This is a genomic window from Nevskia sp., from assembly GCF_021732705.1.
Taxonomy (GTDB): Bacteria; Pseudomonadota; Gammaproteobacteria; order Nevskiales; family Nevskiaceae; genus Nevskia.
In genome coordinates this window covers 1-56,318 of the sequence record NZ_JAKFUM010000017.1, presented here as the reverse complement: position 1 = coordinate 56,318, position 56,318 = coordinate 1, and the positions used below count along the sequence as shown (strand labels likewise).

The following is a 56,318-nucleotide window of genomic DNA, read 5'->3' as shown; positions in this document are numbered from 1 at the left end:
CCACGGCGCGCTGGCGCTCGGCGTCGGGCTCACCGTGTCGTTCACCACCCTCGGCCTGTTCATCGCCACCGTCGGCGTGTCGCTGGGGCTGACCGAGGACGTGTTCCGGCAAGTGGCCGGCGTGCTGCTGATCGGCTTCGCGGCGGTGCTGCTGATCCCGCCGCTGCAGGCTGCGTTCACGCGGCTCGGCAGCGCGCTGGCGAACCGCGGCGGCCAGTGGTCGGCGCGGGTCGATGGCGCCGGCTGGCACGGGCAGCTGCTGGTCGGCCTGATTCTCGGCATGGTCTGGACGCCGTGCGTCGGGCCGACGCTCGGTGCCGCGGCAACGCTGGCCAGCGCCGGTCAGAATCTCGGTCAGGCCGCGCTGGTGATGCTGGTCTTCGGTCTCGGTGCGGCACTGCCGCTGGTCATCGTCGGCAGCCTGTCGCGACAGGCGCTGGTGCGCGTGCGCGGGCGGATGATCGGCGCCGCGCGCGGCGGCAAGCTCGTGCTCGGGCTGGCCTTCCTGCTGATCGGCCTCGGCATCGTCAGCGGCTACGACCATGACGTCGAAATCTGGCTGCTCGACCACGCGCCGGCCTGGCTGCTGGAACTGACCACGCGCTACTGAGCGGCACGGTCGCGCGGCGCGGCTGCGCCAACGGTCCTTGGCAGTCCGCGTTTCCGCGGATGCATCGATCCCGCCTTTCGTACGGGCCGCTGGCCGCGGCACCGCCGTTATCTATGCTGGCGCGGGGCCGGTGCGGACCTTGGCTTTCGACAAACCGTTGACGCGACCTTCTGTTGTAGGCTCTGTTTTCGCCCCCAAACCGCTGTTCGAGGCTGACCGACCATGACCCCACGTTCGACACTTTCCCGCTGGCTGCTGGCGGCCGTTCCAACCATCGCGGCATTGGCTGCGGTGCCGGCGCAGGCCGAGCAGTTCGAGCCGTTCGGCGAAATCCGCGGCTATCCGTCCGGCGTGATCTTCACCGGTGGTCTCGGCCTGCCGCTGTCGAACAACTACTACGGCTCGCTGCATGCCGGCTATAACGTGGCCGAGCGCGGCAACAACGGCGAGTTCGATGACGAAAGCGGCGGCGGCTTCGGCTTCGGCGGCACGGTCGACCGCTACTTCGGCCCGAACCAGACCGGCTGGTTCGCCGGCGGCCGCCTCGAACTGTTCTTCCTCGAGATCGACTACCGCGGCCCCGGCTCCGGCACGAGCGACATCACCGTGTTCCAGCCGACCGTGCGCGGCGGCTACGCGTGGCGCTTCGGCAACAGCGGCCAGTACGGCGTGCAGCTTGCCGTCAGCGCCGGCGCCGAGATCAACGTCGCGACGTCCGGTCCGGAAGTGGGCGAAGGCGCGATCGTGCTCGGCGGCGTGAGCTTCACGTTCAAGCCCTGATCGCCCGGCAGCGTCGTGCTTCGGTCACGCTGAACGAGCCGTCTCCGCTTGACTGAGGGGTTGTCCCCGACCTTGACGCCGCGCCGGATCGGCGCGGCGTTTTCGTTGCTGCTGCATGGCCTGCTGTTCGTGCTGCTGGTCAACCAGCTGAAGATTGCCGGCCGCGGCAGCCCGGCACCGCAGGCACCGAAGCTGATCCAGATCACGATGGCGCCGCCGTCGCCGACCGTCGCCGTCAGCCGCCCGAAGCCGGTGCCGCCGGCACCCGTTCCACCACCGCCGCCGAAGGTGATCGAGCCGCCACCGGAACGCGCGCCAACCCCGACGCCGATTCCGGCAACGCCACCGAAGCCACAGCCGTCGCCGCCGAAACCGCCACCGCCCGCAGCCGCGGCCAGCGCCACGCCGAAGCCGCCGGGTGCGGCCACGCAGGCGCCGAAGCCGGCCCCGCCGCCGCCGGAAGAAACGCCGCAGGAATCGCTGATCGGCCGCATCCACGACAACTGGCTGGAACCGGCATCTGCGCCAAGCCAGTTCAAATGCCTGATCCGGATCGATTATCTTGCCGGCGGCCGGATTGCCGCCGTGCATTTCGTCAAGCCCTGCGGCAGTTACGAGCTGGAGGAATCGGTCCGCCGGGCGGTCTGGAAAAGCCAGCCGATTCCGCTGATCGAAGCCCGCACCGCCGCCGGCACCATCGACATCGAGTTCACGCCATGACGTCTGCTGTCCTGTTCCGTCGCTGTCTGCTGGGCGCCCTCGGTGCGCTTCCGATGCTCGCGCCAGCCGCGGCACCGGTTCGCGCCGCCACGGCGAACGCGCCGGTCGCTGCAGCAGCGGTGGCCGCCAGCGGCTGCAAGCTGACGGTCAATCACCCCGCCGGCAGCCGCACCGCCTATTTCCGGCACTGTGCCGACACGCCGGAGATGGTCCGCTTCAGCGGCGGCCGCTTCATGATGGGCGATGCCATCGGCAACGGCCGCGAGTTCGAGCGGCCGGCGCATGCGGTCACCGTCGCGCCGTTCGCGATCGGTCGTTACGAGGTCACCCGCGGCGAATGGGCGGCCTGCGTCGCCGCCGGGGCTTGCCTGTCGCCGAGTTCGGTGCCGAACGGCGCCGAGGCCGGGCCGCGCCACCCGGTCACCGGCATCAACTGGAACCAGGCGCGGCAGTACGTCGAGTGGCTCGCCGCGCGCAGCGGCCAGCCGTATCGCCTGCCGTCGGAAGCGGAATGGGAATACGTGATGCGCGCCGGCGTGGCCGCCGATGGCGCGCAGACCTTCAGCCAGCCGAGCCAGTACACCTGCAGCTACGCCAACGCGCTCGATCAGTCGGCCACTCTGCGTCACCCGGAACTGACCTGGAGCGCCGGCTGCAACGACACGTTCCCGGACACCGCACCGGTCGGCAGCTTTCCGCCGAACGCGTTCGGCGTGTCCGACCTGCAGGGCAACGTCTGGGAGTGGGTCGAGGACTGCTGGCATCCGACCTACGAAGGCGCGCCGACCGATGGCCGCGCCTGGATCGATGACGGCGGCTGCCGCAAGCGGGTCAACCGCGGCGGCGGCTGGGGCAATGGCGCCGGCGCGATGCGGCCCTCGAACCGCGACGCCGATGCCGCGAACAACGTCAGCGACGCCCTCGGCTTCCGCGTGGCACTGACCCTGCCGGCAACTGCCGTCAAGCGGACGCCGGCGCCGACGGCAACCCCGCGCTGACGAGGCGCCGGACGGCGCGCTACTTCGCGAACACCTTCTTCAGCAGTTCGCTGGTCCGCGCGGCCGGGTTCTCGCGGATCGACCTTTCCTCGTCGGCCACGCGCAGGAACAGGCTGTCGAGCGCCTTCTGGGTGACATAGGTATCGAGATCCGGCGCGCCGAGCGTGGCGGCCAGCGGGCCGGCGCTGGCGACAATGCCCTTGTACTGCTGTGCAAGGCCCGCCTTGGCCGTGATGCCGGCGACGATCGGCCGGAACTTCGCCAGCAGCGTGTCGCCGGTCGTTCGCTTGAAATACTGCGTCGCGGCATCCGGTGCCCCGCCGAGAATGCCGCGCACGTCGTCGACGGTCAGCTTCTTCACCGCTTCGGAAAAGACATCGGCCGCGACCGGCACCGCCGATTCGGCCGCGCGATTGATCGACAGGTGCAGCTCGTCGAGCTTCGGTCCGGCTCCGAAGCCGCGCAGCACGGCATCGGCCTTCTTCAGCGGCTTCGGCAGCGGTATCTGGAAGCGCGCGTTCTTCCAGTAGCCATCGGTGCTGCCAAGCTGGCTGACCGCCGACTTCGTGCCCTTGGCCAGCGCCTCCTTGAGGCCGGCGCCGATGTCGGAATCCGACAGCGCGCTCGCCGCGCCGGGCTGGGACAGCGCCTTCTTCGCGAAGTCGCTGAACTTGTCGGCCCGCACGGGCTGCGGTAGCGCCGAGGCCAGCAGGATCATCGACGCGGCAGCGGCGAAAACGGGCAACAGCAGGGGGCGGCGGGGCGGGGTCATCGATCGGCTCGGTTCGGAATCCACTCGGGGCACTGTGGGCAGACAGCCTCGCCTGCGGATGATCGTCGGTCGCGATGACGGCGGAAAGTCCGTCGTTTCGCACCGGCGACCGACAAACGAAGCCGCCCGCCACAAGCAAAAAGCATGCGTTTTCACCTCGACCTGCGTACAATCTGCGATCTTTTTCTTGCTGCGCCGCAGCAAGCACGCACGACCGAGACGCATCCGTGAGCCTTCAGAACCTTCGCAACATCGCCATCATTGCCCACGTCGACCACGGCAAGACTACGCTCGTCGACAAGCTCCTGCGTCAGTCGCAGACCCTCGACGCGCGCGAAAACCTCGGCGAACGCGTGATGGACTCGAACGATCTCGAACGCGAGCGCGGCATCACCATCCTGTCGAAGAACACGGCGATCCGCTGGCGCGACGCGCGCACCGACATCGAATACCGCATCAACATCGTCGACACCCCGGGGCACGCCGACTTCGGCGGCGAAGTGGAACGCGTGCTGTCGATGGTCGACTGCGTCTGTCTGCTGGTCGACGCCGCCGACGGCCCGATGCCGCAGACCCGTTTCGTGACCCAGAAGGCGTTCGGCATGGGCCTGAACCCGATCGTCGTGGTCAACAAGATCGACCGTCCGGGCGCCCGCGCCCACTGGGTGATCGATCAGGTGTTCGACCTGTTCGACAAGCTCGGCGCCACCGACAAGCAGCTCGACTTCCCGATCGTCTACGCTTCCGCGCTGAACGGCTATGCCGGCGACAACCCGGACATCCGCGAAGGCAACATGGACCCGCTGTTCCAGACCATCGTCGATCAGGTTGCGCCGCCGAAGGTCAACAGCGATGGCCCGTTCCAGATGCAGGTGACCTCGCTCGCGTACTCGTCGTACGTCGGTGTCATCGGCACCGGCCGCATCACCCGCGGCAAGGTCAAGCCGAACCAGCAGGTCTCGGTCGTCGGCCGTGACGGCGCCGTGCGCACCGGCAAGGTGCTGCAGGTGCTCGGCTTCATGGGTCTGGACAAGATCGAAGTGCCGGAAGCGGAAGCCGGCGACATCGTCGCCATCACCGGCATCGCCGACCTCGGCATCTCCGAAACGATCTGCGACCTGAAGAACCCGGAACAGCTCGCGACCCTGCAGGTCGACGAGCCGACGATGAGCATGATGTTCGAGGTCAACAAGTCGCCGTTCGCGGGCAAGGAAGGCAAGTTCGTCACCAGCCGCCAGATCGGCGACCGCCTGCAGCGCGAGCTGAAGACCAACGTCGCGCTGCGCGTCGAACAGGGCAACGCCGGTGACCAGTTCAAGGTCTCGGGCCGCGGCCTGCTGCACCTCGGCATTCTGCTGGAAAACATGCGCCGCGAAGGCTACGAGATCGCCGTGGCGCGTCCGGAAGTGATCGAGAAGGAAATCGACGGCGTGATGTGCGAACCGTACGAAACGCTGGTTGCCGATGTCGAGGAAACCCATCAGGGCGGCACCATCCAGGGCCTCGCCGAACGCGGCGGCAAGATGACCAACATGGTTCCGGACGGCAAGGGGCGCGTGCGTCTGGAATACACGATTCCGTCGCGCGGCCTGATCGGCTTCCAGACCGAGTTCATGTCGATGACCTCGGGCACCGGCCTGCTGTTCCACAACTTCGACCACTTCGGCCCGAAGGCCGAGAACGCCGCCATCGGCAATCGCCACAACGGCGTGCTGATCTCGAACGAGCAGGGCAAGACCGCGCCGTACGCGCTGTTCAACCTGCAGGAGCGCGGCCGCATGATGGTGGACGCCGCCGTCGACGTGTACGAAGGCCAGATCGTCGGCATCCACTCGCGCGACAACGATCTCGTCGTCAACGTGCTGAAGGGCAAGAAGCTCACGAACATGCGCGCCTCCGGCTCGGACGAGAATGTGCTGCTGACCCCGCCGGTCAAGCATTCGCTGGAGCAGGCGCTGGAGTTCATCAACGAAGACGAACTGGTCGAACTGACGCCGACCTCGATCCGCATCCGCAAGAAGTTCCTGAAGGAACACGAGCGCAAGCGCGGCCGCAGCGAAGCAGCCTGAGTCCAAGTACTGACTCTGCAGCCCGAACGCCGACGAAAGTCGGCGTTCTGCTTTTGGACCGGCCAGCCTTCCGTAGACAGTCAGTTGCCGCTTAGCGCGAAGCGCCTTGCAAACGCTAACGGTGACACGCCGCCGGCGGAACCATGCCGACGGATTGGGTTGTAGAACATCTCGATGTAGTCGAAGACGTCGGAAACTGCGGCAGCTCGCGTGGGGTAGATCCGGCGTTTGATGCGTTCCTTCTTTAAGGCGCTGAAAAAGCTTTCCGCGACTGCGTTGTCGTGACAGTTTCCGCGACGACTCATGCTCGGCAACATCCGGTGCGCCTTCAGGAACGACTACCAATCGCTGCTCGTGAATTGGCAGCCCTGATCGGAATGAACCAGCACCCGGCACATAGTGCACAGGCGAAACTCCCCAGCATGCACGCGCATGAACGCGCACTTCGCCTTCACCCCCTGGCAAAGTACGCGGCGGCTTTTTGAGGATGTCGCGCTCTTCGGTGACCCGCTTGAGCTCAGCCTTGAGCCGACGCACTTCGGCAGAATCGCTCGTCGGCGCGACTGTCCCAGCAGTCGGGCCCGAAGCCTTGCTCGCGCTTTGCACCCAGCCATACAGCGTGTGCCTGGGAATCCCGATCCGCGTTGCCACGTCCACCACCGTGAAGCCGCGCTCGACCACCTGTTTCACCACCTCGCTCTTGAGCTCGTCCGTGTACTGCCGATTGCTACTCATAAACACCTCGGTCATTGCCTTCGATTATGGCGACTAAGGTGTCTACAAAAGGCTGGCCGGTCCAATCGCCCTACGGTCAAGGAAAAGTACCGGATTGCATTTGGGCTATCTCGCTGCGCACTCGGGGAATTTGTAAGGTGTCACCGTAAATTCGGAGTCCACGATGGTGGATGCAACGATCTGGACCGCGTTTGCCCGCGGCATCGGCCTGGGCGGCTCGCTGATCGTCGCGATCGGTGCGCAGAACGCCTATCTGCTGAAGCAGGGACTGAAGCGCGAACATGTCTTCGTGCTGGCTTCCCTGTGCTTCGTGTCCGACGCCACGCTGATCGCGGTCGGCTGCGGCGGCTTCGGCACGCTGGTGCAGCAGAGTCCGCTGCTGCTGCACGCGGCCGGCTGGATCGGCGGCCTGTTCCTGCTGGCGTATGCCGCCCGCAGCCTGCGGGCGGCGCTGCGTGATCCGGGCACGCTGGAGGTCGACAGCGCGTCGAACGCACCCGTCGCGCTGCGCGCGGCGGTGCTGACCTGCCTTGCCGTGACCTGGCTGAATCCGCACGTCTATCTCGATACGGTGCTGCTGGTCGGCAGCATCGGCGGCCAGTACGGCGGCAGCGCGCGGCTGGCGTTCGCGCTCGGTGCGATGGCGGCATCGTGCCTGTGGTTCTACGGCCTCGGTTACGGCGCGGCGGCCCTTGCCCCGATGTTCCGCCGGCCGATCACCTGGCGCGTGCTCGATGCGCTGATTGCCGTTGTGATGGCAGCGATCGCCGTCACCCTGCTCGCACCGGAAATCTCCGGTCTGCCGACGGCGATCGGCTGATCACGGCGGCGGCGCGGCCTGCTTCTGGGTCAGGGTCTGACCAGCGGCGCCGGAATAGAACACCAGCACCCGCGCGGTCGTGCTGCCGGTGTTGCGGCCGTTGTGCGGCGTGTCGACGACCTCGACCACGGTCTCGCCCTTCTGGAACGTGCGGCTGCGACCATCGGCCAGCATCACGGTCCATTCGCCTTCGAGCACCACGCCGAACGACGGCGCCGGATGCGTGTGCCAGCCGGTTTCCGCACTCGGCGCCAGCGCGATTTCCAGACCGGTGATCTCGGCCTGACCGTCCGGATAGTGCAGCAGCGCGCCGTTCCAGCTGGTGCTCGCCTTCAGACGTGGCGTCACTTCGATCGCGGCCGGTGTCGCCGGCGACTCGGGGCTCGGGGGTGCAGCGGCAGCGCTGGCCACCGCCACCAGCAGGGACAGCACCAGCGAGGCAACCAGCGGCGTTCGGGGGCTCGTCATATAGCGGGGACTCAGCGGTGGTGACCGCAAAATCCTCGCGTGCACAGGTGCATTCGGCAAGCCCGCGTGCAGCCGGCCGGTCGATCGCGCGGACCGGGTCAGAAGCTGACGCGGGCCTCGCCGAAGAAGGTGCGGCCGGGGAACGGATGGTTGATGAAGTAGCGTTCGTCGGCGAGGTTGTCGATGCCGAAACCGATGCCGGCGTTCCGGGTGATCTGCCAGGTCAGCTTCGAGTCGAACACGACATAGCTGCTGATGCCGTTGTACGCGCGCGGATTGATGTCGCTGTTGTCGACGGTGGCGAACTGCTTGCCCGAGTAGCGACCGGAAAAGGTGATGCCGATATCGGACGTGATGCCGTAGTTCGCGAGAAAGCTGGCACGGACGCGCGGCAGCTGCGGAAATTCCTTGCCGACGGTGGCCGGCTGGTTGCGGTTCGCCAGCACTTCCGAGTGGTTGACCGCGGCGGTACCGATCAGGCTCAGGCGCGGGATCACGACATCGCGCGCCTCGGCCGACAGCTCCGCGCCGAAGATCCTGACGTGATCGATGTTCTGGGCATCGCTGACACTCGGCACGTTGCCGCTGTTGGTCTGGTTGAACAGCGTGTCGCGCGTGTCTTCCAGATACAGCGAGCCGCGCACGCGGGCCTTGTGCCAGGTGCGCTCGGCGCCGAATTCGGCCCAGTTGCCGCGCTCCGGCCTGAGGTTCGGATCGCTGTTGGCAATCACCAGCGGCGAGATCGAGCCCTGGAACAGCTCGATCACGGTCGGGAAGCGCGTGGCGCGGGCATAGCTCAGGCGCAGCAGCCAGTCCGGCGTCGGCGTGTACTCGATCGCGGCCTTCGGCGACACCGCCTGTTCATTGCGATTCGGCAGGTCGTTGGTCACCGTCGGCGTGACGCTGACGGCGTCGAACGTGTGCCAGTACTCGGCGCGCAGTCCGAGCACGGTCTTCCAGTCCTCGGCAAAGCGCCAGGCGTCCTGCGCGTACAGCGCGTGGGTCTGGGTGCGGCCCTTGGCGCGGCTCAGCTCGCTGCCGCGGCCGCCGGAGCGCCAGTTCGCGGTGTTGTTGCGCAGCTGCCGGAAGTCGTACTGGTCGACGTGATAGCCGAAGGTCAGCCAATGCCGCTCGCCCGCCACCGGCTTGCGATCGAACTTCAGGTCGAAGGTCTGCCAGCCGCTGCCGCCTTGATCGTTCAGCGTGCCGGCGCCGCCGACGAGGCTGCCCGGCTGCGCCGTGGTGGCCGCGCGCTGGAGGTTCTCGAGCATCTCGTAGTACGAGGCGATGGCGGTGAAGTTCCAGCCGCTGGCGTAGTCGGACTTGAGCGTGGCCGCGACATTGAGGTGCTCCTCGCTGCCCAGCGCCGGCGAGAAGCTGGTGGCGGGAATCGTGTAGCGGATGCCGCCGATGTTGACGTTGCCGGCGAACACCGGGTTGCCGGCGGCATCGCGCAGATACGTGGTGTTGCCGGGCTCGCCGGTGATGCGGTCGTTGGTCCAGCCGGCGACCGTCACCCGAGCCTGCAGGGTCGAGGAAAAGTCGTACGCCAGCTTGGCCTTGAACTCGTTCTGCCGCGTGTTCTCGATGTTGCCGCCGCCCGGACCCAGCAGCACGACATCGGCGCCGCTGCGGTTCTGCGTCGGAAACGCGCCGCTGACGATGACCGTGTCCGCCGGCTGTGCCGGTGTGGTCGAGACCGGCAGCGCGACGAAGCCGTTCGGCTGGCTCGTGGCATCGAGCCGGTTGACGCCGAGCAGGAAGCTCCACTTGCCGACGCGATTGCCGATGAAGGCATTGGCGGTGTAGCCGGAGAACGTGTCGCGGGTGCCGAAGTAGTTGAAATCCTGACTGTTGGCCTGGAAGCCGGCGCTGACCTGCAGGGTTTTCGGCAGGCTGGTGGTGAACAGCACCGCCGCGCCGATGGCATTGCCGGAATACAGCGCCGAGTAAGGACCGTAGATCACGTCGACCCGCTCGATTTCCTCGGGCAGCACCAGCGACCAGCGCGGCGCGATCTGATCCTGCGAACCGAGCAGGTTCGACAGCAGCACGCCATCGACCAGCACCAGCGCGCGGGCCGTCTGGCGATTGTTGGTGCCGCGCGTCTCGACACCGCCATTCCGGTCGCCGATGTAGCGCTTGCGCGTCGCGATGTTCGGCAGGTACTTCAGGCTGTCTTCGGAGCTGGTGATGTTCTGCACCGCCAGATCGGCCCGGCTGAGGCTTTCGACCGTGCTCGGCGTGTTGGCGTCGACCGGTGATTTCTGGCCGCGAACCTGCACGTCCTTGAGCTTGACGGCGGTATCGTCGGCCGCCACCTGGACCGCCGCACCGGCCGTCTCGACGGCTTCCGCAGCCGCGCCGCTTTCGCCGGGCTCCGCCGCGGCCACGCCGTGCGCCAGACCGAGGCACGCCCACCCGAACACCGCCGCCGACACCCGACCCCGCTGACCTGCGTGCATCGATATCCCCTTGAAAACGGTTTCCGACTCGAATGCCTGCAACCGCCGCCAGCAGTTCCTGCCGGCCATGCGGTTGGGATTATTGTTATGAATGTTTTTGCTTACTGCTTACTAAGCTAGCCGAAGGCGCGTGCATCCCGCGTTGATCGCCATCAGTCGTGCGCTCGGGCCGAACCGGCGCTGCGCGCTGCGAGATCGGACGACCGTCGCCGCGCGGCAGTGGTTACATTCTTGCGATGCCCACCCAAGCCCCGCTGCCGTGACTGCCATGACCTTTCGCCCGACCCTGAATCGCCTGCCCGCCGCGTGTGTCACAGGCCTTGCCGCCGCGTTGGTCGCCGCCGTCACCGCCTGCTCCAGCCCCGCGCCGCAAGCGCGGTCGGGTGCGTTCGAAACGGCGCCCGCCGCCGATGGCCAGCCGGCGCTGCCGCCGATCGAGGAAGCGACCGTCGCGCAGCTGCAGGGCTGGCTGGCCGAAGGTCGGCTGACATCGCGGGCGCTGGTGTCGTTCTATCTGGCGCGGATCGCGGCGATCGACCATGGCGACAACGGTCTGAAATCGGTGATCGAGCTGAACCCCGGTGCGCTGGCCGTGGCCGACCTGCGCGACGCCGAACGCCGCACCGGCAAGATTCATGGCCCGCTGCACGGCATTCCGGTGCTGCTGAAGGACAACATCGCGACCGCCGGCACCGGACCCGAAGTGATGGAAACCACGGCCGGCTCGCTGGCGCTGGTCGGTCACCGTCCGGCGCGCGATGCCCACCTTGTCGAACGCCTGCGGGCCGCAGGTGCCATCGTGCTGGGCAAGACCAATCTCAGCGAATGGGCCAACTGGCGTTCGACCCATTCGTCCAGCGGCTGGAGCGGCCGCGGCGGCCAGACCCGCAATCCGTATGCGCTGGATCGCAACGCCTGCGGCTCCAGTTCCGGGTCCGGCGCGGCGATTGCCGCGAATCTCGCCGCGATCGCCGTCGGCACGGAGACCGACGGCTCGATCGTCTGCCCGAGCACGGTCAACGGGCTGGTCGGCCTGAAGCCGACCCTGGGCCGGGTGTCGCGCAGCGGCATCATCCCGATCGCCGCCAGCCAGGACACCGCCGGGCCGATGACCCGCACGGTGGCCGATGCGGCGCTGCTGCTCGATGCCCTCGCCGGCCGCGACGATGCCGATCCGGCGACGAAGGCGCTGACCGGTGCGCGCGCCAGCGAGTGCTTCCACTGCGGGCTGGCAGCCGCGTCGCTGCAGGGTGTGCGGATCGGCGTGCTGCGCAAGCTGGCCGATTTCCTGCCGAGCGTCGAATCGCGCTTCGACGAGGCGATCACGGCCCTGAAAGCGGCCGGTGCCGTGATCGTCGACGACGTCGAACTGCCGAATCAGGGCGACTACGACGACGACGAGTTCCTCGTGCTGCAGGTCGAGTTCAAGGACGGCATCGCGAAGTATCTGGCCGCGCTCGATGCCGACGCGCCGAAGACGCTGTCGGCGCTGATCGCGTTCAATGCCCGGGAAGCCGCGCAGGAAATGCCGTACTTCGGACAGGAGCTGTTCACGATGTCCGACACGGTCGGCCCGCTGACCGACGCGAAGTACCGCAAGGCACGCGCCCGCTCGCTGAAGCTGGCCGGCCGCGATGGCATCGATGCGGCGCTGAAGAAGCACAAGCTCGATGTCCTGATCGCCCCGACCGGCGCCCCGGCCTGGCTGACCGACCACACGCTCGGCGATCACGTCATCGGCGGCGGCATCTCGTCGGCTCCGGCGGTGTCGGGCTATCCACACCTGACCGTGCCGATGGGCTTCGTCGACGGCCTGCCCGTGGGCCTGTCGTTCGTCGGCCCGGCGTGGAGCGAAGCGCGCCTGCTGCGCTACGGCCACGCCTACGAACAGGCGACGAAACTGCGCCGCCCGCCGACCTTGCCGGCCTCGAACACGATCGCCACCGCGACCAGCGTCGAACGATAAACTCCGCCCGCGTTCCAAGAAACGCGCGTCACAACAATCGTCAGAACTACTGGAGGAGTTGCCCGTGTCGAAGCGTTCGTTTGTGTGGGCCGGCGCCATGGCGCTGGCCGTGGTGCCGTCGCTGGTGCAGGCGCACGGCCCGTCGCGGCTGAAGGTGACGGAGTCGATCGAGATCGCCGCTCCCGCCGACAAGGTCTGGGCGAAGATCGGGAAGTTCGACGATGCCGCGTGGATTCCGGCGGTTGCCAAGACCGACGCCAAGGGCGGCAGCGAGGTCGGCGCCACCCGCGTGCTGACGCTGAAGGCCGAAGGCGCGCCGACGGTTGCCGAAGAGCTGACCAAGTACGACGCGGCCGCCAGGACCTATACCTACAAGATCACGATGGTCGAGCCGAAGGTGCTGCCGGTCAGCAACTACTCGTCGACGATCACCGTCAGCGGTGACGGCGCCACCAGCAAGGTCGAATGGCGCGCCGGCTTCTACCGCGGCTATCCGAACAACGACCCGCCGCCGGAACTGAACGACGACGCCTCGCAGGCCGCCGTCACCAAGCTGTACCAGAGCAGCCTCGCCGAACTGAAGAAAGCGCTCGAAAGCGGCAAGTGAGCCGCGGCATCGGCAGCAGCGTCGCGCGCGGGATCGCGCTGGCTGCGGCGCTGCTGCCCGCGTCGGCCCCAGCCGCCGAGGCTCGCGAGTTCGCCTTCGTGCCGGCGCAGGTCGCGAACCGGGTCAGCGTCATCGATCTGGCGACGATGACCCGCGTTTCGGATATCCCGGTCGACGGCAAGCCGGCCGGCATCGCCATCGCCACCCAGGCCGGCCGGGCCTATGTCACCAGCCCGGAAGGCCGCTGCGTCAGCATTCTCGATACGGCCAGCCGCAGCGTCGTCGGCAAGGTCCCCGTCGGCGGCGGGCCGCTCGGCATCGCCGTGCCGCCCTCGGGCAGCCCGGTCTACGTTGCGGACTGGTACGAGCATCGCGTCTATGCGATCGATCCGGTGACCCGCGCCATCTCCGGCTTCGTCGCGGTCGGCCAGTCGCCGAGCGGCCTCGCGATCACCGATGACGGCCACACGCTGCTGAGCGCGGACCGCGACGACGATCAGGTCTCGATCCTCGATGCCGACACGCTGACCGTGCGCGCCGTGGTCAAGGTCGGCACGCGGCCGTTCGGCGTCACGCTGTCCGCCGACGGCCGCCGCGCCTACACCGCGAACGTCGGCAGCCACGATGTCAGCGTGATCGACGTGGCCAGCGCCCGCGTCATCGGCACCGTGCCGGTCGGCGAGCGCCCGTACGCCGTGGCCTTCGCCAGTGGCCGCGGTTTCGTCACCAACCAGTACGCCGGCACCGTCACCGCGTTCGACGAGCAGACGCTCGCCGTGCTGGCGACGATCCCGGTCGGCGACTACCCGGAAGGCATCGACACCAGCGGCGACGGCCGCTCGGTCTATGTCGTGAACTGGGAAAGCAACACGGTGCAGCAGATCGATGCGGCAACGCTGCGCGTCACGCGCATGGTCGACACCGCCGACGGGCCACGCGGCTTCGGGCGCTTTGTCACTTCAATACCGGTTAAGTAGCAGCAAACCACTGACCAAGATACCTCTGGGCTCGATATACAGAAAACAATATTTCGATTATCGAGACGAAAACATAGAAAAAGCTCCCGTAGCCTGAAAGGATATGTACTTCTCTCCTAACCGAGACTCGCTATGCCTATAAAATGGAAGAAGAATCGAAGATTAAGACCTCAAGTTATTTTAAACAAACTTGAAAGCATGCGAGTTAAATCTGAAGACCAATCTATTTTTTATTCTGGCTTCGAGATTGAAAATATACTTCCGGCCTTGCACTCCATGCTCGATTTGCCTGTTGTATCCTCCGAAATCGATACATATAGCTTGATCTGGGAAGGTCTAGCCAAGTCAACATCAAAAAGCCTCACGACCGATGGCTTTCTTGAAATTTTAAATCGCCTTCTCTCCGACAAGCTATCAAAAAAAGATGAGATTTACCATTTTTTATCTACTGTTTCGGTGTCGCATGTAAATTCATTAAGAAGCATAGAGTGCCTGGGTAATAGAATATATTTTTCTAAGAAGATATTTCCTAAAAATTTCCTGAAAACACGAAATTTACAAATTGAAGACTGGGGTGACGTCGCAGAAAAAACGCCTAGTAATTATCAAAACCTGACAATACAAGTCAGAGCGAAAAATCCAGAAGCAGCATTTAGTAAATCTTTTCGCTCGATCGATTTGCTGAGAGCTTTATGGTGTTCACAGCTCAATCCGCAACTAAAGATTAGCTTTGGACACGTAGCGTACGAGCCCATCAATGTAATTCGCATGGGCAGCATTCATACACTTCACCGGCCTGATGGAAGCTCGGCAGTTGACGGTATTTGGTTCGATCCAATTTTTACGAAAGCCCGACCATTTGAATTTCTTGACCCAGTAAAGCTGCATTCAAATTGTAATAAAGCGCTGCGGCAGATTGCGAAATGTGCATATCGCGAGGCGATAATCTCAGCGCTGATCAGATTTGCTCGCGCACTAGACGAACGCGATCCAAATACGGCGTTCCTAAAGCTCTGGGGCGCCTTCGAATCGCTTTCATCAACCGCAAATGCCGACTACGAGAGATTAGTAAATCAGTGCGCATTTTTGTTTAGCGATCGTGACTATCACTTGCAAATGCTCGAACATTTGCGTCTTTACAGAAACTCTACAGTCCATGTCGGCGAGGAGTCTAGCCGCGCGAGAAATTATTGCTATCAGCTGCAATTTTATTTCATGAGACTTGCTTGGTTTCACATCAACAACGCTTCGAAATTTCGTTCACTCGAAGAATGTAATTTTTTCCTCGAATCCCCAACTGAACGAATTGAGCTGAAGCGCCAAATCCACCTCAGGCGGCAGGCACTTAAGTTTCGATCCTAAGACTCCCTCGGCCAAGCCGGCGATCGGGTAAATCACCGGGCAGGCCGAGGATCGGCATGGCTTCAGAACCGGTACTGGCGGAGTCAGGCATCCATCATTTTGCGGAAGTCCGGCGATGTGCGCTCGGACCCTTCGGGTACAGGTTGTGCAGAAAATTACCGCCGAGCGGCCGGGCAAAGAACGCATCCTCAAGACCGTTGACGATCAGCATCGGCACGCGAACCTGATGCAGTAGGACCTGCAGCGTACTTGCGCCGATGGTCTGTAACTCGGACAGCCGCATGGCAAGCGGCTGCGGCCTACCGTGGTGGCAGCGATGATGACCGGATCGGCATTGGCGAAGTCGACGCGGGCTAACGCGTCGTCGGACGGCGGAAATTTTACTTAGAACTCCGGGCCGCTGCCGCCGGGCCGTCACTGCGCTAGCCGCCGAGCAGGCACTGGGTGACGAACGTCGCCCACGTCCGCGGCTTCGTCAGCAACCAGTACACCGGGACCGTCAACGCGTTCGACTAATGCACACTTGCCGTAGTGGCCTCGATCCCGGGTTGGCGACTACCCGGAAGGCATCGACACCAGCGGCGATGGCCGCTCCATGTACGTCGTGAACTGGGAGAGCAACACGGTGCAGCAGATTGACGCGGCGGCGCTGCGGGTCACCCGCTCGGTCGAGACTGCCGACGGGCCGCGCGGTTTCGGGCGCTTCATCGCGCCCAGCGAGAACCCTTGAAACCGTGGCGGGGATTCAGCTGAATCCCCGTCGTCACGGCTGATAGCGCGTTCAGCGCACCGCCGCCGGATCGAAATGCGGGTTCTCGATGATCGAGAACCGGTTGCCGAACGGGTCCAGCACGTCGGCCACGCGGATGCCGCCGCCGACGTCGTTGACCGGCACCAGCGGGGTCGCACCGATCGACAGCAGGCGGGCGTATTCGGCATCGATATCCGCCGTGCCCCAGATCGCCTGCGTGCCGTCAACGCCGGGCTTCTCGTCCGGGAGCAGCCCGAGCTCGAAGCCGCCAACGCGGAAGCCGACGTAGTACGGCTCGTCGAAGTACGGCGCGGTGCCGAGCACGGCGCTGTAGAACAGCTTGCCGGCCGCCAGATCGGGAACCGGATAGATCGCGGTACGCAGTCCGAGAATCGTCATCGGGATCAGCCTCGTCAGAACCGGCGGGCGCGGAGCCAGGCATCCATCACATTGCGAAAGTCCGGCGCGGTGCGTTCGAGGGTCAGCGCCTGTCCGGCGTTGGCGATGAACGCCACCGTCACGTCCGGGCTGTTCGGATACAGGCGGCGCTGGGCATTGCCGCCGAGCGGCTGGATGAAGAAGGCATCGTCGAGGCCGTTGACGATCAGCACCGGCACGCGGACCTGACGCAGCAGGATCTGCAGTGAATCGAGGCCGATAGTCTGGAACGCGGACAGGGCCTCGCCGCATGGCGAGCGGCCGCGGGCCGCAGTGGCGGCGGCGACGATCGCCGGATCGGCATTGGCGAAGTTGACGCTGGCGAAGGCCTCGTCTGACGGCGGGAAGTTCACGTAGAACCTCGGACCGCTGCCGCCGGGGCCGTCACTGGGCTCGCCGCCGAGCAGGCACCGGCTGAAGAACGGCGCCGATTGCAGCGCGAACGCCGGCTTGAAGGCGCCCGCGAAGTCGGCGAACGAGGTGACGATTAGCGCGTCGGCGTTCGGTGCCAGCGGTGCGGAATACGAGTAGACGGTCGGCTGCGAGACCAGGGCCGCGGCCTGATTCGACGCCAGCGCGACCTGCGCGAAGGTCGGCACCGTCGTCCGGCCGACGACCGTGTAGCGCCCGGTCTTCAGCGCGCCGATGATCTGGTTGGCCACGCTGGCTTCCGAGCCGTAGCAATTCAGCAGACCCGGCGTCCGGTCGCTGGCACCGTAGCCGAGCTGGTCATAGACCAGCGAGGTATGGCCGCGCTGCGCCATCAGCGTGGCGTAGTCGTACTCGGGCTGGGACTGGAAATGCCAGTAGAACTCGCCCCAGCCGATGCCGTGCAGGTAGGTCGTGACGCTGCGCGGAAACGGGTTGCGGAGATCCGCCGCAGGGCCGACGAGATGACCACGAACGGTGTAGGTCTTGCCGTCGGCGAGGCACGGAACGTTGGAGTCGTTGCGATTGACCACCCGGAACGACACCGGCAGCGACTCCACCGCGTTCGGCGATGGCACCGTCGTCTGCGCGGCCGCCGGGTTCGCGATCACCGCCGTGGCCAGCAATCCGAGCGCGGCCGACAACCGGGGCAGCGCCGTCAACCAGGTGGTCTGCCGCCGACGGTGGAACGGGTCTCGTCCAAACATGGTGTCTCTCTCCCTGAACGCGGTTGCCTGAATGGTCCCGGTGGTCCGGGTGGCTTTTCGATGGAACGCCCGACGGCCATAGGCAGTCTCTAGCCGACGTTCGCTTCGTCATAGCCTACGCCGGTCCTCCGCCGCCGGATGCGCCGCCGGTGCCGCAAACGTCGCGTGCTAGCATTTCCAGCCATCGCCTTCCCCCACCGCCACGAGCCGTCCGCAGGCATGCCCGACCCGCAACTCGAAACCGCCGGCAGCTTGGCCGCGCCGGTCAGCGAACATCCCGGCGACAGCGCCGACGAACCTCCGCAATGCCGGAAGGCGATGCTGCCGTGAGCGGCCTCGTCGTCGTCGATCAGCTGTCCGACTGGCCGGTGGAAATCCCCGGCGTCGAAGTCGTCACCGCGTGGAAGTACCTGACGCAGGACGAATTCACCCGCATCCGCGGCGCCCGCGTCTACAACCTGTGCCGCACCTTCAGCTATCAGACCACCGGCTACTACGTGTCGCTGCTGGCGGGCGCGCGCGGTCACCGCATCCTGCCGGACATCACGACCGTCCAGGATCTGAAGCTCGCCGAATCGCCGAGCGTGCTGAACGACGAGATCGAGGAGCTGATGCAGAAGAGCCTCGCCCGGCTCGGCTCCAGCGAATACGTGCTGAACGTCTACTTCGGCGATTCGCCGTACATCCGCCACGAGAAGCTGGCGCGGGCGCTGTTCAACCTGTTCCCGGCGCCGCTGCTGCAGGCCAAGTTCGTCTGGCGCGGCGACGAATGGCGCGTCGACACGCTCGGCCCGATCGCCCTCGGCGAAGTGCCGGCCAGCCACCACGAATTCCTGTACCAGACCGCGCGCGACTACTTCACGCGCCGCCGAAGCCCGCGCAAGAAGCGCGATTCCACCCGCTACGACCTCGCGATCCTGATCAACGAGGACGAGAAGGAACCGCCGTCGAACGCCCGGGCGCTGAAGGCTTTCGAGAAGGCGGCGGAAGACCTCGGCTTCTCGGTCGATTTCCTCGACAAGGGCGACTACGGCCACGTCGCCGAGTACGACGCGCTGTTCATCCGCGAAACCACGGCGGTCAACCACCACACCTACCGCTTCGCCCGCCGCGCCGCGCGCGAAGGCCTGATCGTGGTCGACGCGCCGGAATCGATCCTGCGCGCCGCCAACAAGGTGTTCCTCGCGCAACTGATGGAGCGGCACCGCATTCCGCAACCGAAAACCGTGCTGCTGCACCGAGCGAACCTCGATGAAGTGGTGCGCGAGTTGGGCTTTCCGATGGTGCTGAAACAGCCGGATTCGCAGTTCAGCAAGGGCGTGATCAAGGTCGAGAACGCCATCGAGTTCAAGCGCGAAACGCGCGATTTCCTCGAACGCTCGGACCTGATCGTGGCCCAGGCCTTCGAGCCCACGGAATACGACTGGCGCGTCGGCGTGCTCGACGGCCAGCCGCTGTACGCCTGCCGCTACTTCATGGCCAAGCAGCACTGGCAGGTGGTCAAGCGCGACGCCAAGGGTGCGAAGAGCGAAGGCGACCACGAGACGCTCGACGTCGCCAATGTTCCGAAGCAGGTGCTCAGCGTGGCCGTGCAGGCCGCGCGCGCGGTCGGCGACGGCCTCTACGGCGTCGATCTCAAGCAGTTCGGCAACGTGGTCAAGGTCATCGAAGTCAACGACAACCCGAACATCGACTTCGGCGTCGAAGACCTCGTGCTGAAGGATGCGATCTACCGCCGCATCATCGAATACTTCGTCAAGAAGCTCGACGCCCAGACGCGGATGCGCGAGTCGAGCTGACGCGGCATCGCCGGAGGATGGTCATGGTTCGTGCGTGGTCGATGCTGACGATCCTGACGGCCAGTGTCTGCGCAAGCTCGGCGCACGCCGCTCCGAGCCTGCCCGCCGGTGAGTACACCGCGAGCGGCGGCTGGGGCGCGCTGACCCTCGCGCCGGTCACCGCCGATGTCGGCAGCCAGGCATTCACGATTGAAACGATCGGCAGCAACGCCCACACCTGTTCGCTCGAAGGCCGCATCGTGGATCGGCAGGCGATCCTGGTCGAAGACCGTGACGCTGACGAGGCCGATGATGCACCGCGCTGCGTGATCGATTTCAAGCTCGTCGGCGCGGACATTGCCGTGTCGTCGCCGACCCTCGATGCCTGCAGCAGCCATTGCGGCGCCCGCGCCGGCTTCGACTACACCTACCGCCGACCATCAGCCGCGTGCACCGAGCGCCAGCGCACGGCGCGACGAGAAGCCTTTGCGAAGCGCTACCGCGCCCGCGACTACGCGCAGGCGCTGGTGCTGCTGCAGCGCTTCGATCAGGACTGCGGCGACCTGCTGTTCTGGATGGAACGCGATCGGGTGCGCAACGACCTCGCGATCACGCAGTATCACCTCGGACGGAAGGCCGATTGCCTGAAGACCCTCGTCGCGACCCGCGCCGGCAGCGTTGCCGATGCCGCAGCACTCGAAGAGGCCCTGCCGCCGACCGATTTCGACAGCTACCTGCCAACGGCCAAGGCGGTCTGGTTCAATCGACGACAGTGCCAGCAGGCAGGGCGTTGACGCCGCGGCGATCGACCCTGCCCATCCCGATCAACGGATCGCTGGCTTTTCGGAGACTGCCCCATGCCGCAGCATGACGAACGCATCGATCGCTACATCGCCGCCGCCGCGCCGTTCGCGCAGCCGATCCTGAACCACCTGCGCGCGCAGGTGCATGCGGCCTGTCCGGGCGTGGTCGAGACCATCAAGTGGGGCATGCCGTTCTTCGAGCATTACGGTGTGCTGTGCCACATGGCGGCGTTCAAGGCGCATTGCGGGTTCGGCTTCTGGAAGCATCGGCTGACAGCCGACAAGGCCCCGCCACCGACCGGGGATGCGATGGGCGAATTCGGGCGGATCACGCAGTTGGCGGACTTGCCGTCAGACGCCGAACTGCAGGCGCTGATCGCGAAGGCCGCGGCGATGAATCAGGCCGGCGGCAAGCCGAAAGCGGCCGTACCGCGCGTGGCCAAACCGGCGCTGGCGATGCCACCGACGTTCGCGGCCGCGCTTGCCGGCCACGCGGCCGCCGCCGCGCAGTTCCAGGCGTTCACGCCGGGCAAGCAGCGCGAGTATCTCGAATGGATCATCGAGGCGAAGACCGACGCGACGCGGGACAAGCGCATTGCGCAGGCCATCGACTGGATTGCCGACGGCAAGGCGCGCCACTGGAAGTACGAAGCGCGCTGAACGCAGGGGTGGGACATCGACGCGTGACGACGCGCCGAGCGCATCACTTTTTCTTCGACGACCCGCGCAGTTCGTCGATCGCGCGCTCGACTGCGGCCTTGATGCTCGCGGCGGTGCCGCCCTTGCCGGCTTCGCGGGCAATGACGTCCTCGACCTTGCGCAGCACGGTATCGACGGTCGCGCCCTTGAAGCCGTTGGCGACGGTCGGGCCGTTGTCTGCAGAACCCGCGGCAGCCGCTTCACCGTCGTCCGGATTCGATGAACCGGTGGCGTGATAGCCGCCGATGGCGCCGTAGATGTTGATCCGCTCCTCGGCTTCGCGGCCGATCTTCAGCGCCTCGTAGAACGCGGAATTCTCGTGCGCCGGCTTGGCCAGCACATCGTAGAGCGCGGCAACGATCGTCACCGGGGACAGCACGAAGTTCACGAGATTGCCGAGGAACAGCTTCAGCTGGAACACGAGGACATCGCGCACGAACGGCCAGCGGCTGGTGGCCGGCGTGGCGGATCGCTGATCGCTGGAAGGGGGCTGGTTCATGGCGGAAGTCTAGCCCGAGTCGAACGGCGATCACGCTGCACTCGACGTTCGCGGCAGCCGCCGCCCGCGCAGCAGCAGCACCGCCGCCGGCAGCACGAACAGCGACAGCAGCGGTGCCGAGATCATGCCGCCGACCATCGGTGCTGCGATCCGGCGCATCACTTCGGCGCCGGTGCCGCCCCCGAACAGGATCGGCAACAGGCCGGCGACGATCACCGCCACCGTCATCGCCTTCGGCCGCACTCGCAGCACGGCACCCTCTTCAATCGCGTCGATCAGGCTCGCGCGCGTCAGCGCAGCGCCCCGCTTGGCGATCGCCTGATCGAGATACAGCAGCATGATCACGCCGAACTCTGCCGCGACGCCGGCCAGCGCGATGAAGCCGACGGCGGACGCGATCGACAGGTTGTGGCCAAGCGCCAGCAGCAGCCAGAGCCCGCCGATCAGCGCGAACGGCAAGGTCGCCATGATCAGCAGTGCCGGCGTGAACGCGCGGAACGTCAGGTACAGCAGGATCAGGATGATGAACAGCGTGAACGGCACGACGAGCTGCAGGCGCTTCGACGCGCGTTCGAGATACTCGAACTGCCCGCTCCAGGTCACCGAATAGCCGGGCGGCAGCGTCACGCGGGCGGCGACCTGCGCCTGCGCTTCGCGCACGTAGCCGCCCAGATCGCGGCCGCCGATGCCGCCGGCGATGTCGACATAGACCCAGCCGTTCAGACGCGCGTTCTCGCTTTTGAGCTGCGGCGGGCCATCGCTGATCGCGATCTCGGCGACCTCCCCGAGCGTGATCGTGGCGCCACCGGCCGTGACGATCGGCAGCACGCGGAGGCTGGCCACGGAATCGCGCAGTTCGCGCGGATAGCGCAGGTTGATCGGGAAGCGCTGCCGGCCTTCGATGGTCTCGCCGATGTTCTCGCCGCCGATCGCGAGGCTGACCACCTGCTGCACGTCGGCGATGCTCAGGCCGTAGCGCGCCGCCTTCGCGCGGTCCGGCCGCACATCGACATAACGGCCGCCACGCACGCGTTCGGCATAGGCCGAGCGCGTGCCGGGCACGTCCTTCAGCACGGTCTCGATCTCGGTGCCGATCTGCTCGATCACCTTCAGATCGGCCCCGGCGATCTTCACGCCGACCGGGCTCTTGATGCCGGTGGACAGCATGTCGATGCGGTTGCGGATCGGCTGCACCCAGAGGTTGGCGAGCCCCGGAATGTTCAGCGCGGCGTTCAGCTCGTCGATCAGCGCATCCTGCGACTTGCCCTGATCCGGCCAGGCCGAACGCGGCTTGAAGCGGATCGTGGTCTCGAACATTTCGAGCCCGGCGGGATCGGTCGCGGACTCGGCACGGCCGGCCTTGCCGAACACGCGCTCGACTTCCGGGAACTGCATGATCAGCCGGTCCGTCTGCTGCATCAGCTGCGAGGCCTTGTCGGCGGAGAGCCCGGGCAAGGCCGACGGCATGTACAGCAGATCGCCCTCGACCAGCGGCGGCATGAACTCGGTGCCGAGCTTCGCCAATGGCATGATCGCCGACGCCAGCAACAGGGCCGACAGCGTCAGCGTCACTTTCGGAAAGCGCAGCACTGCCCGCAGCGCCGGCCGGTACAGCGCAATCAGCGCACGGCTCAGCGGGTTCTGCTGCTCATCCGGAATGTGGCCGCGGATGAAGTACAGCATCAGCACCGGAATCAGCGTGATCGACAAGCCGGCTGCAGCGGCCATCGCATAGGTCTTGGTCAGCGCCAGCGGTCCGAACAGCTTGCCTTCCTGCGCTTCGAGCGTGAACACCGGCACGAAGCTCAGGGTGATGATCAGCAGGCAGAAGAACAGCGCCGGGCCGACTTCCGCGGCCGATTCGGTGATGACGCGCAAGCGCTCGGCAAAAGGCAGCTCGCCACGCCTCACCCCTCCCGCCTCACGCCTCACAGCTTCCAGATGCTTGTGCGCGTTCTCGATCATCACCACGGCCGCGTCGACCATCGCGCCGATCGCGATCGCGATGCCGCCGAGCGACATGATGTTGGCATTGACGCCCTGCGCCCTCATCACCGCGAACGCCGCGACGATGCCGAGCGGCAGGCTGACGATGGCGACGAACGCCGAGCGCAGATGGAACAGGAACAGCGCGCAGACCACGGCGACGATGATCATTTCCTCGATCAGCCGTGCCTTCAGCGTGCCGACGGCGTTCAGGATCAGTTCCGAGCGATCGTAGGTCGGCACCACTTCGACGCCGGCCGGCAGGCCCGGCTTCAGCGCGTCGAGTTTCGCGCGCACGGCGCGGATCGTGGCCAGTGCGTTCTCGCCGGACCGCATGACGATGATGCCGCCGACCGCTTCGCCGCTGCCGTCGAGTTCCGAAACGCCGCGGCGCAGTTCGGGCCCGATCTGCACGCGGGCGACATCGCCCAGCAGCACCGGCACGCCGTTCGGCCCGAGCTTGATCGGCACGGCGCGGAAGTCGTCGAGCGACTGGAGATAGCCGCTGGCGCGCACCGCGTATTCGACTTCGCCCAACTCCAGCACCGAGCCGCCCGCCTCGTTGTTGCTGGCCTTGATGGCGTCGACCACGGCGGCGATCGGGATGTTCAGCGCCCGCAGCCGGTCCGGATCGAGCACGATCTGATACTGCTTGACCAGGCCGCCGACGCTGGCGACTTCGGCGACGTTCGGCACGCTCTTCAGCTCGAACTTCAGGAACCAGTCCTGGATCGCGCGCAGCTGCGAGATGTCCAGACGATGGCTGCGATCGACCAGCGCGTATTCGTAGATCCAGCCCACGCCGGTGGCATCGGGGCCAAGCGTCGGCTTCGCGGCCGGCGGCAGGCGTCCGCTGACCTGGTTCAGATACTCGAGCACGCGCGAACGCGCCCAGTAGAGATCGGTGTGATCGTCGAAGATCACATAGACGAACGAATCGCCGAACATCGAATAGCCGCGCACGGTGCGCGCGCCGGGCACCGACAGCATGGTCGTCGTCAGCGGATAGGTGACCTGATCCTCGACCACCTGCGGCGCCTGCCCCGGCCAGCTGGTGCGGATGATGACCTGCGTGTCCGAAAGGTCCGGGATCGCGTCGAGTGGCGTCGCGCGCACCGCATGCACGCCCCACAGCGCGAGCAGCGCGGTGACCATCAGCACCAGCGCACGGTTCGCGATCGATCCTCGGATGATCGCGGCGATCATGGCGCGTGGCCCTGATGCCCGGCGTGGCCGTCATGCCCGGCATGCGGATCATCGGCGTCGGTCGTGGCACCGGCTGCGGGCGCTTCCGGCGCCACCGCCGACAGCCGATCCAGCGCGCCGCGCAGACTGGCTTCCGAATCGATCAGGAACTGGCCGCTGGCGACCACCTGCTGGCCGTCGCTCAGGCCGTCGAGCACTTCGATCCGATCCCCCACTTCCGCCCCGAGCCGCACCAGCACCGGCGTGAAGCGCGACGACTCGTCGGCGATCAGCACGACACTGCGCGTGCCGGTGCGGATCACCGCCTCGGTCGGCACGGTCAGCGCCGGCGCGCGCGCGGCACCGGCCAGCTGCACGCTGGCGTACAGGCCCGGCCGCAGGCGGCGGCTGCGGTTGTCCAGCGCGATGCGCAGGCGCAAGGTGCGGGTGCTGCCGCCGACTTCGGGGTACAGGTATTCGACCGTGCCGTCGAAGCGTTCGCCCGGCAGCGCCGAGAGGCTGGCCTGCGCGGCATCGCCGGGCTGGATCCAGGCGCCCTGCGCTTCCGGCACCTCGGCGTTGAGCCAGACGCGGTCGAGCCCGGCGATCTGGAACAGCGTCATGCCCGGCGACACCATCGCGCCTTGCCGCACGCCCAGTTCCATCACATAGCCATCGCGCGGGGCGAAGTAGTCGACGCGGCGCTCGGCCACGCCGGTTGTCGCGATGCGCGCGATCTGGGCTTCGCCGACGCCGAACAGCGCCAGCCGCGTGCGCGCCGCGTCTTTCAGCGCCGCATCGCCCGAGCGCAGCGCCAGCAGGAATTCGGATTGCGCGGCGAACAGTTCCGGCGTGTTGATCGATGCCAGCAACTGCCCGCGCGTCACCGGATCGCCGACCGCGCGCACGTTGAGCTTTTCGACCCAGCCGGCCACGCGGACCTGCTGCGCCTCGATGCCATGCTCGTCCACCGCGATTGCCCCCGCTGCCTGCACCTGCTGCGACAGCGCGCGCCGCTCGACCGTCGCCAGCCGAACGCCGAGGTTCTGCACCACGCGCGGATCGATCCGGAAGCTGTCGCCCGTGGCAGCCGCCGCTTCGGATACCGCCACCGATGCAGCGGCGGCCTCGTCATCGGCGTACTTCGGCACCAGCTGCATGTCCATGAATGGCGACTTGCCCGGCTTGTCGAACTTCTGGTCCGGCACCATCGGGTCGTACCAGTACAAGGGCTCGCGTTCGGCGGGCGTCGCGGCAGCCTCCGCGGCCGTCGCGGCCGGTGCGGCCTCGTCGTCGGCGTACTTCGGCACCAGCTGCATGTCCATGAACGGCGACTTGCCCGGCTTGTCGAACTTCTGGTCCGGCACCATCGGGTCGTACCAGTACAGCGGCTGACGCTCGGCAACGACGGGCGGCGTCGATGGGCCGCGGGTGAACCACCAGGCGGCGGACAGCGCGATGGCGAGCAGGGCCACGCCAGTCAGGATTCGGGATGGGTTCATCACTTCGCTCCATCGGCGGATACGCCGAGGTAACGCAGCGCCAGCGCGTGGCGGCTGCGGTCGGTTTCGAGATCGAGACGGCGCAGGCGCGTCGTCAGCAGGGATTGCCGGGCGTCGAGGACGGCGGCGAGCGTGCCCTGCCCGCCAGCCCAGGCGAGGCGCGCGGCTCCGATGCGGGCCTCGGCTTCCGGCAGGATCACCGAGTCGAAGCTCGCCAGCCGTCGGCCCAGCAGCACCCAGTCCCCATGGTTCAGCCGGGCGTCGGCGGCATGCTCGCGAAAGCTGTCTTCGCGCAGCGCTTCGGCCCGTTCCAGTTCGGCGCGGCGCGCCAGCAGGCTGCGGTCCTGCCGGTTGGCGGTGAACACCGGCAGATCGATGCCGACCTGCAGGTTCACGTAATCGCTGAACGCCGGTCGATGGCCGTAGCCGATTTCGATACTGAAATCCGGGCGATAGGCCTGCTTCGCCAGCGCCACGTCGGCTTCGGCGACGGTGACTTCGGCATCGGCGATGTTGACGTGCGGATGCGTGCGCAGCCCGGTCAGCAACTCGGGCAGCGGTGGTGGATCGGCGATGTCCGGCGCACCCGGCGCCAGCGGCCGATACGCGACATCGCCGAGCCAGCGCGACAGGGCGGCGCGGGCATGCGCTTCGTCCTGTTCGAGCTTGGCGCGATCATCGCGCAGCAGTTCCAGCGCCACGCTCGCGGCGCGCACATCGGCCTGCGCGCTGCGCCCGCTGGCGTACGCGATCCGCACGGCATCGAGCTGCAGCGATGCCTCGTGCTCGGCCTGACGTGCCAGCGACTGCGCCTGCACCGCTTTCCAGACATCGAGCCAGGCGAGGCCGACATCCCGCTCGAGCGTGAGCCGGTCAGTCAGCAGCCGCCGCGCGGCCAGCGCCGCCTCGGCATCGGCGCGCTCGCCGCGCAGCCGGCGCTTGTCGCCCCGCGGAAATGCCTGCGCGATGCCGACGGTGAATTGCGTGTCGGTCTGGCGGCGCAAGGTGCCGACATCCGGCCCGGTGATGGTCAGGTCGGTCACGCCGCCCTTGAGCGTCGGGTCCGGCAACTGCCGGGCGGCAACCGCAGCCGCGCGAAGCGCGTCGACCGCATGGCCTTGCGCTTCGATCGCCGGCTGAGCACGTGCCGCCAGCCTGCGGGCGACATCGAGCGTCAACGGCTCGCTGGCGGCTTCGTCAGCAGCAGACGCTGCAACGGAAACGTCGGGTGCATCGGGTGCAGCCATCGCCGGTGACGCACGCCACGCCAGCCCGACACACAGGGCAGCGATGGCGCGCGCGCGGCGCAACGCGGGGGAAATCGACATGGAAACGGCTCCGCAACGACATCACGGCGCACCGGCATCAGGGCCGGCGCGGCATCAGCGTCAGATGGCGGGTGCCGCGATGGGAGGTCGGAACGGATGGGGCGGCGGCGCCGCGGCCGGGGCTGAAGCCGGCATCGACGCATGCAGGCTGGCCTGCGGCAGCAGCGCCAGATCGAGCAGCGGCATCGGCAGCATCGCCGCACCGCAGGCGGCCGCACACAGGCAGTGGCCGCTCGTGTCACAGCATGCCATCGACGTCGCAGCCTTCGCCGGAAGCGGGTCCGGCGCTGCGTCGTGATGGCGCATGCCCGGCATGTCATGGCACGGCATCGCCATGGCTGCCGGGACTTCCGATGGAGCTGCGATCGCCGCCGGGGGACTGATCGCCAGTGCCATGGACGGCGCCATCGCAGCCGACACCGCGCCCTGCCACAGCAGGGCAAGCACGGTCAGCAGCGAAAGGGCGCGTTGGCGGATCATTGGCTGTCGGACAGACCGGGCGGCGCGGCGGAAAGTTCAGCAGGCGTCCCGCCGGCGTCGCGATGAGCCGCCGATCAGACCGTCTTGATCAGCAGGTTGACGATCTTGCGCATCTTGTCGGTGTACGGCGGGAAGAACATCTTCGCCAGCATGATGCGCGTGCGGACGACCGAGCGGGCGTGCGAGAAATCCTGGAAGCCGTAGTGACCGTGCGCGCGGCCGATGCCGGAATTGTTGACGCCGCCGAACGGCAGGTTGCCGTGCAGGAAGTGGACGACCGTGTGGTTGATGCAGGTGCCACCGGCCGAGGTCTGCTTCAGCAGCTTGTCGATGTTCGCCTCGTTCTTGCTCCAGATGTAGAGCGCCAGCGGCTTCGGATCGGCGTTGATGCGGGCGATCACGTCGTCGACGTTGTTGAACGCGATGATCGGGAGCAGCGGCCCGAAGATTTCCTCGGACATGATCTTGGCATCGGCCGGGATGTTCTCGATCAGGGTCGGGGCGATGTAGCAGTCGGACTCGTCGACCGATCCGCCCGTGAGCACCTTGGCCCCCTTGGCGGTGGCATCGTCGAGCAGGCTCTTGATGCGGCCGGTGTGGCGCTGGTTGACGATGCGGGCCAGGAACGGGCTCTTCTGCTGGGCGGCGGCATCGGCGCCGTAGGTGGCATCGAGCACGGTCTTGCACTCGCGCACGAACTGGTCCTTGACCGAGGCGTGCACGAACACGTGGTCCGGCGCGATGCAGGTCTGGCCGTTGTTGGTGAACTTGCCCCACAGGATGTTCTGCGCGGCGACCTTCAGATCGGCCGTGGCGTCGATGATCGTCGGGCTCTTGCCGCCCAGTTCGAGCGTGACGCTGGTCAGGTGCTTGGCGGCCGCGGCCATCACCACCTTGCCGATCGCCGCCGAGCCGGTGAAGAAGATGTGGTCGAACGGCAGCGACAGCAGGGTGGTCGACACCGCGGCGTCGCCTTCGAAGATCGCCACCTCGTCCGGCGTGAAGGTCTTGCCGATGATCTTGGTCATCAGCGCCGCGCAGTGCGGCGTCATTTCCGACGGCTTCAGGATCGCCGTGTTGCCGGCGGCGATGGCGCTGATCAGCGGGCAGAACGTCAGGTTCACCGGGTAGTTCCACGGCGAGATGATCAGGGTGCGGCCCTTCGGCTCGTACTGCACCCAGGCCTTCAGGCCGAGCGTCGCGCGCGACGGCCAGACCTGCGTCGGCTTCATCCAGCTCTTGAGCTTGCGGATGGCGTCGTTCGCTTCGGCGATGACCGGCAGCAGCTCGGTCAGTTCGACTTCGGCCGGCGGCTTCTTGAAGTCGGCGTAGCCGGCGGCGAGCAGTTCCTCGCGATGCGCGAGCAGTGCGTTCTTCAGCTTCTTGATCTTGTCGAGGCGCTCTTGGAGCGTCGAGGTGCGCAGCCGCAGCGCCGTCGCGCGCTGGCCGTCGAACACGCGATGGATATCGGCTTCGAGGCTCTGGCCCTGGCTCTGGGCGGCATAGGCGGACGGCAGATAGGAAACGACAGTGCTCATCGGGACAACCTCCAGAACTCGACGCCGACCCGCTGAAAATCGTGCGCAACTCGGTTGCGGCACGATTTAGTGGCGTTGCATTAATTGAACGGGTGTTTGAGCTTAGGTAAAAACCGGATGACGCGCCAGCCGGTTTTCGTCACTGGCAGCACCGGAATGGCCCAGCCTTGACCGAAATCGTGCGGATTTCGCCGGAATTCCGCCGAAATCGCTCAGGCCAGCGGCGGCTGCACCGGAATTTCGATGTGGAATGCGGTCCCCGGCCCCGGCTCGGCCGCCTGCGCCCAGATCCGGCCGCCACGACGCTCGACGATCTTCTTGCAGATCGGCAGCCCGATGCCGGTGCCGGCGTACTCGGTCGCGTGATGCAGGCGCTGGAAGATCGTGAACACGCGCTCGGCATGTTCGGGCGGAATGCCGATGCCGTTGTCCTCGACCACGATCCGCCACGTGCTGTCGTGGCGCGCTGCGCGAACGCGCACGACCGGCGGCACGTCCTTGCGCCGGAACTTCACGCCGTTGTCGATCAGGTTCTGGAACAGCAGGGTCATCTGCGTGCGGTCGGCCAGCACGTCCGGCAGCGCGTCGGCGATGACCTCGGCACCGGCCGCTTCCGGCCCGAGCTTCAGCGTCTCGCAGACCGATTCGACCACCGCCTGCAGGTTGACCGCGGTCGGCTGCAGGTTGCTGCGGCTGACGCGCGAGAACGCCAGCAGATCCTGGATCAGCGCGTGCAGGCGCTTGGTGCCGTCCTCGATGAACTGCAGGAACTCCTGACTTTCGGCATCCAGCGTGTCGGCATTGCGCCGGACCAGCAGCTGCGAGAAGCCGGAAATAGTCCGCAGCGGCGCTTGCAGATCGTGCGACGCCACGTACGCGAACTGTTCGAGATCACCGTTGGAGCGGACCAGTGCCGCGGCCTGCTCGCGCAGCGTGTTCTCGATCTCGCGCCGCATGCCGACCTCGCGCTCGAGTTCGGCATTGCGCTGATACAGCTCGAGGCTCTTCTGCTCCAGCAGTTCCTCGGCCGCACGGCGCGCCGCCTTCTCGCGCGCCAGCTCGCGGCGCAGCAGGTCTTCCGGACTCGCGCTCATGCCGGGCGACGGGTCATCGTGAAGCGCGCCGCCGTGCCGCGGCCGTCGGACTGATCCTCGACCGCCAGATCGATCGGCTCGCCGTAGTGGCGGATCGTGGCGCGGATCAGGCCTTCGGCGAACACCGACATCGGCCGCGGCGAGCGGTAGTCCATCACCAGGACCTGCGTGTCGTGCTGCGGATAGCTGAAGCTCGGGAATTCCGCATCCGGATACAGCTTGCGGACCTCGACGTGGATGTAGCTTTCGATCCGGCCGAGAAAATCGAAGCAGGACGTCGCCCGTTCGATCATCGGCCGATAGCGCCGCAGGAACAGTTCGAACACGGCGTCGGCGTACTCGGCCATCAAGGCTGGCATCGGCACGCCGGTGCGCTCGGACAGTGCCGCCGCCAGCCGCAGCAGTTCGCGGTGATCGTAGCTGCCCACCGAGGTGTAGGCGCCGGCATTCGGCAGTGCCGCTTGCTCGATCAGGGCGTCCTTCATCGCCAGCCCGTGACGGGCTTCGACCATGTCGAGAAACTCGGTGAACATCATCCCTTTCATCGCCGGATTCTCGCATCAAAGAATCGCGGCGCATCGCGGTGTCCGGCGCCTTCGGACGGACGGAGGCGGCGAGCGGTCTCGACGATCCCAAGTCGCGGCGGCGCGCCGGTGCGGCCTTCGCGCAGAGCGCGCGGCGTTAGCGGATGATCAGCGGCGCGTCCGGCATCTCGTTGCCGACATCCGGCCGCTCCGTCGGATGTCGCGCGAGGATTTCGGCCACGGTCTGCACGCCGGCGATCGCGCCGGCAGCGAAGTTGCCGCGGCGGAACTGCTCGCGCATGCGGTCGCAAGCGACCTGCCATTCCGCCGGCGAAACCTGTCGATCGCCGACGGCGCGGTCGGCCACGATCTCGACCGCATGATCGGCGAACAGCACGTAGATCAGCACGCCATTGTTGTTTTCGGTATCCCAGACCCGGAGGCGCGAGAACAGATCGACCGCGCGTTCGCGCGGTGTCAGCCCGGCCAGTAGTTCGCGCGGCTCCAGCGAGGCCTCGATGACGAAGCGGATCTCGCCCGGGTGCTGCGTTTCGCAGGCGCGCACGGCATCGGTGATCTGGTTGACCACCGCCAGCGGGAACGCGCGACGCACGGTCAGCGGGCCGGTGAACAGGTGCCGGAACGCGCGCGCGATCGGATGGGTCGACAAGCTCATCGTGTCACCAGTCTCCCGAGGCGCCACCGCCACCAAAGCTGCCGCCGCCGCCGCTGAAGCCGCCGCCACCGCCGCCGAAGCTGCCGCCGCCGAAGCTGCCACCACCGAACCCGCCGCCGCCGAAGCCACCGCCGCGGCCATTGCTGCTGTAGGCGATGCCCGCGAAGATCGCGCCGATGACGCCGATCACCAGTCCTGCGATCAGCGACGCGAGCAGGATCGCAGCAATCACGCCGATGATGCCGCCGACGCCGAGGGCGGCGATGCCGGTGCCGAGCATCCGCTTGACGATGCCCATGACCGCCCAGACCGCGAAGAACGCGACGAACAGCAGTTCGAGCGGCGGTGACTTGGCATGGCCGCTGGCGCCGGGCCGCTGCTTCGGCGGCGGCAGTGCCTCGCCATCGGCCACGGCGATCAGGCGATCGACCCCGGCCGCGATGCCGCCGGGATAGTCGCCGCTGCGGAACCGCGGGGCGATGTCTTCACGAATGATGCGCTTGGCAATCGCATCCGGCAGCGCGCCTTCGAGCCCGTAGCCGACCTCGATGCGCAGCTTCCGGTCGTCCTTCGCCACGATCAGGACCGCGCCGTCGTCGACGCCCTTGCGGCCGAGCTTCCAGGCTTCGGCCACCCGGATGCCGTATTGCTCGATGGTTTCCGGCTCGGTCGTCGGCACGACCAGCACCGCGATCTGCGTGCCCTTGCGCGCTTCGAACGCCGCAAGCTTCGCCTCGAGCGCCGACTGATCGGCAGGCGACAGCGTGGCGGTGAGGTCGGTGACGCGCGCGACCGGCGGTACGGGTACCTCGGCCTGCGCGCTGCCGATCGCCAGCAGCAGCGTCATCAGCAGCGCCGGCCAGTCTCGCGCAGCCGTCCGCAGCAGTCGCGGGAACCTGGCGTTCATCGCTTGACGAAGCGTGTGGGGCCGAGGTGGCCGTTAGATTCGGTTACGGAACCGGAGCGGGGGCCGGTGCGGGCGCAGCGGGGGCCGGCGCATTGAAGTCGACCTTCGGCGCGCTGGAGATCGCCTTTTCGTTCTCGACCTCGAAGCTCGGCTTGGTCTTGGCGCCGGTCACCATCGCGGTCAGGTTCGACGGGAAGCTGCGCACGGTGATGTTGTACGCGGCCACCGAATCGATATAGCGCTTGCGGGCGACGGTGATGCGGTTTTCGGTGCCTTCCAGCTGAGCCTGCAGGTCGCGGAACAGGCCGTCGGACTTGAGCTGCGGATAGTTTTCGGTGACGACCAGCAGTCGCGACAGCGCACCGCTCAGCTCGCCCTGCGCTTCGGTGAATTTCTTGAACGCAGCGGGATCATTCAGCAGTTCCGGCGTGGCATTGATGCCGCCGACCTTCGAGCGCGCTTCGGTGACACCGAGTAGCACATCCTTTTCCTGTTCGGCGAAACCCTTGACCGTCGACACCAGATTCGGCACCAGATCGGCACGGCGCTGGTACTGGTTCAGCACCTCGGCCCAGGCCGACTTGATCGCCTCGTCCTGCGACTGCAGCGTGTTGTAGCCGCAGCCAGACAGCAGCAGGGTCGCAAACAAGGTCAGGGCAGCAAGAATTCGGGACATCGGCAATCTCCGGGCACTGGGCAGGGTCGCGGTTGCTCCGCCTGAGTAAGGCTGGGGTCGAGTCTGCGGGATTCCAAGACCCGGCCGATTGCCGGAGATGCAGCACGCAGCGAACAGCACGTCCGCGGCGCGCGAAAAGCCAGGGCGAACGCCATGCCGTGAACGCGATGCGTTCCTGGCGGTCCGGAACGGCTAGTTCGAGCGTCTCGCCATGAAGGCGATACGCTCGCGGCAGTCTGGAACGGCTAGTTCGAGCGTCTCGCCATGAAGGCGATACGCTCGAACAGGTGCACATCCTGCTCGTTCTTCAGCAGCGCGCCGTACAGCGGCGGCAGCGTCTTCTTGGCGCTGGTTTCGCGCAGCGTGGCCGGGTCGATGTCCTCGGCCATCAGCAGCTTCAGCCAGTCGATCAGTTCCGAGGTGCTCGGCTTCTTCTTCAGGCCGGGCAGCTCGCGCAGGCCGAAGAACACTTCCATCGCTTCCTTCAGCAGGTTCTTCTTGATGTCCGGATGGTGCACGTCGACGATCTTCTGCATCGTCTCCTTGTCCGGGAAGCGGATGTAGTGGAAGAAGCAGCGGCGCAGGAAGGCGTCCGGCAGTTCCTTCTCGTTGTTCGAGGTGATGATGATCACGGGCCGGTTCTTCGCCTTGACCAGCTGCTTGGTCTCGTAGACATAGAACTCCATCTGGTCGAGTTCCCTGAGCAGGTCGTTCGGGAATTCGATGTCGGCCTTGTCGATCTCGTCGATCAGCAGCAGCGGGCGGACCTCGGAGTCGAAGCACTCCCAGAGCTTGCCCTTGACGATGTAGTTGCCGATGTCCTTGACCTTGCCGTCGCCGAGCTGGGAATCGCGCAGGCGCGACACCGCGTCGTACTCGTACAGGCCCTGCTGGGCCTTGGTCGTCGACTTCACATGCCACTCGAAGTACGGCATGCCGAGCGCCTGCGCCACTTCCATCGCCAGCCGAGTCTTGCCGGTGCCCGGTTCGCCCTTGACCAGCAGCGGCCGCTGCAGAGTGACCGCCGCGTTGACGGCAAGGGTCAGGTCATCGGTTGCGACATAGTCGCGGGTGCCGGCAAAACGCATGAGGGGTCTCGGTCGATAAAGGCGGTCCGGCAAGTTTAGCCGATGCCCTCGCGACATCGCCGATTGCCAGCAGCGGTTTGCTACGATGGCCGCTAACCCGAACCACGCCGCCCTGCGTTGCGGCAGGAAGACCTGACATGCCGAAGATGACGTCCACGATGAAAACGCTGATCCTGGCGGCGCTGCTCGTTCCGTTCCTGAGCCTTGCGCAGAACCCGCCGGGCGGGAATGCGTCGCGGATCAAGAAGAAGGAAAAGCCGGCGGTCGAAGCGCCGGAACAGCTGCCGGAAGTCACCTACACGCCGTTCACGCCGCTGACGCCCGAAGCCGAGCCCGCCGCCCCGTCCTGTGAAGCGCCCCCGGTGATCAAGGCTTTCGCTTCGCAGATCCAAGCCGATCAGTTCAACGACGCGTTTAGCAACTATCAGGCGTGCATGAAGGACTACGTGACGGTGCACACGGCGGCTGCCAATGCGCATGCCGCTGTTGCCAACAAGGCGGTCGCCGAAGCGAATGCCTACATCTCGGAGCTCAATTCGAGGCTCGCGAAGGACCAGGACAAGGACAAGAAGTAGTCCGCAGCGCGTGCGGCATGAAAGGCGGCGACACGGGTCGCCGCCTTTGCTTCAAGGGCCGTGCGCGTGCAGTCAATCGTTGGCGCGAGCTTCCAGCGCCGCGACGGCCGGGAGGGTCTTGCCTTCGAGGAACTCCAGGAAGGCGCCACCAGCCGTCGAGATGTAGCCGACCTGCTCCCCGATCTCGAACTTGGCAATGGCCGCCACGGTGTCACCGCCACCGGCGATCGACATCGCCGACGACTTCGCGATCGCCGCCGCCAGCACCTGGGTGCCGTTGGCGAACTGATCGAACTCGAACACACCGAGCGGGCCATTCCAGACGATGGTGCCGGCACTGACCATGATGTCGGCCAGCAAACCCGCGGTGTCGGGGCCGATGTCGAGGATCATGTCGTCCGCGGCGACATCCGCAGCTCGCTTAACCGTGGCTTCGGCGGTCGGCGAAAACGCCTTGGCGGTGACCACATCGGTCGGAATCGGCACTGACGCGCCGCGCGCCTTCAGCTTGTCGATGATGCGCTTCGCTTCCGGCACCAGATCCGGCTCGGCCAGCGACTTGCCGATCGGCAGGCCCGCGGCGAGCAGGAACGTGTTGGCGATGCCGCCGCCGACCACCAGCTGATCGACCTTGTCGGCCAGCGCGTCGAGGATCGTCAGCTTGGTCGACACTTTCGAGCCGCCGACGATCGCCACCAGCGGCCGCTTCGGATTGCCGAGCGCAGCCCCGAGCGCTTCCAGTTCCGCCGCGACCAGCGGGCCGGCGCAGGCAATCTTCGCCTTCATGGCCAGTGCATGGGTCGTCGCTTCGGCGCGGTGAGCGGTGCCGAATGCGTCGTTGACATAGACATCGCAGAGCTTCGCCATCTTCTCCGCGAGTTCGTCGCTGTTCTTCTTCTCGCCCTTGTTGCAGCGGCAGTTCTCGAGCAGCACGACCTCGCCCGGAGCGACGCTGAAGCCGCCATCAACCCAGTTCTGGATCAGCTTGACCGGCTGGCCCAGCAGTTCGCTCATGCGCGCCGCGATCGGCGCCAGCGAATCGGCCGGCTTGAACTCGCCCTCGGTCGGACGGCCCAGATGCGAAGTCACCATCACGGCCGCACCTTTCGACAGGGCCAGCCGGATGCCCGGAATCGACGCACGGATGCGCGTGTCCTCGGTGATGTTGCCGGCTTCATCCTGCGGCACGTTGAGGTCGGCGCGGATGAACACGCGCTGGTGATTCAGATCGAGGTCGGCGAGCTTCTTGATTTTCATGATCGGCATCCTGAGTCGGCAAAGGGAAAGGAAGCGCACCAAAAGAAAAGGGAACCGGAAATCGTGTCGACGATTCCCGATTCCCTGTCGCGTTCCCGTGGGGGTGAGGCCGGCGCTTACTTCGACGCGACCACGCGCACCATTTCAAGGCACTTGTTCGAATAGCCCCACTCGTTGTCGTACCAGCTGACGAGCTTCACGAACGTCGGGTCGAGCGCGATGCTGGCTTCGGCGTCGAACACCGAGGTGCAGGTCTCGCCGCGGAAGTCGGTCGCCACGACCTTGTCTTCGGTATAGCCGAGGATGCCCTTCAACGCGCCCTGGCTCTGCGCCTTCATTTCGGCGCAGATCTCGGCCATCGTCGCCGGCGTGTTCAGTTCGGCAGTCAGGTCGACGACCGACACGTCCGAGGTCGGCACGCGGAAGGCCATGCCGGTCAGCTTCTTGTTCAGTTCCGGAATGACGACGCCGACGGCCTTGGCGGCGCCGGTCGACGACGGAATGATGTTTTCGAGAATGCCGCGGCCGCCGCGCCAGTCCTTGTTGCTCGGGCCGTCGACGGTCTTCTGCGTCGCGGTGGCGGCATGCACGGTGGTCATCAGGCCACGCTTGATGCCCCACTTGTCGTGGATGACCTTGGCCAGCGGCGCCAGACAGTTGGTGGTGCACGAGGCATTCGAGATCACGGCCTGACCGGCGTAGGTCTGGTGGTTCACGCCGTAGACGAACATCGGCGTGTCGTCCTTCGACGGCGCCGACAGCACGACCTTCTTCGCGCCGGCATCGAGATGCTTCTGCGCGGTGACCTTGTCGAGGAACAGACCGGTCGATTCGATGACGACTTCGGCGCCGACGTCGGCCCACTTCAGGTTGGCCGGGTCGCGCTCCTGCGTCAGACGGATCTTCTTGCCGTTGACGAGCAGTGCGCCGTCCTGAATGGCGATCTCGCCCTTGAAACGGCCATGGACGGAGTCATAGGCCAGCATGTAGGCGAGGTAATCGGGCTCGAGCAGATCGTTGATCGCGACGATTTCGATGTCGTCGCCGAAATTCTGCACGGCGGCGCGCAGCACGTTGCGGCCAATGCGTCCGAAACCGTTGATGCCAACTTTGACTGCCATGTTATTCCTCAAGTCGATCAATCGCCGTGGAGAAGGGTGCGCCAGCGGCTCGCGCCTCCGGAATCCGTTCGGGAACGCCGGGGCCGCGCATTTTATCCCAGACAAAAAAAAGCGGGGCTGATCCGATCAGCCCCGCTTTCTGCTTTCAAAAGCCGTCAATTTCGGCGATCTGCAGCCGATGAGACTGCAAGTCGCCAAATCACATCAACCACCCAGCGAGAAGTTGATCGGCAGTTCGACGAGGAACCCGGTGAACTCCGGACCGACGGAGGCCGGCACCGGCGGGAACTTGCCGATGCGACGGAACACGTCCTTGGCTTCGCGATCGAGATCGACATAGCCCGACTTCTGGATGATCGTCACTTCCAGAATCTCGCCATCGCGGGCGATGCGAACGCGCAGCTTGGCCACGCCCTCTTCCTCGTTGCGCAAGGACTTGGCGGGGTACTGAACGGTCTGCTGGATGACGTTCTGCAGCGTGTTGTAGTACGACGACGGCACGCCGGTACCGACGACGCGAGCCGGCGGCGCGGGTGGCGCAGGCGGAGCGGGCGGCGGAGACGGCGGCACCGTCGGCACATCCACGGCATCCGGTGCGTTGGTCGTCGGCGCCTCGATCGGCGGCGGCGACGGAGTCGGCGTCGGGACGATCTTCGGCGGATCCTTCGGTGGCGGCGTCGGCGGCGGCGGAGGTGGCGGTGGTGGCGGTGGTGGTGGCGGCGGTGGCGGAGCCAGTTCGACGATGACCGGAGTCTTTTTGGGCTGCGGTGCCAGGTTGGCTTGTGGCCGCACCAGCTGGATCAGGAACAGGATCAGCGTGCCGTGGAAGATGATCGAGACAACGAGCCCGGTACTCCAGGTTCGCTTGCCTTTCTTCTTTGGATTGCTCACGTAGGTATAGCTCCAGCCCGCATCACTGCTGGGCTTCGGCCATCAACGAAACCTTGTAGAACCCCGAGGCGCCCACGAGACTGATGAGGTCGACCACCTTGCCGTATTCAACGCCCTTGTCGGAGCGGATATAGACCAGGTTGTCCGCCTGCTTCACCGAAATGGCGCGCAAGGCTTCACCGAGTTGATCGAAAGGCACCTGCTGGGTCAGCGGGCCATTGTTGATGAAGTACTCGTCCGACGTATCGATCGAGATGATGAGGGGGTCACGCGGCTTGCCCATCTCGTCGAGAGAGGCTTTCGGCAGCGTGATCGGCAATTGCGGCAGCATCAGGGGCGCCGTGACCATGAAGATGATCAGCAGCACCAGCATCACGTCGACCATCGGCGTGATGTTGATTTCGGCGACCGTGGGCAGTTCGCCCTCTTCGCCGCCGCCACCCGTGGCCTTGACGTTAAGTCCCATGACGGATCAACCGGCCTTGGAGCCCGGCGCGAAACGCTTGGCCAGGCGACCCGAATAGAGGCCCACCGCCGTGCCGAGACGGCCCGAGTAGCGGCCCATGTCGGTCGACAGCTTGTTGTAGGCCATGATCGCCGGGATGGCGGCGGCAAGGCCGATACCCGTGGCGATGAGCGCTTCGGCGATACCCGGGGCCACCGTCGCCAGCGAGGTGTCGCGATTCGCGCCGATGCTGGTGAAGGTGTTCATGATGCCCCACACCGTGCCGAACAGACCGATGAACGGAGCGGCCGAACCCACGGTTGCCAGGAACGGCAGACCCTTGTTCAGGCGGCGGATCTCGTTCGACAGTTCGAGACGCATGGCGTGCTCGATGCGGTCACGCACTTCGTGCAGCGCTTCGTGGGCGTGCTCGCCCAAGCCTTCGCGCCATTCGGCGTTGCCGGCATCGATGACCAGCGCCAGCGGGTGCTTCTTGTCGTCGGTGTAGTTGATCATGTCTTCGAGCGTGCCGGTCTCGAGCTTGTCTTCGAGACGACCGATGGCAGCGTTGGCCTTCGACATGCCGACGAACTTCTCGACCATCACCGTCCAGCACCAGATCGAAAAGAACACCAGAAGAATCAGCACGCCCTTGACCACCGGGTCTGCATGCGAGACCAGACTGACGATCGAAAGATCAGCCGGATTGATGCCACCGGCGGCTTCGGCCGCGAAATTGATAAGGCTGACTGCCACGAGTCGTACTCCGTAAGGTTGTGTCTGTTGCGCCGCTGCTGGATCGCGCTGTCAGTGCTCGCAAGAGTTGCACCAACCGATCCCGGCGGACCGGGGAAGCGCGAATACTAGCGAGGGACCCTTGAAATAAGCAAGCAAGCAAAAGGCAATATTTTTCGTGCCATTACGGTGATTTACATAGCTAAAAACGGCTCGTGACGCGCGCTTTCCCGATAACGGCCCCGATTCACAAATCTGTCATCAACGCAGGGTGACGAACTCTTCCGCTGCCGTCGGATGAATCGCCAGCGTATCGTCGAAGTCACGTTTCGTGGCGCCCATGCGCACGGCCACGGCGAAGCCCTGCAACATCTCGTCGGCACCTGCTCCAATCACGTGCAAGCCAACGATGTGCTGCTCGTCGCCCACGCAGACCAGCTTCATCCGGGTCTCGCGCTTGTGGTCGAGCACGCCGTAGTAAAGCCCCTTGAAGCGGGTCTGGTAGATGGTGACGGCATCGCCGTGACGAGCCCTGGCCTCGACTTCAGAAATTCCTACCGAACCGATCGGCGGATGACTGAAGACCACGGATGGAATGTTGTCGTAATCGAGCTTGCGGCCCGCCTTGCCGCCAAACAGGCGATCTGCGAGCCGCCGACCGGCTGCAATGGCAACCGGGGTCAACGTGGCATGGCCGACCACATCGCCCACCGCGTGGATGCTGGCGATGTTCGTGGTCTGCCAGGCATCGACCTGCACATGGCCGGCGTCATCCATGGCGACACCGACTTCTGCCAGGCCGCAGTCGCGACTGTTCGGCACGCGCCCAGTGGCCCACAGCAGGCAGTCGCAGCGCACGATGGTGCCGTCCGCCAGCGTCAGCTGCCGCTCGGTTCCCTGCAGCGCCACGCTGGCGAGCTGTCGACCGCGCAGCACGGTCACGCCGTGATCCTGCATCTGCTGCAGCAGCTCGTCGCCCAGCATCGCATCGAAATGGGACAGCAGACGCTCCCCGCGCGCGATCAGCGTGACCTCGGCGCCCAGCGCCTGCAGCACACCGCTCAACTCCACGGCGATATAGCCGGAGCCGACGATGACCACCCGCTTCGGGCAATGCTCGAGCGCGAAGAAGCCATCGGAGTCGATGCCGTGTTCGGCCCCCGGGATCTCGGGCCAGCGCGGCTTGCCGCCAGTGGCGATCAACAGGTGTCGCGCGCGCAGCCGGCGGCTCTCGTGCTCGACCGTGTGGGCATCGATCACGCGGCCACGCCCCGCGACCACGGTGATGCGATCCTTCGCCAGGCCTTCGGCATACAAGCCGTTGAGGCGCTGCACATAGGCATCGCGCCGCTGCTTGAGCCGCGCCCAGTCATGCGCCACCGAGCCGATGTCGAAGCCGTAGCCGTTCGCGTCGTGCACCATCTCGGCAATCTGCGCGGCGTGCCACATCAGCTTCTTCGGCACGCAGCCGACGTTGACGCAGGTGCCGCCGAGGCGCCCGGATTCGACCAGCGCCACGCGCGCGCCATGCTGTGCCGCGCGCCGCGCCGTGGCGATGCCGCCGCTGCCACCGCCCAGCACCAGCAGATCGAACTCGAAATCCATCGTCGGTGCCGATGCCGATGCCGGATCGACGTTCACGTGCGCTTCCACTTGATGTTGCAGCCGACGCTCGGAATCTGGTGTTCATCGACGGGCGCGCCGGCCAGCAAGGCATCGATCGCGCTGCGCATGGCCGCCCCGGTCACCGGCTTGCCGTTGCCCGGTCGCGAATCGTCAAGCTGCCCGCGGTAGGCGAGCTTCAGCTCGCTGTCGAACACGAAGAAATCGGGCGTGCAGGCTGCGAGGAACGCCTTCGCCACCGCCTGCGTCTCGTCATACAGATAAGGAAACGGAAACTGCTGCGAAAGCGCCAGCTCGCGCATCTTGTCCGGCGCATCGGCCGGGTAATGCTCGACATCGTTGCTGCTGATCGCGACGAACGACACGCCGCGCGTCCGGTAGTCCTGCGCCAGCTGGATCAGGCCGTCGCGCACATGAATGACGTACGGACAGTGATTGCAGATGAACATCACCACCGTCGCATGGCTGGATTTCAGGTCGGCCAGCGAAACCTCGAGCCCGCTGACGACATCGGGCAGGACAAACTGGGGGGCCGGCGTGCCGAGCGGCAACATGCTGGAGGGGGTCTGAACCATCGCAAGCTCCGGAAATTCTGAGGTAAGCATTGGCCCGAAGGCCGTTCCGTCGACGACAATCGGTCGACAGTCCTGAATCGCCGGGCATTCTAGCCCTCGATCCGCGCCGGCCCGCCCGTCCGCCGCTAAGCCGGCCGGTCGGTGCATACCCGAAACGTTTGACTTAAGCTATCGGCTTATCCGCATAAACAGATCACCCGAGGAAGACCGCTTTGAGCACCCCATCCAGCAGCTATCTCTTCACCTCCGAATCCGTCTCTGAAGGCCACCCGGACAAGCTGGCGGACCAGATTTCTGATGCGGTGCTCGACGCCATCCTGACGCAGGACAAGCGCGCCCGCGTCGCCTGCGAAACCCTCGTCAAGACCGGTGTCGCGATCGTCGCCGGCGAAGTCACGACGTCGGCCTGGGTCGATCTCGAAGCGCTGGTGCGCAAGGTCATCAACGATGTCGGCTACAACTCGTCCGACGTCGGCTTCGACGGCTCGACCTGCGGCGTGCTGAACATCATCGGCAAGCAGTCGCCGGACATCGCGATGGGTGTCGACGGCACCGAAAAGAAGCAGAAGGCACCGGAAGAGATCGGCGCTGGCGACCAGGGCCTGATGTTCGGCTACGCCTGCGACGAAACCAAGGAACTGATGCCGGCGCCGATCTACTACTCGCATCGACTGGTCGAGCAGCAGGCCAAGATCCGCAAGGCCAAGAAGGGCGGTCTCGCCTGGCTGCGCCCGGACGCCAAGTCGCAGGTCACGCTGCGCTACGAGAACGGTGAAGCGGTCGGTGTCGATGCCGTCGTGCTGTCGACCCAGCACAGCCCGGACATCAAGCTCAAGGACCTGCGCGAAGCGGTCATGGAGTCGATCATCAAGCCGGTGATTCCGGCCAAGTGGATCAGCAAGGCGACCAAGTTCCACATCAACCCGACCGGCAACTTCGTGATCGGCGGACCGGTCGGCGACTGCGGCCTGACTGGCCGCAAGATCATCGTCGACAGCTACGGCGGCTGGGCTCGTCACGGCGGCGGTGCGTTCTCGGGCAAGGATCCTTCGAAGGTCGACCGCTCGGCCGCGTACGCCGCGCGCTATGTCGCGAAGAACCTGGTCGCCGCCGGTCTGGCGTCGAAGGTTGAAGTGCAGGTGTCGTACGCGATCGGCGTGGCCGAGCCGACCTCGATCTTCGTCACCTCGTTCGGCACCGGCAAGGTCAGCGATGCGGCACTGGAAAAGCTCGTGCGCGCGCATTTCGACCTGCGCCCGGGCGGCATCATCAAGATGCTCGACCTGATCCACCCGATGTACCAGCAGACCGCCGCCTACGGCCACTTCGGTCGCAAGCCGTACGACGTCACGCTGGCCAACGGCGAAACCTTCACCGCGTTCTCGTGGGAAAAGACCGACAAGGCCGAAGCGCTGAAGGATGCGGCGAAGAAGCTGAAGTAAGCCGCAAGCCTCTCGCGGTTGCAGTGAACGAAAGCCGGCGCGAGCCGGCTTTCGTCATGATGGCGGCTTAGTGCTGACTGGCCGGCGTTCGCACCTCGATCCCGTCGAGCGCCGCACTGAAACGGATCTGGCAGGCCAGCCGGGACGTCGGGTCCGGGTCGGATACCGCTTCGAGCATCGCCCGCTCGTCCTTGCCCATCGGCGTCAGCTTCGACTGCCAGGGTTCGAGGATCGTGACGTGGCAGGTGGCGCAGGCGCAGCTGCCGCCGCAGTCGGCGTCGATGCCGGGCACGCGGTTGCCGATGGCGGCTTCCATCAGGGATTCGCCGTCGGTGCCGGGCACTTCGCGGCGGCTGCCGTCGTGGGCGATGAAGATGATCTTGGACATGGCGTGAAAGGGTTCGGGTGCGGGATCGGGACGGTCGGGGCGCGGCGGATGACGCGGATCAGCGATTGATCCGCACCGGCAACGATTCGTAACCCTTCACGAACGGTGACGGCACCCGGCGCGGTGCGCCCATCACCTCGATCTGCCCCGGCCGCGGCCAGCGGGCCAGCAGTTCCTCCCAGAGAATCTTCAACTGCAGTTCGGCCAGCCGGTTGCCGACGCAGCGGTGCACGCCGAAGCCGAACGACAGGTGCTGGCGGGCGCGCGGACGATCGGCGAGGAAGCGGTCCGGCTGGTCGATCGCCTCCGGATCGCGGTTGCCGGAGACGTACCACATGATCACCTTGTCGCCCGCCTTGATCTGCTTGCCGCCGAGCACAGTGTCGGCCACAGCCGTGCGGCGCATGTGCGCCAGCGGCGTTTGCCAGCGGATGATCTCGGAAATCATCGATGTGCCGATGATCGACGGGTCCGCGCACAGCTTGGCGTACTCGGCCGGGTGCTCGTGCAGGGCAATAACGCCGCCGGTCATCGAGTTGCGGGTGGTGTCGTTGCCGCCGACGATCAGCAGCATCAGGTTGCCGAGGAACTCTTCCGGCGTCATCGACCGGGTGCGTGGATCGTGCGCCATCATCGACAGCAGATCGTTGCCGGGTGCGGCGTTGACGCGCTCGTTCCACAGCCGCGCGAAGTACTGGGCGCACTCGCCGAGCAGCCGCATCCGTTCCTCCTCGGTTTCGACGATGCCGCCCGGGCCGGGAATCGTGGTCGCCAGATCGGACCAGAACGGCAGCTTGTCGCGATCCTCGAACGGGAAGTCGAACAGCGTGGTCAGCATCTGGGTGGTCAGGTTGATCGACACCCGCTCGACCCAGTCGAAGGTTTCACCGACCGGCAGTTGATCGAGCGCGGCCGCCGTGCGGCTGCGGATCAGCGCTTCCATCCGCGCCAGGTTGTCGGGGGCGACGATCGGCTGCACGACCTTGCGCTTCTCGTCGTGGATCGGCGGGTCCATGGCGATGAACATCGGCAGCGACGCGACCTTGTTCGTATCGAAGATCGTGATGCCGCCGTGACTGAACGCGGAGGAATAGATCTCCGGGTGCGTCTCGACATTCATGATGTCCTTGAACTTGGTGACCGACCAGTACGGCCCAAACAGGCTGTTCGCGCAGTAATGCACCGGGTCTTCGCGGCGCAGCCGGGCGAACAGCGGCCAATGGCTGTCGTTGACCCAGAGGTCGGGATGGGAAACATCGATGTCGGCCAGCGGCACGGCATCGACGGAATCACGGGACACGACCGGGGCTACGGCAGCGGCAGCTACTGCACTCATGGCGCTCTCCTCTCTCGGACACGACTTATCGTTTTGGTCTTGTCAGCCGTGGCGAGCAGCAGCGCACGGCCGCAGGCAGAGATTGAACCTGTTGGCGGCGGGCGTCACTAGCGTTCCGATGATGGGACGTTTGGCTCGATGCTCCCGCCGCGAGCGCGCGCACGGTGCGGTCCTTCGGCTCAGCAGGCGTTCGCTTCGGCGCGAGCGTTCCCGGAAGCAGATGGCACCCCGGCCTGCTTCGCCTTCGGCTCAGCAGGCGTTCGCTTCGGCGCGAGAGTTCCCGGAAGCAGATGGCGCCCCGGCCTGCTTCGCCTTCGGCTCAGCAGGCGTTCGCTTCGGCGCGAGAGTTCCCGGAAGGAGATGGCGCCCCGGCCTGCTTCGCCTTCGGCTCAGCAGGCGTTCGCTTCGGCGCGGAGCAGTGCTCCGCAAGCGTGCCGAAGCTCACCCCCGGCAGAAATGGCGTTCGGCAGCGCGCGAGGCAGTGCCTCGCAAGCGCGCTGCCTCACCCCGTGTTCTGTAACCCCTGGGCGACGCCGTTGACGGTGGCGACGAGCGCGCGCAGCAGGGCGTCGTCGCTGCTGCCGGTGTCGCGCCAGCGGGCGAGGAGGTCGACCTGCAGGAAGCTGATCGGGTCGACGTACGGGTTGCGCAGGCGGATCGATTCGGCGAGCTTTGGTTCGCTGGCCAGCAGGCTGTCTTCGCCTCTCAGGCGCAGCACCCAGTGGCGGGTGCGTTCGAATTCGGCGGCGATCATCGGGAAGAAGCGGGCGTGCAGGCCTCCGGACAGCCGCGAGAAACGTTCGGCGATGTCGAGGTCGCACTTGGCCAGCACCATGTCGGTGTCGTCGAGCAGCACGCGGAAGAACGCCCAGTCGCGCGCCATTTCGAACAGGCGGTCTTCGCCGAGTTCGGCGGCGGCGCGTTCCAGGCCGCTGCCGAGGCCGTACCAGGCGGTCAGCACGGCGCGGCACTGGGTCCACGCGAAGACCCACGGAATGGCGCGCAAGGACTCGACGCCGACCATGGTGCCGCGGCGGCTCGGGCGGCTGCCGAGCGTCATCTTCTCGATCACGTCGATGGGCGTCGCCAGCCGGAAGTAGTCGACGAAGTTCGGCGCGTCAACGAACCCGCGATAAGCCGTGCGGCTGTGACTGGCGATGGATGTCATGGTCGCGCGCCAGTCGGCTTCGCGCGGTTCGGCCAGCCGCGGGCGCATCGATGCGCGCAAGGTCGCGCCGACGATCTGTTCGAGGCTGCGCAGCGCCAGTGCGCGGATGCCGTACTTGCGGTGGATCACCTCGCCCTGTTCGGTCACGCGCAAGGCGCCGGACACCGAGCCGCGCGGGCTCGACATCAAGGCCGGGGTGATCTTGCCGCCGCCGCGGCTGGCCGAGCCGCCGCGACCATGGAAGAACGCCAGGCGGATGCCGGCGGCCTGTGCGACTTCCAGCAGTTCGACCTGCGCCCGCTGCAGGCCCCAGCGGGATGCCACCGTGCCGCCGTCCTTGCCGCTGTCCGAATAGCCGAGCATCACCATCTGCTGGTTGCCGCGGGCCACGAGATGCGCGCGGTAGACCGGATCGCCGAACAGTGCGCGCAAGGTGTCCGGCCCGCGCTTGAGGTCATCCACCGTTTCGAACAGCGGCGCGATGTCGAGCGGCACGGCGCGGCGCCGGTCGACGAAGCCGCCGTGGCGCGCCAGCGCCAGCACGCTCAGCACGTCCGCGGCCCGCTGCGCCATGCTGATGATGTAGAGGCCGACGGCATCGCGGCCGTAGCGCTCGACCGATTCGGCGAGTGTCGCGAACACGGCGGTGCAGCGCGTGGCGGTGTCGTCGTCCGTGCCGCGGAACACCAGGCTGTGGCCGGCGTACGGCCGGATGCGTTCGGCCTGCGTGTCGGCATCGAGATCCGGCCAGGCCGGGTCGTCGAGCAGCGCGGCGATTGCCTTGGCGTGGATGCGCGAGTCCTGCCGGCAATCGAGCCGCGCCAGATGGAAGCCGAAGGTCCGCACCCGCCACAGCAGGCGGCGCACGGCGTACCAGCCGGCGTGCAGGCCCTTGCCGGCGAGCAGGCTTTCGGCGACCAGTTCGATGTCGGCCTGAAAGCTCGCGGCGGATTCGTAGGCGCCGTCGCCATCGCGGGCGGTCGCCTTCAGGCGCTCGCGTACCAGGGTCAGGAACACGCGATACGGCATGTCCTCGTGGCGCGGGCGGATGACGGCGTTCGGCAGCAGGCTGCGGTAGGCGGCCGTGCGCCGGCCCAGTTCACCGGCGATGTCGACCCGGTCCGCGGTCTGGCTCAAGGTGCCGGCCAGTTCCGCGACTTCGGCCGCGTAGCGATCGAGAATCCGTTCGCGCTGGCTGGCCAGCGTGGCGGCAATGGTCGCGGCACCGACATTCGGGTTGCCGTCCATGTCGCCGCCGACCCAGGAGCCGAAGCGCAGCACGCGCGGCATGTCGACCTCGGCGCCGTAGACGCTGCGGATCGCGTCCTCGAACGCTTCGTAGAACGCCGGGACGATGTTGTAGACCGCGCCACCGAGATAGAAGCCGACGTGCTCGCACTCGTCCTGCACGCTCGGGCGGACGGCGGCGGTTTCGCGCGTCTGCCAGCTCGCAGTCAGCGCCATGCGCAGGCGGCCCCAGTCGGCGGCGCGTTCCGGCGGCGTCAGGCTCGGGTCGAATTCGTTGACCAGACACCGGACGATTTCCTGTTCCTTCTCCAGAATCGAGCCGCGCACCGCTTCGGTCGGATGGGCGGTGAACACCGGTTCGACATCGAGCCGACCGAGCCACAGCAGCAGCTCGCGGGCGCTGACACCGGCCGCCTTCAGCCGGGCCAGCGTGTCCTTCAGGCCGTCCGGCTGCGGCGCGGTGCCTTCGCGCTCGTAATCGCGCCGACGGCGGATGCGATGCACGCGCTCGGCGATGTTGACGGCCTGGAAATACGCGGAGAACGCGCGGGTCAGCGCTTCGGCCTGCGCCACCGGCAGGCCGGACAGCAGGGTCGACAGCTCATGGGCGCTGGCCGCGCCGTCGCGACGGCGGATCGCGGTGGTGCGGACGGTTTCCACCCCTTCGAGGAACGCCGAGCCCTGCTGCTCGGCCAGCAGATCGCCAATGGTCATGCCGAGCCGCCGCACGTTCTCGCGCAGCGGCGCGTCGGCGGCATTGCGGGCGGAACGGGGGTCGGCGGCGGGGATCGGGGGCTTGTCGTCCATGGCTTGCGTGCAGCAAGAGCGATGCCGATTTCGCCGTCGCACGGGCGTTCCGGGCGGCTCTGCAACCCGGGCGGGACCGGCAGCGAACGGCGGATTGGCGGTCTATCCCTTTATCCGCATAGGCGGATATACTCGCCCCACGCACTGTGAGGGGCGCTGCGACCGTCGCGGAAGAACGGCCAGGCTCACGGTTGGATGTTCAGCAACGGCGCCCAGTCCGAACGAATTGCCAATCGAATATTCCTTCGAATCATTTACTGGAGCGATGCTCATGAGCGCTGTAATGAATTCCGTCACCACCCCCCACAAGAACGGCGTCGCCGATTTCAAGGTCCGCGACATGTCGCTGGCCGAATTCGGCCGCAAGCGCATCCGCATGGCCGAGGAAGAAATGCCCGGCCTGATGGCGATCCGCAAGAAGTACGCGCCGCTGCAGCCGCTGAAGGGCGTCCGCGTCACCGGCTCGCTGCACATGACCAAGGAAACCGCCGTGCTGCTCGAGACGCTGAAGGCGATCGGCGGTGATGTGCGCTGGGCTTCCTGCAACATCTTCTCGACCCAGGACGACGCCGCGGCTGCCGTGGCCGCCGCCGGCACGCCGGTGTTCGCGTGGAAGGGCGAAAGCCTCGAAGAGTACTGGGACTGCACGCTGGACTGCGTCACCCACGTGCTGCCGGACGGCTCGCTCGGTGGCCCGGAACTGGTGATCGACGACGGCGGCGATGTGACGCTGCTGATCCACAAGGGCGTCGAGATGGAAGCCGGCTCGGACTGGATCGACACGCTGTCGGGCAACCATGAAGAGCAGGTGATCAAGGACCTGCTGCGCCGCACGAAGACCGAGCGCCCGGGCTACTGGACCAAGGTCGCCGCCGCCTGGCGCGGTGTCGCCGAAGAGACCACCACCGGCGTGCACCGCCTGTACCAGATGTTCGAAGCGGGCAAGCTGCTGGTGCCGGCGATCAACGTCAACGACTCGGTGACCAAGTCGAAGTTCGACAACCTGTACGGCTGCCGTGAATCGCTGGCCGACGGCATCAAGCGCGCCACCGATCTGATGATCGCCGGCAAGGTCGCCTTCGTCGCCGGTTATGGCGACGTGGGCAAGGGCTCGGCGTTCAGCCTGCGTGGCCTCGGCGCCCGCGTGATCGTCTCGGAAGTCGACCCGATCAATGCCCTGCAGGCGGCGATGGAAGGCTTCGAAGTGAAGACGATCGAAGACGTGCTGCCGTTTGCCGACATCTATGTCTCGGCCACCGGCAACAAGGACATCATCAGCCTCGAGCACATGAAGGCGATGAAGAACAACGCGCTGGTCTGCAACATCGGCCACTTCGACAACGAGATCCAGATGGATCGCCTGAATCAGGATCCGGCCGCCACGCGCGACCAGATCAAGCCGCAGGTCGACCGTTACTCGTTCAGCGACACCGGCCGCAGCATCTACATCCTGGCCGAAGGCCGTCTGATCAACCTCGGCTGCGCCCATGGCCACCCGGCGTTCGTGATGTCGAACTCGTTCTCGAACCAGACGCTGGCCGCGATCGACCTCTGGAAGAACAAGGACGTCTACGAGAAGAAGGTCTACCGTCTGCCGAAGAAGCTCGACGAAGAAGTGGCGGCGCTGCATCTGGAGCAGATCGGCGTGAAGCTGACCAAGCTCACGCAGGAGCAGGCCGACTACCTCGGCGTGCCGGTCGAAGGTCCGTACAAGCCGGATCACTACCGCTATTGATGAGTGAGGCGGGAGGGGTGAGGCGTGAGGCGGGAAACGCGGCGGCACCATGATCTCGAGGTTTGGCGTGATGCCATTGATCTGGTTGCTGTCGTCTACCGCGCAAGCGCCTCGTTCCCTCCCGACGAACGCTTCGGCTTGACGGCACAGATTCGCCGCGCTGCCGTCAGCGTTCCATCCAACATCGCAGAAGGTTCGGCCCGCAGATCGCGGGCCGAATTGCTTCATTTCCTGTATGTCGCCCGCGGATCGCTCTCTGAAGTGGAAACGCAGGTTCAGATCGCGCGACGCCTGCTGATGCTCGGCGATGACGACGATCTCGATGAGGCGCTGGACAAGGTGTTCGCCAAGCTCGGCGGCCTCATCAACTCGCTCAAGGTCAAGAAGGACGCCTCATGACGCCTCACGCCTCACCCCTCACCCCTCACGAAACGCAGTTTTCATTCGAACTGTTCCCGCCGCGCACGCCGGAAGGCATCGCCAAGCTGCCCGGCATCGCGTCCGCCCTCGCCGCGGTGCATCCGAAGTATTTCTCGGTGACCTACGGCGCCGGCGGCTCCGATCAGGACGGCACCTACGACACCGTGGTCAAGGTCGTCGAGAACACCGGCATCGAAGCGGCGCCGCATCTGACCTGCGTCGGTTCGTCGCGCGCCAAGATCGCGGCCCTGCTCGATCGCTACAAGGCGGCGGGCGTCAAGCGCATCGTGGCACTGCGAGGCGATCTGCCGGCGACCGCGATGGGCACCGGCGCACCCGGCGATTTCCACTACGCCAGCGAACTGGTGTCGTTCATTCGCGAAACCCATGGCGACGCCTTCGAACTCGAAGTCGCCGCCTACCCCGAGATGCACCCGCAGGCGAAGAACCCGGAAGCCGACTTCGATGCCTTCCGGCGCAAGGTCGACGCCGGCGCTCACGCCGCGATCACGCAGTATTTCTACGTTGCCGACGCCTACTTCGATTTCCTCGAACGGTGTGCAAAAGCCAACATCACCATTCCGGTGATCGCCGGCATCATGCCGATCACCAACTACGCGCAGCTGACGCGCTTCTCCGCCGCCTGCGGCGCCGACATCCCGCGCTACGTGCGACTGCGCCTCGAACAGCTGCAGGACGACAAGGCCGCGCTGCAGGACTTCGGCCTCGACGTCGTCACCCGCCTGAGCGAGACCGTGCTCAAGGGCGGCGCGTCGGGGATTCACTTCTACACGCTCAATCAGGTCGAGCCGACGATGCGGCTGTGGAAGAACCTCGGGCTGCCGGTCTGATCCCAACGCCGAAGTGAATCCGCCCCGCTCGCCTTGGCGGCGATCCCGCAAGAAGCCTGCGGGTCCCTCGCCGCAGGGCTCGCGTGCCGACGACGGCATCACGGCGTCGGAAATCTGCATAACCATCCGCCGCTTCGCTAGCATTTCATGAACGTTCATGAAAGCGAGGCAGGATGCCGTGTCGGGGATGATCTACATCGCGTATTGCAGCGCCGCCACGGAGCTGATGAGCAGCGCCGATCTCGCGGGCCTGCTGAAGACCAGCCGCGTCAACAACGAGCGCGCCGGAATCACCGGCATGCTGCTGTACCGCGAAGGCAGCTTCATCCAGGTGATGGAAGGCCCCGAGACGGCGGTGCTGGCGCTGTACGAGACGATCCTGCACGACCGGCGGCATCGCAACCTCATCAAGCTGGCGCAGGCGCCAATCGCGGCGCGCAGCTTCGACCAGTGGGCGATGGGTTTCCGGGACACGCGCGACCTGTCGCCGGCCGATTTCGCGGCCTGGAGCCCGTATCTCGACGCGCCGGTCGATGACCATACCTTCGGCGGCGGCAAGGCGCTGAAGCTGCTGTCGGCGTTCCGCGAGATCGCGCGCGGCTGACGGCCGACCGCCGCCACGCGGATCGCTGCGGCACGGCCCTTGCGCATCCGCATGCCGGTCCTGTCATATCGGCGGCGGTATCCCCTCTTTCGGAGTTTCCCCTCGTGAATCCGTTTTCCACGCGGCTGTGCGCCGCCGTGCTGCTGGCCGCTGCCATCTTTCCTGCCGTCGCCGCCGAGCCGAGCGCCGCGGCGCCGAAGCTGCGCGCGGTCAAGGCCGCGTTCCTGATCGATGGTCTTGCCGACAAGCCGATCGCCAATGCCGTGGTGCTGATCGAGGGTGACCGCATCGTCGCCGCCGGCAGCGGGCTGGCGATTCCGGCCGGTGCCGAGGTGATCGATCTCGGCAATGCCACGCTGCTGCCCGGCTTCATCGACTGCCACACGCACATCACCGGCAACCCGGGCGACTATTACCAGTCGCTGGTGCGCAACAGCGCGATCGACGACGCCGTGCGCACCCATGTCTACGCCGAACGCACGCTGCTGGCCGGCTTCACCACCATCCGCAACCTCGGCGCCGGCGATTTCGTCGACGTGGCACTCAAGCGGGCGATCGACGACGGCATGGCGCGCGGGCCGCGCATCGTGCCGGCGGCGCATGCCATCGGCGCCACCGGTGGCCATGGCGATTTCACCGGCGGCTCGCCGTATCTGCGCATCGACGGCTTCAGCGGCGTGGCCGATGGCGTCGAAGCGGTGCGCCTGAAGGTGCGCGAGCAGGTCAAGTACGGCGCGGAGGTGATCAAGATGGTCGCCACCGCCGGCGTGCTCAGCGAGGAGGATTCGGTCGGCGCGCCGCAGTACACGCAGGAGGAGATGAACGCGCTGGTCGACGAGGCGCATCGCTGGGACCGCAAGGTCGCCGCCCATGCCCACGGCGCGGAGGGCATCAAGATGGCGGTGCGCGCGGGCGTCGACTCGATCGAGCACGGCAGCCTGCTCGACGACGAAGGCATCAGGCTGATGAAGGCGCGCGGCACCTATCTGGTCAGCGACATCTATGACGACGACTACATCCTCGCCGAGTACGCGCGGCTGAACTACCCGCAGAAGATTCTCGACAAGGAACGCATCGTCGGCCGCGTGCAGCGCGAGAACTTCCGGAAGGCGGTGCAGGCCGGCGTCAAGATCGCGTACGGCACCGATGCCGGCGTCTACCCGCATGGCGACAACGGCAAGCAGTTCGCGAAGCACGTCGAATGGGGCCAGACGCCGATGCAGGCGATCAAGGCCGCGACCTCGAGCGCGGCTGACCTGCTCGGCCGCAGCAAGGATGTCGGCAGCGTCAGCGCCGGCCACTACGCCGACCTCGTCGCCGTCAGCGGCAACCCGCTGGCCAACATCGCGATCCTCGAAGCGCCGGCGTTCGTGATGAAGGGCGGCGTCGTCTACAAGCAGGACGGCAAGCCGGTGGCGATCGCGCCGTAGGCTCGTCACCGCAATTGCCCGGCTGAACGGTCGGCCGGGTGGCTGCGACTTGCCGAACGAGACGCGCGACGGCGCGCGGTCGGCGGCGCGCACGGTAAGCTTCGCGCCAGCATGATCCTGCACCTCCTCGACTACATCGGCGCGGCCGTGTTCGCGATCAGCGGCGCGCTCGCGGCTGGCCGCAAGTCGCTCGACATGCTCGGCGTGGTGGTCATCGCGCTGGTTACCGCGACCGGCGGCGGCACCATCCGCGATCTGCTGCTCGACCGCCATCCGGTGTTCTGGATCGCCGATCCGCTGTATGTCGTCGTGATCATCGGCGCAGCCCTCGCCACCATCCCGTACACCCGCTGGGCCCGGCCGCCGCTGCAGACCCTGCAGCTCGCCGATGCCATCGGGCTCGCGTTCTTTTCCATCGCCGGCGCGCAGGTCGCTGAAAAGGCGGGGTTTTCCGGGCTGATCGTGGTGATCATGGCGACCATCACCGGCAGCTTCGGCGGCCTGCTGCGCGACGTGCTGTGCAACGACATCCCGATGATCCTGAAGAAGGGCCAGCTCTATGCGGTGGCGGTGATCGTCGGCGCCACCGCCTATGTCGTGGCGCTGCGCTTCGGCATGCCGCGGCTGCCGGCGACCGTGCTCGGCATGGTGACGATCGCGGCGTTCCGCCTCGGTGCCATCGTCTGGAACTGGAGCCTGCCGGTCTACAGCCTGCCGGAAAGCCTGGTCGATGGCCCGGCCCCGCGCGACCGCCGCGCCGACGACCGCCCGACCGATGCCGGGCCCGACGCCGGTCCGGATCGCCGATGACGCGTGCCCTGCGCTGGCTGCTGATCGCGCCGCTGCTGTTCGCGGCGTTCGCGGTGCTGCAGGTGCTGCTGCTGCGCGTGGTGCCGCCGCTGACCAGCGCCTTCATGCTGGCGTCGGACGCCCCGGAGGTCCGCTACGCCTGGGTGCCGTGGGACCGGATCGCGCCGGCCGCGGCACTGGCCGCCGTCGCCGCCGAGGACCAGAAATTCCCCGAGCATTGGGGGTTCGATTTCGAGGCGATCGACAAGGCCATCGACCACAACCAGCGCTCGCGCCGGGTCCGCGGCGCATCGACGATCAGCCAGCAGACCGCCAAGAACCTGTTCCTGTGGTCCGGTCGCAGCTACATCCGCAAGGGGCTCGAAGTCGGCTACACCCTGCTGATCGAAGCGCTGTGGCCGAAGCGGCGGGTGCTGGAGGTCTATCTCAACATCGCCCAGTTCGGCCCCGGCATCTACGGCGTGGAAGCGGCCGCGCAGGCGTATTTCCGCAAGCCGGCGTCGCGGCTGACCCGGCGCGAAGCCGCGCTGCTGGCGGCGGTGCTGCCGAACCCGATGCGGCTGAAAGTGGACCGTCCTTCAAGCTATGTGCTGAGCCGCGCGAGCCGCATCGAACAGCAGATGCAGCAGCTCGGCAGCGGCTATCTGGCCGACCTGCACTAAGACGGGGCAAAACTCGTCGTCACATGAAGAAACCGACGTTAATTGCTGAAAACAATGGGAAAGCTCGGTCTGCACACAGAATCTGTGGATAACCGTGTGCACAAGCTTTGTGGAGGTGGGCTAAGTGATCGTCCTCACATGGATTTTTAGCCCTGCGCGCAAAATGTGACCACCTGCTTTACTTGTTTTCAATCAATGATTTACGCTGTTTTTCAAGGATTTTTGCAGTTTTGTGTCGGTGCGACGTGGCCTGCCGCGGATGTCAAGATTTTCGTGTGCATAAGTCATTGGCCGATTTCTTGTCGGATTCCATCTGTCAAGCCCTCGATGTCGGCCCCCGCGAGCTCGCCGAACACACGGGCGTTGATGAATGTCAATGATGGCCGCCGCGCCGCCGCACGGCCCGCCGGAGGCCCAGCCGCTATCCTGTGACCATGCCTGCGCCGCGCCCGCTGAAGCCGCCATTGAAGTCCTCCTCCAAGCCTCCCATCGTGCTGTGCCTGTCCGGCCACGACCCGGGCGGCGGTGCCGGGCTGCAGGCCGATCTTGAAACGCTGGCGGCGCACGGCGTCCATGGTGTCGGCGTGATCACCGCACTGACCGTGCAGGACAGCCGCAACGTCCGCCGCGTCATCCCGACCGACGCCGCGCTGCTGGCCGAGCAGCTGAACGTGCTGCTGGCCGACGTGCAGCCGCAGGCGGTCAAGATCGGCCTGATCGGCGACGCCGCGCAGCTCCCGGTGATCGCCGCCGTGCTGGCCCGGCTCGGCCTGCCGGTGGTCTGCGATCCGGTGCTGCGCGCCGGCGGCGGCACCGATCTGGTCGCCGCCGCGTTCCCGGCCGCGCTGCGCCGCGCGCTGCTGCCGCAGGTGACGGTGCTGACGCCGAACGCGGCCGAAGCCCGCCGGCTGGTGCCGGACGCCGCCGATCTCGATGCCTGCGCCGCCGCGCTGCTGGCCGACGGCGCCCGCCACGTGCTGATCACCGGCGGCGACGAGCCGGGCGAAACGGTCGTCAACCGCCTGTATTCCGCTGGCAACGCGTCGACATCCGGGCCGATCCGCCACGAATGGCCCCGGCTGCCGGAAACCTTCCACGGCGCCGGCTGCACCTTGGCCAGCGCGATCGCCGCACGGCTGGCGCTGGCGGATGCGCCGGTCGACGCCGTTGCCACCGGCCAGCGCTGGACCCAGGCCGCACTCGCGCGCGCCGTCGCGATCGGCCGCGGGCGGCGCATCCCGGGGCGCATCCCGCCCCCTTCCGCGCGCATCGCGTCATGAGCCGCCTGCCGATTCGCCGCGGGCTGTACGCCGTGACGCCGGATGGTCTGGCCGATGATCCGGCGCGCCTGCTCGCCGCCTGCGCGGCCGCCGTGCGTGGCGGTGCGGTGCTGCTGCAGTACCGCGACAAGCACGGCAGCCCCGATGTCCGCCGCCGCAACGCCGAAGCGCTGCTGGCGCTGTGCCGGGCGCATGGCGCTGCGTTCATCGTCAACGACGATGCGCGGCTTGCCGCCGACATCGGCGCCGACGGGGTCCATCTCGGCGCCAGCGACGGCTCGCTGACCGACGCGCGCGCGCGGCTCGGACCGGACGCGCTGGTCGGCGCCAGCTGCGCCAATCGCCTCGAACGGGCGGACGAGGTGCTCGCCGCCGGCGCCAGCTATGTCGCGTTCGGTCGCTTCTTCGCGTCGAACACCAAGCCGAACGCGCCGCAGGCCGAGATTCCGCTGCTGCGGGCGGCCCGGGCGCGTTTCGA

The 56,318-nt window shown here is 66.4% G+C and carries 53 protein-coding genes, 1 pseudogene and 1 riboswitch (1 of these 55 running past the window's edge); of the genes and pseudogenes, 25 read left to right on the top strand and 29 right to left on the bottom strand.

What is annotated here, in order from left to right; translation table 11 throughout:
• The 4 genes from QZ951_RS17880 to QZ951_RS17865 form a co-directional block, all read left to right on the top strand.
• A protein-coding gene (locus QZ951_RS17880) for a cytochrome c biogenesis CcdA family protein (protein ID WP_293003050.1) crosses the window boundary here: on the top strand, positions 1-610 show its 3' portion. Its footprint begins 113 nt before the window's first position; 610 of the gene's 723 nt are visible here — the last part of the coding sequence; its start codon lies beyond the left edge, outside the window; its stop codon occupies positions 608-610.
• Positions 611-832: 222 nt separating this feature from the next.
• Positions 833-1,390: a hypothetical protein gene (locus QZ951_RS17875; protein ID WP_293003048.1), complete on the top strand. Its 558-nt coding sequence runs from the start codon at positions 833-835 to the stop codon at positions 1,388-1,390.
• A 60-nt stretch (positions 1,391-1,450) separates the two neighbouring features.
• The gene (locus tag QZ951_RS17870; RefSeq protein ID WP_293003046.1) at positions 1,451-2,110 is read left to right on the top strand and encodes a TonB C-terminal domain-containing protein; all 660 of its coding nucleotides are present in this window, start codon (positions 1,451-1,453) and stop codon (positions 2,108-2,110) included.
• Positions 2,107-3,108, top strand: coding sequence for a formylglycine-generating enzyme family protein (locus tag QZ951_RS17865; protein WP_293003044.1), 1,002 nt, complete (start codon positions 2,107-2,109; stop codon positions 3,106-3,108). Before QZ951_RS17870 ends, QZ951_RS17865 begins: the two co-directional genes overlap by 4 nt.
• A gap of 19 nt (positions 3,109-3,127) precedes the next feature.
• Here the strand turns inward: QZ951_RS17865 and QZ951_RS17860 are convergent, their stop codons facing one another.
• Positions 3,128-3,880 carry a DUF4197 domain-containing protein gene (locus tag QZ951_RS17860; protein WP_293003042.1) on the bottom strand — a complete coding sequence of 251 codons (753 nt, stop codon included), beginning with the start codon at positions 3,878-3,880 and terminating at the stop codon, positions 3,128-3,130.
• Between the two features lie 227 nt (positions 3,881-4,107).
• On the opposite strand from QZ951_RS17860, the gene typA reads away from it, so the two are divergent.
• Positions 4,108-5,949 (top strand): translational GTPase TypA, encoded by a 1,842-nt coding sequence (gene typA / locus QZ951_RS17855; RefSeq protein WP_293003040.1) that lies wholly within the window; start codon positions 4,108-4,110, stop codon positions 5,947-5,949.
• A gap of 80 nt (positions 5,950-6,029) precedes the next feature.
• Here typA and QZ951_RS17850 read toward each other — a convergent pair.
• Positions 6,030-6,684, bottom strand: a pseudogene (locus tag QZ951_RS17850) (transposase).
• A gap of 163 nt (positions 6,685-6,847) precedes the next feature.
• On the opposite strand from QZ951_RS17850, the gene QZ951_RS17845 reads away from it, so the two are divergent.
• The gene (locus QZ951_RS17845) at positions 6,848-7,504 is read left to right on the top strand and encodes a LysE/ArgO family amino acid transporter (protein ID WP_293003038.1); all 657 of its coding nucleotides are present in this window, start codon (positions 6,848-6,850) and stop codon (positions 7,502-7,504) included.
• Here the strand turns inward: QZ951_RS17845 and QZ951_RS17840 are convergent, their stop codons facing one another.
• Both QZ951_RS17840 and QZ951_RS17835 read right to left on the bottom strand, forming a co-directional pair.
• A complete protein-coding gene (locus tag QZ951_RS17840; protein ID WP_293003036.1) occupies positions 7,505-7,972 on the bottom strand; it encodes a cupin domain-containing protein in 468 nt (155 codons plus the stop codon). It lies immediately after the preceding gene.
• Positions 7,973-8,070: 98 nt separating this feature from the next.
• The gene (locus QZ951_RS17835; RefSeq protein ID WP_293003034.1) at positions 8,071-10,437 is read right to left on the bottom strand and encodes a TonB-dependent receptor; all 2,367 of its coding nucleotides are present in this window, start codon (positions 10,435-10,437) and stop codon (positions 8,071-8,073) included.
• A gap of 268 nt (positions 10,438-10,705) precedes the next feature.
• Between QZ951_RS17835 and QZ951_RS17830 the strand changes: the two genes are divergently transcribed.
• The 4 genes from QZ951_RS17830 (at position 10,706) to QZ951_RS17815 (ending at position 15,349) form a co-directional block, all read left to right on the top strand.
• Positions 10,706-12,403, top strand: a complete 1,698-nt coding sequence (locus QZ951_RS17830; protein ID WP_293003031.1) for an amidase — start codon at positions 10,706-10,708, stop codon at positions 12,401-12,403.
• A gap of 97 nt (positions 12,404-12,500) precedes the next feature.
• On the top strand, positions 12,501-13,010 hold the full coding sequence (locus tag QZ951_RS17825) for an SRPBCC family protein (protein ID WP_366943981.1): 510 nt from the start codon (positions 12,501-12,503) through the stop codon (positions 13,008-13,010).
• Positions 13,007-13,987: a YncE family protein gene (locus QZ951_RS17820; RefSeq protein ID WP_293003026.1), complete on the top strand. Its 981-nt coding sequence runs from the start codon at positions 13,007-13,009 to the stop codon at positions 13,985-13,987. Before QZ951_RS17825 ends, QZ951_RS17820 begins: the two co-directional genes overlap by 4 nt.
• 132 nt (positions 13,988-14,119) lie before the next feature.
• Entirely contained in the window at positions 14,120-15,349 is a 1,230-nt protein-coding gene (locus QZ951_RS17815; RefSeq protein WP_293003024.1) for a HEPN domain-containing protein, read from the top strand.
• A 94-nt stretch (positions 15,350-15,443) separates the two neighbouring features.
• Here QZ951_RS17815 and QZ951_RS17810 read toward each other — a convergent pair whose 3' ends face one another.
• Positions 15,444-15,632, bottom strand: a complete 189-nt coding sequence (locus tag QZ951_RS17810) for a hypothetical protein (protein ID WP_293003023.1) — start codon at positions 15,630-15,632, stop codon at positions 15,444-15,446.
• 312 nt (positions 15,633-15,944) lie between these two features.
• Between QZ951_RS17810 and QZ951_RS17805 the strand changes: the two genes are divergently transcribed.
• Positions 15,945-16,079: a hypothetical protein gene (locus QZ951_RS17805; RefSeq protein WP_293003022.1), complete on the top strand. Its 135-nt coding sequence runs from the start codon at positions 15,945-15,947 to the stop codon at positions 16,077-16,079.
• 51 nt (positions 16,080-16,130) lie between these two features.
• On the opposite strand, the gene QZ951_RS17800 is transcribed toward QZ951_RS17805, so the two are convergent.
• On the bottom strand, positions 16,131-16,499 hold the full coding sequence (locus QZ951_RS17800) for a VOC family protein (protein WP_293003021.1): 369 nt from the start codon (positions 16,497-16,499) through the stop codon (positions 16,131-16,133).
• A gap of 14 nt (positions 16,500-16,513) precedes the next feature.
• Positions 16,514-17,674: an alpha/beta hydrolase gene (locus QZ951_RS17795; RefSeq protein ID WP_293003020.1), complete on the bottom strand. Its 1,161-nt coding sequence runs from the start codon at positions 17,672-17,674 to the stop codon at positions 16,514-16,516.
• Between the two features lie 326 nt (positions 17,675-18,000).
• On the opposite strand from QZ951_RS17795, the gene QZ951_RS17790 reads away from it, so the two are divergent.
• From QZ951_RS17790 to QZ951_RS17780, 3 genes are all read left to right on the top strand, one after another.
• Complete coding sequence (locus QZ951_RS17790) at positions 18,001-19,473, top strand: RimK family protein (RefSeq protein WP_293003019.1); 1,473 nt, start codon at positions 18,001-18,003, stop codon at positions 19,471-19,473.
• A 23-nt stretch (positions 19,474-19,496) separates the two neighbouring features.
• The gene (locus tag QZ951_RS17785; protein ID WP_293003018.1) at positions 19,497-20,246 is read left to right on the top strand and encodes a hypothetical protein; all 750 of its coding nucleotides are present in this window, start codon (positions 19,497-19,499) and stop codon (positions 20,244-20,246) included.
• Between the two features lie 63 nt (positions 20,247-20,309).
• Positions 20,310-20,915 (top strand): YdeI/OmpD-associated family protein, encoded by a 606-nt coding sequence (locus QZ951_RS17780; protein WP_293003017.1) that lies wholly within the window; start codon positions 20,310-20,312, stop codon positions 20,913-20,915.
• A 43-nt stretch (positions 20,916-20,958) separates the two neighbouring features.
• On the opposite strand, the gene QZ951_RS17775 is transcribed toward QZ951_RS17780, so the two are convergent.
• From QZ951_RS17775 to QZ951_RS17720, 12 genes are all read right to left on the bottom strand, one after another.
• Complete coding sequence (locus tag QZ951_RS17775) at positions 20,959-21,453, bottom strand: hypothetical protein (protein WP_293003016.1); 495 nt, start codon at positions 21,451-21,453, stop codon at positions 20,959-20,961.
• Between the two features lie 30 nt (positions 21,454-21,483).
• Positions 21,484-24,645, bottom strand: coding sequence for a CusA/CzcA family heavy metal efflux RND transporter (locus tag QZ951_RS17770; protein WP_293003015.1), 3,162 nt, complete (start codon positions 24,643-24,645; stop codon positions 21,484-21,486).
• Complete coding sequence (locus QZ951_RS17765) at positions 24,642-26,126, bottom strand: efflux RND transporter periplasmic adaptor subunit (RefSeq protein ID WP_293003014.1); 1,485 nt, start codon at positions 26,124-26,126, stop codon at positions 24,642-24,644. The genes QZ951_RS17770 and QZ951_RS17765 overlap by 4 nt, the downstream gene beginning before the upstream one ends.
• Positions 26,126-27,454 (bottom strand): TolC family protein, encoded by a 1,329-nt coding sequence (locus QZ951_RS17760; RefSeq protein ID WP_293003013.1) that lies wholly within the window; start codon positions 27,452-27,454, stop codon positions 26,126-26,128. The genes QZ951_RS17765 and QZ951_RS17760 overlap by 1 nt, the downstream gene beginning before the upstream one ends.
• 60 nt (positions 27,455-27,514) lie before the next feature.
• Entirely contained in the window at positions 27,515-27,934 is a 420-nt protein-coding gene (locus tag QZ951_RS17755) for a CopL family metal-binding regulatory protein (protein ID WP_293003012.1), read from the bottom strand.
• A 74-nt stretch (positions 27,935-28,008) separates the two neighbouring features.
• Positions 28,009-29,472, bottom strand: coding sequence for an aldehyde dehydrogenase family protein (locus QZ951_RS17750; protein ID WP_293003011.1), 1,464 nt, complete (start codon positions 29,470-29,472; stop codon positions 28,009-28,011).
• A gap of 212 nt (positions 29,473-29,684) precedes the next feature.
• Positions 29,685-30,566 (bottom strand): ATP-binding protein, encoded by an 882-nt coding sequence (locus tag QZ951_RS17745; protein WP_293003010.1) that lies wholly within the window; start codon positions 30,564-30,566, stop codon positions 29,685-29,687.
• Entirely contained in the window at positions 30,563-31,111 is a 549-nt protein-coding gene (locus QZ951_RS17740; protein WP_293003009.1) for a heme NO-binding domain-containing protein, read from the bottom strand. The genes QZ951_RS17745 and QZ951_RS17740 overlap by 4 nt, the downstream gene beginning before the upstream one ends.
• A gap of 136 nt (positions 31,112-31,247) precedes the next feature.
• Positions 31,248-31,766, bottom strand: coding sequence for a TPM domain-containing protein (locus tag QZ951_RS17735; RefSeq protein ID WP_293003008.1), 519 nt, complete (start codon positions 31,764-31,766; stop codon positions 31,248-31,250).
• Positions 31,767-31,770: 4 nt separating this feature from the next.
• On the bottom strand, positions 31,771-32,673 hold the full coding sequence (locus QZ951_RS17730; RefSeq protein WP_293003007.1) for a YgcG family protein: 903 nt from the start codon (positions 32,671-32,673) through the stop codon (positions 31,771-31,773).
• A 43-nt stretch (positions 32,674-32,716) separates the two neighbouring features.
• Positions 32,717-33,349, bottom strand: a complete 633-nt coding sequence (locus tag QZ951_RS17725; protein WP_293003006.1) for a LemA family protein — start codon at positions 33,347-33,349, stop codon at positions 32,717-32,719.
• 245 nt (positions 33,350-33,594) lie between these two features.
• Positions 33,595-34,437: a MoxR family ATPase gene (locus tag QZ951_RS17720; RefSeq protein ID WP_293003005.1), complete on the bottom strand. Its 843-nt coding sequence runs from the start codon at positions 34,435-34,437 to the stop codon at positions 33,595-33,597.
• A gap of 137 nt (positions 34,438-34,574) precedes the next feature.
• On the opposite strand from QZ951_RS17720, the gene QZ951_RS17715 reads away from it, so the two are divergent.
• The gene (locus tag QZ951_RS17715; RefSeq protein WP_293003004.1) at positions 34,575-35,012 is read left to right on the top strand and encodes a hypothetical protein; all 438 of its coding nucleotides are present in this window, start codon (positions 34,575-34,577) and stop codon (positions 35,010-35,012) included.
• A gap of 72 nt (positions 35,013-35,084) precedes the next feature.
• On the opposite strand, the gene QZ951_RS17710 is transcribed toward QZ951_RS17715, so the two are convergent.
• The 7 genes from QZ951_RS17710 to QZ951_RS17680 all read right to left on the bottom strand — a co-directional run bounded on the left by QZ951_RS17710 (position 35,085) and on the right by QZ951_RS17680 (position 41,659).
• Positions 35,085-36,272, bottom strand: a complete 1,188-nt coding sequence (locus QZ951_RS17710) for a phosphoglycerate kinase (RefSeq protein WP_366943980.1) — start codon at positions 36,270-36,272, stop codon at positions 35,085-35,087.
• A gap of 113 nt (positions 36,273-36,385) precedes the next feature.
• The gene (gap, locus tag QZ951_RS17705; protein WP_293003002.1) at positions 36,386-37,390 is read right to left on the bottom strand and encodes a type I glyceraldehyde-3-phosphate dehydrogenase; all 1,005 of its coding nucleotides are present in this window, start codon (positions 37,388-37,390) and stop codon (positions 36,386-36,388) included.
• Positions 37,391-37,594: 204 nt separating this feature from the next.
• A complete protein-coding gene (locus QZ951_RS17700; protein ID WP_293003001.1) occupies positions 37,595-38,281 on the bottom strand; it encodes an energy transducer TonB in 687 nt (228 codons plus the stop codon).
• A 22-nt stretch (positions 38,282-38,303) separates the two neighbouring features.
• Positions 38,304-38,747 (bottom strand): biopolymer transporter ExbD, encoded by a 444-nt coding sequence (locus QZ951_RS17695; RefSeq protein WP_293003000.1) that lies wholly within the window; start codon positions 38,745-38,747, stop codon positions 38,304-38,306.
• Positions 38,748-38,753: 6 nt separating this feature from the next.
• Positions 38,754-39,482, bottom strand: coding sequence for a MotA/TolQ/ExbB proton channel family protein (locus QZ951_RS17690; protein WP_293002999.1), 729 nt, complete (start codon positions 39,480-39,482; stop codon positions 38,754-38,756).
• 240 nt (positions 39,483-39,722) lie between these two features.
• Positions 39,723-41,066: a glutathione-disulfide reductase gene (gorA, locus tag QZ951_RS17685; RefSeq protein ID WP_366943979.1), complete on the bottom strand. Its 1,344-nt coding sequence runs from the start codon at positions 41,064-41,066 to the stop codon at positions 39,723-39,725.
• 32 nt (positions 41,067-41,098) lie between these two features.
• A complete protein-coding gene (locus QZ951_RS17680; protein WP_293002997.1) occupies positions 41,099-41,659 on the bottom strand; it encodes a thioredoxin family protein in 561 nt (186 codons plus the stop codon).
• 212 nt (positions 41,660-41,871) lie between these two features.
• On the opposite strand from QZ951_RS17680, the gene metK reads away from it, so the two are divergent.
• Positions 41,872-43,101, top strand: coding sequence for a methionine adenosyltransferase (gene metK, locus QZ951_RS17675; RefSeq protein WP_293002996.1), 1,230 nt, complete (start codon positions 41,872-41,874; stop codon positions 43,099-43,101).
• Positions 43,102-43,168: 67 nt separating this feature from the next.
• On the opposite strand, the gene QZ951_RS17670 is transcribed toward metK, so the two are convergent.
• The 3 genes from QZ951_RS17670 to ppc all read right to left on the bottom strand — a co-directional run bounded on the left by QZ951_RS17670 (position 43,169) and on the right by ppc (position 48,048).
• Positions 43,169-43,489, bottom strand: coding sequence for a 2Fe-2S iron-sulfur cluster-binding protein (locus QZ951_RS17670; RefSeq protein WP_293002995.1), 321 nt, complete (start codon positions 43,487-43,489; stop codon positions 43,169-43,171).
• A 58-nt stretch (positions 43,490-43,547) separates the two neighbouring features.
• Complete coding sequence (locus QZ951_RS17665; RefSeq protein WP_293002994.1) at positions 43,548-44,825, bottom strand: cytochrome P450; 1,278 nt, start codon at positions 44,823-44,825, stop codon at positions 43,548-43,550.
• Between the two features lie 502 nt (positions 44,826-45,327).
• A complete protein-coding gene (gene ppc / locus QZ951_RS17660) occupies positions 45,328-48,048 on the bottom strand; it encodes a phosphoenolpyruvate carboxylase (protein ID WP_293002993.1) in 2,721 nt (906 codons plus the stop codon).
• A gap of 142 nt (positions 48,049-48,190) precedes the next feature.
• A riboswitch (S-adenosyl-L-homocysteine riboswitch) is annotated at positions 48,191-48,269 on the top strand.
• A gap of 62 nt (positions 48,270-48,331) precedes the next feature.
• On the opposite strand from ppc, the gene ahcY reads away from it, so the two are divergent.
• The 9 genes from ahcY to QZ951_RS17615 form a co-directional block, all read left to right on the top strand.
• Positions 48,332-49,783 (top strand): adenosylhomocysteinase, encoded by a 1,452-nt coding sequence (gene ahcY, locus QZ951_RS17655; RefSeq protein WP_366943978.1) that lies wholly within the window; start codon positions 48,332-48,334, stop codon positions 49,781-49,783.
• A gap of 24 nt (positions 49,784-49,807) precedes the next feature.
• A complete protein-coding gene (locus QZ951_RS17650) occupies positions 49,808-50,182 on the top strand; it encodes a four helix bundle protein (RefSeq protein WP_293002990.1) in 375 nt (124 codons plus the stop codon).
• Positions 50,179-51,054, top strand: coding sequence for a methylenetetrahydrofolate reductase [NAD(P)H] (gene metF / locus QZ951_RS17645; protein WP_293002989.1), 876 nt, complete (start codon positions 50,179-50,181; stop codon positions 51,052-51,054). The genes QZ951_RS17650 and metF overlap by 4 nt, the downstream gene beginning before the upstream one ends.
• A 157-nt stretch (positions 51,055-51,211) precedes the next feature.
• Positions 51,212-51,658, top strand: a complete 447-nt coding sequence (locus tag QZ951_RS17640; protein ID WP_293002988.1) for a BLUF domain-containing protein — start codon at positions 51,212-51,214, stop codon at positions 51,656-51,658.
• Between the two features lie 104 nt (positions 51,659-51,762).
• Complete coding sequence (locus QZ951_RS17635; RefSeq protein WP_293002987.1) at positions 51,763-53,088, top strand: amidohydrolase family protein; 1,326 nt, start codon at positions 51,763-51,765, stop codon at positions 53,086-53,088.
• A gap of 111 nt (positions 53,089-53,199) precedes the next feature.
• Complete coding sequence (locus QZ951_RS17630) at positions 53,200-53,898, top strand: trimeric intracellular cation channel family protein (protein WP_293002986.1); 699 nt, start codon at positions 53,200-53,202, stop codon at positions 53,896-53,898.
• A complete protein-coding gene (gene mtgA, locus QZ951_RS17625; RefSeq protein WP_293002985.1) occupies positions 53,895-54,560 on the top strand; it encodes a monofunctional biosynthetic peptidoglycan transglycosylase in 666 nt (221 codons plus the stop codon). Before QZ951_RS17630 ends, mtgA begins: the two co-directional genes overlap by 4 nt.
• A gap of 434 nt (positions 54,561-54,994) precedes the next feature.
• Positions 54,995-55,840, top strand: coding sequence for a hydroxymethylpyrimidine/phosphomethylpyrimidine kinase (locus QZ951_RS17620; RefSeq protein WP_293002984.1), 846 nt, complete (start codon positions 54,995-54,997; stop codon positions 55,838-55,840).
• Positions 55,837-56,318, top strand: a 482-nt coding sequence (locus QZ951_RS17615; protein WP_293002983.1) for a thiamine phosphate synthase, incomplete at its 3' end; no start/stop codon positions are given. The genes QZ951_RS17620 and QZ951_RS17615, both read left to right, overlap by 4 nt.

Coding starts and splice junctions, on each gene's coding strand:
- QZ951_RS17750 (WP_293003011.1), bottom strand. CDS start 29,472: ATGAGCACTGTCGTTTCCTATCTGCCGTCCGCCTATGCCGCCCAGAGC.
- QZ951_RS17680 (WP_293002997.1), bottom strand. CDS start 41,659: ATGGTTCAGACCCCCTCCAGCATGTTGCCGCTCGGCACGCCGGCCCCC.
- QZ951_RS17720 (WP_293003005.1), bottom strand. CDS start 34,437: ATGCGTTTTGCCGGCACCCGCGACTATGTCGCAACCGATGACCTGACC.
- ppc (WP_293002993.1), bottom strand. CDS start 48,048: ATGGACGACAAGCCCCCGATCCCCGCCGCCGACCCCCGTTCCGCCCGC.
- QZ951_RS17865 (WP_293003044.1), top strand. CDS start 2,107: ATGACGTCTGCTGTCCTGTTCCGTCGCTGTCTGCTGGGCGCCCTCGGT.
- QZ951_RS17715 (WP_293003004.1), top strand. CDS start 34,575: ATGCCGAAGATGACGTCCACGATGAAAACGCTGATCCTGGCGGCGCTG.
- gap (WP_293003002.1), bottom strand. CDS start 37,390: ATGGCAGTCAAAGTTGGCATCAACGGTTTCGGACGCATTGGCCGCAAC.
- QZ951_RS17825 (WP_366943981.1), top strand. CDS start 12,501: ATGGCGCTGGCCGTGGTGCCGTCGCTGGTGCAGGCGCACGGCCCGTCG.
- QZ951_RS17640 (WP_293002988.1), top strand. CDS start 51,212: ATGAAAGCGAGGCAGGATGCCGTGTCGGGGATGATCTACATCGCGTAT.
- QZ951_RS17860 (WP_293003042.1), bottom strand. CDS start 3,880: ATGACCCCGCCCCGCCGCCCCCTGCTGTTGCCCGTTTTCGCCGCTGCC.
- mtgA (WP_293002985.1), top strand. CDS start 53,895: ATGACGCGTGCCCTGCGCTGGCTGCTGATCGCGCCGCTGCTGTTCGCG.
- QZ951_RS17735 (WP_293003008.1), bottom strand. CDS start 31,766: ATGAGCTTGTCGACCCATCCGATCGCGCGCGCGTTCCGGCACCTGTTC.
- QZ951_RS17745 (WP_293003010.1), bottom strand. CDS start 30,566: ATGAGCGCGAGTCCGGAAGACCTGCTGCGCCGCGAGCTGGCGCGCGAG.
- QZ951_RS17665 (WP_293002994.1), bottom strand. CDS start 44,825: ATGAGTGCAGTAGCTGCCGCTGCCGTAGCCCCGGTCGTGTCCCGTGAT.
- QZ951_RS17775 (WP_293003016.1), bottom strand. CDS start 21,453: ATGAACCAGCCCCCTTCCAGCGATCAGCGATCCGCCACGCCGGCCACC.
- QZ951_RS17830 (WP_293003031.1), top strand. CDS start 10,706: ATGACCTTTCGCCCGACCCTGAATCGCCTGCCCGCCGCGTGTGTCACA.
- QZ951_RS17810 (WP_293003023.1), bottom strand. CDS start 15,632: ATGCGGCTGTCCGAGTTACAGACCATCGGCGCAAGTACGCTGCAGGTC.
- QZ951_RS17620 (WP_293002984.1), top strand. CDS start 54,995: ATGCCTGCGCCGCGCCCGCTGAAGCCGCCATTGAAGTCCTCCTCCAAG.
- QZ951_RS17795 (WP_293003020.1), bottom strand. CDS start 17,674: ATGTTTGGACGAGACCCGTTCCACCGTCGGCGGCAGACCACCTGGTTG.
- QZ951_RS17760 (WP_293003013.1), bottom strand. CDS start 27,454: ATGTCGATTTCCCCCGCGTTGCGCCGCGCGCGCGCCATCGCTGCCCTG.
- QZ951_RS17835 (WP_293003034.1), bottom strand. CDS start 10,437: ATGCACGCAGGTCAGCGGGGTCGGGTGTCGGCGGCGGTGTTCGGGTGG.
- QZ951_RS17740 (WP_293003009.1), bottom strand. CDS start 31,111: ATGAAAGGGATGATGTTCACCGAGTTTCTCGACATGGTCGAAGCCCGT.
- QZ951_RS17875 (WP_293003048.1), top strand. CDS start 833: ATGACCCCACGTTCGACACTTTCCCGCTGGCTGCTGGCGGCCGTTCCA.
- QZ951_RS17785 (WP_293003018.1), top strand. CDS start 19,497: ATGGTTCGTGCGTGGTCGATGCTGACGATCCTGACGGCCAGTGTCTGC.
- QZ951_RS17765 (WP_293003014.1), bottom strand. CDS start 26,126: ATGAACCCATCCCGAATCCTGACTGGCGTGGCCCTGCTCGCCATCGCG.
- QZ951_RS17670 (WP_293002995.1), bottom strand. CDS start 43,489: ATGTCCAAGATCATCTTCATCGCCCACGACGGCAGCCGCCGCGAAGTG.
- QZ951_RS17630 (WP_293002986.1), top strand. CDS start 53,200: ATGATCCTGCACCTCCTCGACTACATCGGCGCGGCCGTGTTCGCGATC.
- QZ951_RS17695 (WP_293003000.1), bottom strand. CDS start 38,747: ATGGGACTTAACGTCAAGGCCACGGGTGGCGGCGGCGAAGAGGGCGAA.
- QZ951_RS17800 (WP_293003021.1), bottom strand. CDS start 16,499: ATGACGATTCTCGGACTGCGTACCGCGATCTATCCGGTTCCCGATCTG.
- gorA (WP_366943979.1), bottom strand. CDS start 41,066: ATGGATTTCGAGTTCGATCTGCTGGTGCTGGGCGGTGGCAGCGGCGGC.
- ahcY (WP_366943978.1), top strand. CDS start 48,332: ATGAATTCCGTCACCACCCCCCACAAGAACGGCGTCGCCGATTTCAAG.
- QZ951_RS17815 (WP_293003024.1), top strand. CDS start 14,120: ATGCCTATAAAATGGAAGAAGAATCGAAGATTAAGACCTCAAGTTATT.
- QZ951_RS17780 (WP_293003017.1), top strand. CDS start 20,310: ATGCCGCAGCATGACGAACGCATCGATCGCTACATCGCCGCCGCCGCG.
- QZ951_RS17770 (WP_293003015.1), bottom strand. CDS start 24,645: ATGATCGCCGCGATCATCCGAGGATCGATCGCGAACCGTGCGCTGGTG.
- QZ951_RS17840 (WP_293003036.1), bottom strand. CDS start 7,972: ATGACGAGCCCCCGAACGCCGCTGGTTGCCTCGCTGGTGCTGTCCCTG.
- QZ951_RS17725 (WP_293003006.1), bottom strand. CDS start 33,349: ATGTCCCGAATTCTTGCTGCCCTGACCTTGTTTGCGACCCTGCTGCTG.
- QZ951_RS17805 (WP_293003022.1), top strand. CDS start 15,945: ATGTACGTCGTGAACTGGGAGAGCAACACGGTGCAGCAGATTGACGCG.
- QZ951_RS17730 (WP_293003007.1), bottom strand. CDS start 32,673: ATGAACGCCAGGTTCCCGCGACTGCTGCGGACGGCTGCGCGAGACTGG.
- QZ951_RS17755 (WP_293003012.1), bottom strand. CDS start 27,934: ATGATCCGCCAACGCGCCCTTTCGCTGCTGACCGTGCTTGCCCTGCTG.
- QZ951_RS17845 (WP_293003038.1), top strand. CDS start 6,848: ATGGTGGATGCAACGATCTGGACCGCGTTTGCCCGCGGCATCGGCCTG.
- metF (WP_293002989.1), top strand. CDS start 50,179: ATGACGCCTCACGCCTCACCCCTCACCCCTCACGAAACGCAGTTTTCA.